The sequence below is a fragment of the Mycobacterium sp. Marseille-P9652 genome, assembly GCF_902652685.1.
Taxonomy (GTDB): Bacteria; Actinomycetota; Actinomycetes; order Mycobacteriales; family Mycobacteriaceae; genus Mycobacterium.
The window spans coordinates 1-55,265 of sequence record NZ_CACRUY010000031.1 but is presented as its reverse complement, the minus strand read 5'-3'; the positions used below and the strand labels follow the sequence as shown (position 1 = coordinate 55,265).

Sequence of the window (55,265 nt, the reverse complement as noted above, 5' to 3'; positions counted from 1 at the left end):
TATAGGCGACTCGGCGATCTATGCCGGCGAAAGCGTGACGGTGTCGCCGACGCGGATGACGCCGGCGCTGAGCACCTCGAGGTAGGCCCCCGCGCACGGTTGCGGCCCGTGACCGCCTGTGTCCAAACGGTTTTCGGCGGCCGGTGTGCGCAACGCGTGCGGGGCCCTGGGCAGCTGCCCGTGCTCCAGGGTGGGCACCACGCACCGCGACGTGGCCGTGAGCACCCGCAGCCTCACGTCCCCGACGATGACTTCGCTTCCGGCCCAATCATTTTCCGTGTAAGGCGGGTGGCCCGGCGGTGTCGCGATCACCAGGTTCGGCCGGTAGCGGAGCGCATCGACGCCGATGTGCTCGAGGGTGGCCGTGGTGATCGCGTGCAGCGGAGCCTCGTCCGTGAACGAGTCGCCCGGGGTCGCCTGGGCGATCTCGAGGATGCGTCCGCTGACCTCGGCGTCCAACCCCAGGTCGAGCAGTTGCTCGGGGTCGGGGCGTTCCAGCGTCGCCCCGTCGGGGCGCTGGCGAACCAGTCGGACCGTCCGCTTCGTCAGGCCCGACAAGACGTCGTCGACGCCGGGCTCGTCCGCGGCCACGCACGTCCCGTCGGGCAGTGCAATGCTCACCCGCTCGCCGTCGCGGCTGGCGGTGCACTTCAGCAGGTCGCGCCACAACCTGGCCTGCTTGGCGCTGGCCACATGGCCGGTCACGGCGTCGACCAGCGCAAGCCGCCGGTCCCCTTCGGCGCCGCCCTCGTCGACGAACAGGCTGCGCACGGATTCGCCGAGCATCGACTTCACCGGATAACGAAGCAAGCCTTCGACACGCATCTCCGCCGCAGCGGCACCGTCAATCACCCGTCCCCACCTCACTGTCACCGAACAGTATGCGGGAGACGGCGGTCAGCTCGGGTTTAGTCCGGGCAGTAGTTCGACTCCGCGGCGCTCACCATCGACGTGACGTCCGCGAACGTGATGCCCTTGGGCCCCAGCGTGTTGTGAATGTCCGTCGCAATCTGGTCCGGCGTCTTGCCCGCATTGCGGTCGGCGCAGATCTGATGGCCCACCGCGATGACGTCGGAGTCGTCCCCGGCCGGCCAGGTGAAGCCCAGCTTGTGCAGTTGGGCGATATACGCGTCGTCGGCGGCGTTGGCGAACGCGATTGCGGTGCTGGTGGAAAGGGCAGCGCCAACCACCACCGGGACGGCGAGCTTGGCGAACAAGCGACGTGCAGACATGTGAAACCCTTCTTTCCGTCGGGTCGAGGGGTGCCGCGTATATAAACGCGGCGGAATAACCCGCAGAGTAAAAATAGGAATACTTCAAACGCTTGTAAAGGCTCCGCTTATACCGGCTTTCGGGGCGGCGTGACGCGAACGACTACCCGCTCTTTACGGCCTTGCGACAGAAGCGATTCGATCACGGTGACAATTCGGTACTCGAAACCGTACTTGCGCTTGAGAAGTGACTCGATGCGCTTGACTTCGCCGGGATGGGTGATCACCTCGGCGGTACCCTCGGCGACGGGCAGGCCCGCGCGCACCTTCCCCGTTCGGCCGCACGGTGTGAGTGTGACGCGCGGATTGCGCCGGACACGCTTGACTTTCGCGGCGTCGGCAGGCGTCCAGAGACAGAGACCGTCGCCGTCCTCCACGACCCACATCGGCGTGGCGACCGGCTGTCCGTCGCGCTTGAATGTCGCCAGAGAGACGAACTTTTCGTCACCCAGCGGGCCGAATCGCGTTTCTGTCATGGCTTTTCACCCTCCATTACGACGCCGACCAACCACGCGCCGATGATGATGAGCTTCCTATCCGGGTGCGTCAAGATACGGCCGTGAATTCACGCACACAGAGTGGGCAACACTCTGCGATCGCACACCTCGGCCGCGCTCGCCGCGGCGTCGTTCATCGTCAGATGTTGACCGGTCAGAATTGCAAACGGCCGGCCCACGAGCAAATCGTCCGTCCGCGGCAAATCTTCGGCTGTGAGTGCTATGTGACGGACAACTGAACATTGCGGAAACACCCGGGTGCTAGTATTGCGACCGCAGGAAACAATTTTGAATTGTCACGATTTGTCGAAACATGCTTTTCGAACGAGGGAGGGGTAGGTCTTTGTGCTGGTGGGAACCGTATCGCACGCGTGGTGCGGCACCGGCGGGGCCCGCCGACGGGATATTATGCGGCGCGGCGCAGCGCTTCCGACGGTTATCGGGCTCGCCGTAGGGAGGGGTGTCTGCAATGGCCAATGATCGGCTGCACCGTTCTGTCAGCAAACGCATGGGGGCCTACAAGCGCTCCGCGACGGCAGATGCGGAGTCCGGAGCCCACGCGACTGCCGGCGTCCGGCGGGACGTCGCCAGCACCGAGGTCGATCCGACCGGGTCTGGTTAGGGGCCGGCATGGATTTCGCCTTGCTCCCACCGGAGATCAATTCCGGCCGGATGTATCTGGGCTCCGGGCCGGCCTCGATGATCACCGCGGCCGAAGCCTGGGACGGGTTGGCGTCCGAGCTGCACGCGGCGTCCGATGCGTATCAGTCGGTGGTGTCGGCACTGACGGCCGGTCCGTGGCTGGGTCCGTCGTCGGCCTCCATGGCGGCCGCGGCCGCGTCCTATGTCAGTTGGCTGAGGACGGCGGCCGCCCAGGCGGATGAATCCGCCGCGCTCGCCCGAGCCGCCGTCGCGGCGTATCAGGGAGCATTCGCCTCGACGGTCCCGCCGCAACTGATCGCCGCCAACCGCGCGCTGCTGGCGAGGCTGATCGCCACGAACCTGTTCGGGCAGAACACATCCGCGATCGCCACCACCGAGGCGCAGTACGCGGAGATGTGGGCCCAGGACGCCGCGGCGATGTACCAGTACGCGGGCGCGTCGGCGTCCGCGACGTCCCTGACCCCCTTCACCGCCCCCAGCCAGAACACCGACCCCGGCGGTCCGGCCGCGCAGGCGGCCGCCGTGGGGCAGACCGCGGGCGCGTCTTCCGGGCAGGTTCAGAGCGCGGTCACGTCGGTTCAGCAGACCTTCAGCGCGGTGCCCAACGCGTTGCAGGGCCTGGCGACCGCCGCGCCGGTGGCGGCCGCGCCGACGGACAACCTGGGGACGTTGTCCGACCTGATCACGGTCTTCGTCGACCTGCCGGCGGGCCTGGTGGGCATCTTCGGCGACATCCCGCTGAGCACGCTCGGCGCCGTGGCCCTGCCCGTCGACATCGTGAGCTACTACGTCGGTGTGCACACCGACGACATCGTCAGCGGGTGGAACGGCGAACAGAGTTGGCCGGGAACGGATCCGGCGCCGGTCAAACCCTTCCCGGCGACCCTGCTGAACCTGCCACCCGGCACCGTCCCGGCCGGTCCGCGGGTCTCGGCCGCCCTGGGCGAGGCCGGCACGGCCGGGAGCCTGTCGGTGCCGCCCACGTGGACCATCGCCACGCCGGCGGTGCGTCCCATGGCCTTCACCCTGCCGACCCTGCCCGCCGCCGCGGCCGGGGCGGTGGAGGCGGGGTCCGCGGCGGGATCGAGCACCTTCGCCCAGATGGGGTTGGCGGCTCTGGCCGGTCGGGCCCTCGCCGGAACGGTGGGGGGCGGCGGTAAAGGCGGAGCCGAACGCGTGCCCGCCGCCGCCAGCGAGGCGGGCGCCGCGCCGGGTGCGGCCCCCGACGGGGAACCCGAGACGACCGGACCCGCGCCCCGGCCGGTGGTGACGGGAGTGGCGGCCGAGCTCCGCGAATTCGCCAAGCTCCGCGACGAGGGAATTCTGACCGACGAAGAGTACGCCGAGCAGAAGAATCGACTGCTCGGTCGCTGAACCGCCGACACGACTTATCGCGATCATTCGAAAAGGAATGCGCTGCAATGGATTTTGGGATGCTTTCGCCGGAGGTAAACTCCGGCCGGATGTATGCCGGTCCCGGCTCGTCGTCATTGCTGGCCGCCGCGCAGGCCTGGGCGCAACTGGCCGACGAGTTGTACGCGGCCGCGGGCGGCTACCAGTTGGCGGTCACGGAACTGACCGCCGGCCCGTGGTCGGGACCCGCCGCGGCGGCCATGACGGCGGCCGCCCTGCCCTACGCGGAGTGGCTCGGCGGCACCGCGGCGCTCGCGGAGGAAACCGCCGCCCGTGCGACATCCGCGGTCGCCGCCTACGAGGCCGCGTTCGCCGCCACGGTGCCGCCAGTGGCCGTCGCGGCCAACCGCAGCCTGCTCGCGGCCCTGGTGGCGACGAATTTCTTCGGCCAGAACACGCCGGCGATCGCGGCCACCGAAGCGCAATACGCCGAGATGTGGGCGCAGGACGCGGCCGCGATGTACGCCTACGCGGCGTCGTCGGCGGCGTCGACGGCGCTGACCCCGCCGCGCCCCCCGGTACAGAACACCGACCCCGGCGGCCCGGCCGCTCAGGCGGCCGCGGTGAGCCGGGCCGCCGGCGCGCCGGCCGGCGCTGTGCAAAGCGGTGTTTCCGTTGTCCCCCAGGCATTCTCGGCGGTCCCGGCAGCGCTTCAGGGCCTGGCGACCGCGGCCCCGGCGGCTCAGGCGACCGACCCGCTGGGCCCGCTGACCGATCTGATCACGATCTTCGTCAGCGCCCCGAGCGGCCTGGCCACCCTGGGCGTGCTCTTCCCCGAATCGATCCTGGACGGGGCGGTCGACACACCCTTCGCCATCGCGGGCGCGCTCCTCAGCTTCCACACCGACGCCATCGTCAGCGGCTGGGACGGGACCCAGATTTGGCCGGGCACCGACCCCGCGCCCGTCCTGGATTTCCCGGCGACCTTGACGAATCTGAGCCCGGGCACGGTGCCGGCGGCGGGTCTGGGCGGGGTCAACACGGTCGGGGCGTTGTCGGTGCCGCCGGCCTGGACCGCCGCCGTCGCGGAGGTGCGCCCCGCCGCGATGGCGATCCCCCTCGCCGACGGCCTCGCGGCGGCGCCCGAGGGCTTCGCCTCGAGCGCCGCGCTCAGCGACATGGGTCTGGCCGCGATGACGGGACGGGCCATGGCCGGGCCGGTCAACGGCGGCGGCGACGGCGTACGGGTGACGGGCCGGCGCGTGACCACCGGCTTCGCCGAACCGGCGGCCGACGCCGAGCCGGACGCCACGCACCCCGAGCCGCGGGTCGTGGTCACCGGCGTCGCGGCCAGGATCCGCGAGATCGCCCTGCTGCGCGACGAGGGAAAGTTGGCCGACGACGAGTACCAACAGTTGAAGAACCAACTACTCGGCCGCTGAGGCCTCGGCTTCTCGATGGTGACACCGGTCGTGTAGAAAATGCTGGTGGAAGACCGTCCGCCCAGAGCCTACGACCCGTCGCGGCTGCGCGAGGCCATGGTGAGCCGGGTGTATCGCCGGGCGCAGGCCGAGGGCCAGATCCGGCTGCCGGCGGTTCCCGGCCTGATCGACGACTACGTCCAGTTGTGCGCCAACATCTGCGCCAGCCTGGGTGTCGCCTATACGCCCGAGCAGTCCATCCAGCTACGGACCGTGCTCGAGGCCGAACTGGCGAAGGCGTTCAAGGCCTCGCCCCGCTCCGACATCGTGGTTTCCTACACCGTGCCGTTCGGCACGGGACTGAACTACCGGGTGAAGGCGGACTGGCGCACCATCGAGGCCGACTACGAGCAGTGGGTCGGCTTCCGCGAACCGCCGCTATTCGGCACCGAGGCCGACGCCCGGGTGATGGCCCTGGCCGCGGAAGCGGCCGACCCGTCGTCCTACCGGGTGCTCGACATCGGTGCGGGGACCGGACGCAACGCGCTCGCCCTGGCCCGCCGCGGGCATCCCGTGGACGCCGTGGAGATGACGCCGAAGTTCGCGGAGGAAATCCGCTCGGCGGCGGACGCGGAATCGCTCGGCGTGCGCGTCATGCAGAGCGACGTCTTCACGGCCATGGAGGGCGTCCACGACGAGTATCAGCTGATGGTGCTCTCGGAGGTGGTGTCCGACTTCCGCACGACGCACGAGCTGCGCGGCGTCTTCGAGCTCGCGGTCGACTGCCTGGCGCCGGGCGGCCGCCTGGTGTTCAACAGTTTCGTGGCGCGCCCGGGCTACGTTCCCGACAACGCGGCGCGCGAACTCGGGCAGCAGTGCAACACCATGATCTTCACCTCAGACGAGTTGGCCAAGGCCGCGGACGGCCTCCCCCTGGAACTGATCGGGGACGACTCGGCCACCGAATACGAGAAGGCACACCTGCCCGAAGGCGCGTGGCCCCCCACCGGCTGGTTCGACGGCTGGGCCCACGGCCTCGACGTGTTCGACCTCGAGGCCGGGGAGTCCCCGATCGAGCTGCGCTGGCTCGTCTACCGCAAGACGGACTGACCGGCCCAAGCGGCCGCCGTCACTGCGATGCGGTGAGGTCGCGGGTGGCCGGGCCTTCCAGCAGCGTCCCGTCGGGGGCGAACCGCGACCCGTGCAACGGGCACTCCCACGCCTTGTCGGCGTCGTTCCAGTTCACGATCCCGCCGAGGTGGGGGCACACCGGCGACACGCGGTGCTCGGTGCCGTTGACACGGCACCTGGCCTCCAGATCCCACGGCGGCCCGCTGACCACGCCGCCCTCGTCCGCGCCGGGGCTGCGACGTCCGATGCGGGTGGCCGGCGTGACCCAGCCCTTCGCCAGGTCGAAGCCCACCTCGGCGTTGAACTGCAGTGCGGTGGTCAGTCCGGTCAACTCGTGCGGGCTCCAGCTGGCGAACGCGCGCGACCAGTCCATCCGCCCGCCCAGGACGCGGCTGGACAGCGCCAGCGCCGCGGCCGCGCCGTTGGTCATCCCCCACTTGTTGAATCCCGTTGCCACGAGGATGTTTTCGACGCCGGGAAGGATGGGGCCGACATAGGGCAGCGCGTCGATGGGGGTGTAGTCCTGCGCCGACCAGTAGTGGGTCTGCTCCGCTCCCGGGAAATGGGTGCGGGTCCAGGAGGACAACTCCTCCAGGTCCTTCGACGGGCTGCGGTTGCGGCCGACGGTGTGGCCGGCACCCCCGACGATGAGCCGCTCCCCGTCACCGGCGCGCGCGTAGCGCACCGAACGCGTCGGCGAGTCGGTGGAGATCATCATCGGGCGGGTGATGTCGCCCGGCACCCGGAAGGCCATGCAGTACGAGCGGCTCGGCTGCAGGCGGGCGAAGAAGCCGCCGCGGTCCAGGATCGGTATGCCGGTCGCCAGCACGAGCCGTCCGGCCTCGAGGTCGACGTCCCGCCCGTCCGGGTCGTTGACGGACACGCGCAGCGTCTCGCCGCGCCACGACACCCGCCGGACCCGGGTGTGCTCGACGATGCGTCCCCCGCGATCGGTGAACTCCTCGGCCAAAGTGTCTAGAAACGGCATGGGGTCGAATTGCGCCTGCTTCTCCAGCCGAACGCCGCCGTGGTACGGAAACGGCACCAACGCGTCGTCGTCCCACTCGACGGGCAGGCCGACCGCCTGGCAGGCCTTCAACTCCGCCTTGGCCGACGGCACACCCTTGGCGGACTGGGCGTAGGTGTAGGCGTCCTCGCGTTGGTAGGCGATGCCGCGCGACTGGCAGTGGCTGAGAATCCAGTCCTGACCCTCGCGGTTGCCGTCCACGTACGCGCGCGCCAGATCCTTGCCGTGCCGCGACAGGATCTTCGTCATGTGGGTGCCCTGCAGCAGGCTGATCTTCGCGGTGGTGTTGCCGGTGGCGCCGGCGCCGACCGTGCGCGCCTCGAGCACCAGCACCTCCCGGCCGGCGCGGGCCAGCAGCACCGCGGTCATCAGGCCGGTGATTCCCGCGCCGACGACGATGACGTCGGCGGATCGGGGCCCGTCGTCCAGGCGGCTTGGCGCCCAGGATGGTTCGGTCCGTTCGGACAGCCAGAGTGAAGTCACGACTGCACTGATACCCGGGCGGGGCGCCGGGAAACGGGCGCGGCCGCGGCGTGGGGCGTCACGCCCGCCTGAGTTGCGCCTTAGCCTCCTTGACCACCTCGCCCGCGGTGTGGTTATCGCGCTTCGCCTGGGCATACCGCTCCTCGGCCGCGGCCAGGTCCCGCTCGGCGTCCTGCAGCGCGGCGAGCGCGTCGTCACGGCGTTGCCGGGCGGCGTCGCGTTCGGTCCGGCTGCTCGCCAGGGCGTCGGCGGCGTCGGCCTTGGCACGCTCGGCGGCCGCCACGGCCTCGATCAACTTCTGCCGCCGGCGGGCGGCCCCGTCATCCTCCCGGGGGCGGGCCGACGCCTTCCCCCGGCTGGGCTTCGGCGCCGGGTCCTCCGCCGGCGCATCGGCGAACGCGCCGAAGCCCGTCCATTGCTCGGGCCGCGCCAGGCGACCGAGGCGCGCCCTGACGTCGGGGTCGGCGATCGCGGCCTGCAGCGTGCTGGTGAGGTCGTCGCGCGCGCTTGCCGACGGCGTCTCGACCCCGGCGGCGTCGAAGGCGGCGCGGGCGAGTTGATCGATGAGCCGGTGCTGCTCGGCCGACAGCTCGCGGATCTGGTCGCCGTCCATCGCCGCGTGCGCGGCACGGAGCCGGTCGCCGAGCTCGCCCAGCCGCTCCGCGGTGTCCTTGTGTCCGAGCGCCAGCCGGTTGACGATCCACGCCGACGTTGTGGGTTTGCGCGCGGCCGAGATCCGCTTGGCGGCGGCGGCGTCGCCGCGCTTCTTGGCCGCGGCCGCCAGCTTGGCGCGCTCCGCGGTGAACGCGTCGGGCGGCGCCCAGTAGAGCGTGTCGAGTTCGTCGTCGGCCATGACGCCATGATCTCTCGCCGGGCCGCCATGTGAGGCAGCCCCTGTTTCGATTTTGGCGCCCGGGGCTATGTGATGAGCAGCCCCGAGTCAGCAAGCACGACCGAAGGATCCGACCTTTCCCATGACGTCACAGAACAGCGACCGCGCCGTCCGGGCCCCTCTTGGCGGGCCGCGCCGGCTCTTGCTCGTCCTGTTCGCCTTAGTGGCCTTGGTGGCGGTGCTCGCCGGCTGCGGCCACCACGACGCCGCGTCCAAACAACCTGGGCCGGCTCAGGTTTCGATCACACCCGGATCGGGCGCGCGCGACGTCGACCCCGTCGCGCAGGTGACGGTCAAGGCCGACGCCGGCACGCTGACCGACGTCCGCATGGTCAACGAGAGCGGCAAGTCGGTGGACGGCGTGATGACGCCGGACAACACCGTCTGGAAGCCCACGGTCCCGCTCGGCTACGGCCGCACCTACACGCTGACGGTGACCAGTCGCGGGCCCAACGGCGCCCCGTCCACGCAGGTGTCGTCGTTCTCCACCCTGCAGCCGTCCAACCAGACCAAGGTCTCGTTCACCACCACCAACGAGGCGACGCTGAAGGACGGCGGCACCTACGGGGTGGGGACGGTGGTCGTCGCGCACTTCGACGAGAAGATCAGCGATCGCGCCGCCGCCGAGCGGCAGCTGACCGTGACCACCGATCCGAAGGTGGACGGCTCGTGGTACTGGGTGGACGGACAGAACGCGCACTGGCGGCCCGAGCACTACTACGCGCCGGGCACGACGGTCACGGCTGAGGCCAAGATCTACGGAGTTGCCTTGGGCGACGGGCTTTTCGGGCAGGACGACACGCGCGTGTCGTTCCGGATCGGCGACGCGCACGTGTCGATCGCCGACGACACGACCCACCAGGTCAGCGTCTTCGACAACGGCAAGCTGGTGCGGACGATGCCCACCTCGATGGGCATGGGCGGCACCGAAAAGGTGGGCAGCCAGACGATCTCGCTGTGGACGCCGCCCGGCATCTACACGGTGCTCGACAAAGGCAACCCCGTCGTCATGGATTCCTCGACGTTCGGGCTGCCCAAGAACTCCCGGCTGGGCTACCGCGAAACGATCAACTACGCCACCAAGATCAGCACCGACGGCATCTACCTGCACGAGCTCGACGCGACGGTCTGGGCGCAGGGCCATCAGGACACGTCGCACGGATGCCTGAATCTTAACGCGGACAACGCCAAATGGTTCTACGGCTTCTCGGTGCCGGGTGACGTCGTCGAGGTCCGCAACACCGGCGGACCTCCCCTGAAGCTGGAGCAGAACGGCGACTGGACGCTCAGCTGGGACCAGTGGCGCCAGGGCAGCGCCCTGAAGCCGGCCTCCTGAGGCCGAGCCCCAGAGGTACACCCCGCGGTGTGCGCCGCCTCACAAATTAGTCTTGACTCATTCCAGATAAGTGAGTCATTCTGAGGCGGTGTCATCGACGGCCGATCACGCAGAACGGTTGCGGATGGCCGAATTGCGGGTGACGCGCCCCCGGATCGCCGTGCTCGAGGCCGTGGAGGCCCACCCCCACGCCGACACGGAAACGATCTTCCTGGCCGTGCGCGTCGGTCTGCCCGACGTCTCGCGGCAGGCCGTGTACGACGTCCTCGGCGCGCTGACCTCGGCCGGGCTGGTGCGCCGTATCCAGCCGTCCGGATCGGTCGCCCGCTATGAGTCACGGGTCGGCGACAACCACCACCACGTCGTGTGCCGCTCGTGCGGGGTGATCGTCGACATCGACTGTGCCGTCGGCGAGGCGCCGTGCCTCACCCCGGCCGACGTCGACGAAGTTCTGGATGGATTCGTCCTCGACGAGGCCGAGGTCATCTATTGGGGCATGTGCCTCGATTGCTCGACAGCCAGTACCTAGCTCGCAGCCCGAATCACCAAGAAAGGAAAGCTGTGTCCGATATTTCCGAAAGCCGCCCTCCCCACGACGCCGGCAAGACGGCGAGCGCCAGCGAGAGCGAAAACCCCGCCATCCCCTCCCCTGAGCCGAAGGCGCGCGGGCCGCTGACCAACCGGGACTGGTGGCCCGACCAGGTCGACCCGTCCACGTTGCAGCCCCACAACCCCAAGTCGACCCCGTTCGGCCCGGAGTGGAACTACGCCGAGGAGTTCGCCAAGCTCGACGTCGAGGCGCTCAAGGCGGACGTCATCTCGGTGATGACCACCTCGCAGGACTGGTGGCCCGCCGACTACGGCCACTACGGCGGCTTGTTCATCCGGATGAGCTGGCACGCCGCGGGCACCTACCGCATCTTCGACGGCCGCGGCGGGGGCGGGCAGGGCATGCAGCGCTTCGCCCCGCTGAACAGCTGGCCGGACAACGTCAGCCTGGACAAGGCCCGCCGGCTGCTGTGGCCGGTGAAGAAGAAGTACGGCAACAAGATCTCCTGGGCCGACCTGATCATCTTCGCCGGCAACTGCGCGCTGGAGTCGATGGGCTTCAAGACCTTCGGGTTCGGGTTCGGCCGCGAGGACGTCTATGAGCCCGAGGAGATCCTGTGGGGCGAGGAGGACACCTGGCTGGGCACCGACAAGCGGTACTCCGGAGAGCGTGACCTCGCCCAGCCGTACGGCGCCACCACCATGGGGCTGATCTACGTCAACCCCGAGGGTCCCGAGGGCAAGCCGGACCCGATCGCCGCGGCGATCGACATCCGCGAGACGTTCGGCCGCATGGCGATGAACGACGAGGAGACGGCCGCCCTGATCGTCGGCGGGCACAGCTTCGGCAAGACCCACGGCGCCGGCTCCGGCGACCTGGTCGGCCCGGAGCCGGAGGCGGCCCCGATCGAGCAGCAGGGGCTGGGCTGGAAGAGCTCTTACGGCACCGGGGTCGGCAAGGATGCCATCACCAGCGGCCTCGAGGTCGTCTGGACCCCCACGCCGACCAAGTGGGACAACACCTTCCTGGAGACCCTGTACGGCTACGAGTGGGAGCTGACCAAGAGCCCCGGCGACGCCTGGCAGTTCGTCGCCAAGGGCGACGCCGCCGAGGGCGTCATCCCCGACCCGTTCGGCGGGCCGGGTCGCCGGCCGACGATGTTGGTCACCGACATCTCGATGCGGGAGTCACCGATCTATCGGGACATCACGCGCCGCTGGCTGGACCACCCGGAGGAGCTGGCCGACGCGTTCGCCAAGGCCTGGTACAAGCTGCTGCACCGCGACATGGGACCGATCAGCCGCTACCTCGGGCCCTGGGTCGCCGAGCCGCAGCTGTGGCAGGACCCCGTCCCGGCGGTCGACCACGAACTCGTCGACGAGCAGGACATCGCGGCGCTGAAGAGCAAGGTGCTCGAATCGGGGCTGTCGGTTCCGCAGCTGGTCAAGACGGCGTGGTCGGCGGCGGGCAGCTACCGCAACACCGACAAGCGCGGTGGCGCCAACGGCGCGCGCCTGCGGCTCGAGCCGCAGCGGCACTGGGAGGTCAACGAACCCTCCGAGCTGGACAAGGTCCTGCCCGTGCTGGAGCGGATCCAGCAGGACTTCAACGCCTCAGCATCGGGCGGGAAGAAGGTCTCGCTGGCCGACGTGATCGTGCTGGCCGGGTCCGCGGCGGTCGAGAAGGCGGCCAAGGACGCCGGCTACGAGATCTCCGTGCACTTCGCGCCCGGGCGCACCGACGCCACCCAGGAGAACACCGACGTGGAGTCGTTCGCGGTCCTCGAGCCGCGTGCCGACGGGTTCCGCAACTACGTCCGGCCCGGGGAGAAGGCGCCGCTGGAGCACCTGCTGATCGAGCGGGCCTACCTGCTCGGTGTGACGGCTCCGGAGATGACGGTGCTGATCGGCGGCCTGCGTGCGCTCAACGCCAACCACGGCGGCACCAAGCACGGCGTCTTCACCGACCGGCCGGGCGCGCTGACCAACGACTTCTTCGTCAACCTGCTCGACATGGCCACGGAGTGGAAGCCGTCGGAGACGTCGGAGAACATCTACGAGGGCCGCGACCGTGCCACGGGCGAGAAGAGGTGGACCGCGACCGCGAACGACCTTGTGTTCGGGTCGAATTCGGTGCTGCGCGGGCTGGCCGAGGTCTACGCCCAGGACGACAACCAGGGGAAGTTCGTCGAGGACTTCGTCGCGGCCTGGGTCAAGGTGATGAACAACGACCGGTTCGACCTGAAGTAAGCGCGCTCGGACGGACGGCGCCCCGCGGGTCACGGCTCGCGGGCGCCGTTCGCTTCGCGACACGTGCCGAGCCGCGCGCCGGTCCACGACACGGAAACCTCATACACGACACGCCGAATTTGGCCGCACTCGTTGACGTCTCGTGAAAGCAGATCCCCGCGGGTCACGGCTCGCGGGGCGCCGCTCGATTCGCGACACGGCACGCCGTGATCGACCGCCAGGGTGCAAGTCTCGCGGGAAGGGCGCCGCTGAGCTCAGCGGCCCAGGTCCCACTGGCCGAAGTCGGTCGCGAGGACGTCGTCGACGTCGACGTTGATGCCGCCCAGCAGCGGGCCGGGGTTCGACGGGGTGTTGACGACCGCCTGATAGAGCACCGCGGCCGGCTCACGCTCGCCGTTCGACCAGGCCTTCGTCTGCCACGCCCACTTGTGCCCGGGCGTCGTAGAGTTTCCGATCACGCCGTCCCTGATCGCCCACCCGCACACCTGCGAATCCCCGTATATGCCGGTGCGGTTCACGCCCAAGACGGAGTTGATCCCCCGAAACCATTGCACCCCGGGGCCATTCCAGGCGTTGGCGTCGATGGCTTCGTCGACGCTGAAAAAGATGGGCGCCGAGGGTGAGCCGCCCGCCGCGTTGTGCAAGCCCAGGGCGGTCTGGGCGTCCGCCACCCCGCCGTCGTAGCCGCGGGTGAAGTCGGAGGGATCCGGCCAGCCGGGCTTGCCGTACTGGAAGTTGCTCACGATCTGCAGGCCCGCGGCGCGCAGCGAGTCGGCGTACTCGCGCGTGATCGGCTTCGCCTCGAAGTTTGCCCCGGGGCGCGACGCCGACACGTAGTTCACCACACCGTCGTAGCCCGCCGCCTTGATCTCGGCCGGGGCGATCCGCTTCTCGGCGAAGTCGATGAGCCTCGTGGCGGCCGCCGAAGCCCGCGGCGCGCCGGCCGATGCCGCCAGGCCCAGCGCGACCGGTGCCAGGGCGTATTTGAGGACGTCGCGTCGGGTTGGCCGGGACCAGTCGTGCACCGCGCGATGGTAACAAAAGGGGACGCGCGCTCTCGTTTGCCCGTAGGCCTCACGCGCCCGGGCACGCACGCGTGGCCGGCGGGTCGGCGCCGGCGTTCTCGCGCCGATCCCCCAGCGCGGCGTAGCGGGCGCGCCGCGATGTCATCGGTGATATCGCTTCCGAGAGTCACCTATCCCCCCAGAGACATGGTCTCCCGGGACATGGGGTGTTCCCGATTCCGATAGCGCCGGTGATATCGGCGCGATTGCGTTGGCTTAGGCGGCCTAATATAGTCTGGACACATGTCCAGTTTGCCGTCACGGAGTTCGGGACCCCGTTGATCGCGACTGATTGGGGGGTGCCTGCCCGGGCCTTTTCACCGGCGGATAAGAGTTAAGCATGCGAATTGCCTTACTGTCCTACCGTAGTAAGACCCATTGCGGCGGGCAGGGCGTCTATGTACGACACCTCAGCCACGGCCTGGTTGAACTCGGGCACGATGTCGAGGTCTTCTCCGGCCAGCCCTATCCCGACCTGCTCGACCCGCGGGTGCGCCTGACGAAGGTGCCGAGCCTCGACCTGTACCGGGAGCCCGACCCGTTCCGGGTGCCGCGCCCGAGCGAGATCCGCGACTCGATCGACCTCTTGGAACTGCTCACCGTATGGACCGCGGGCTTCCCCGAACCACGGACCTTCACGTTGCGCGTCGCCCGATTGCTGGCCGAACGGGCGGGCGACTTCGACGTCGTCCACGACAACCAGAGCCTCGGCACCGGATTGCTGACCATCGCCCGCGCCGGGCTGCCGGTGGTCGCCACCGTGCACCACCCCATCACCCGCGACCGCGTGCTCGACGTCGCCGCCGCGCGGTTATGGCGAAAGCCGTTGGTGCGCAGGTGGTATGGCTTCTCCAAGATGCAACAGCGGGTGGCGCGCCAGATCCCGGACCTGCTGACGGTCTCGTCGTCGTCCGCCGCCGACATCGTCACCGACTTCGGCGTCTCCCCGGAGCAGTTGCACACCGTGCCGCTGGGCGTGAACACCGAGCTGTTCCGGCCGGGCGCCCAGCCCCGGCGGTCGGGACGGATCATCGCGATCGCCAGCGCCGACACCCCGCTCAAGGGCGTGCGCACCCTGCTGCACGCGGTCGCCCGGCTGCGCGCGAGCCGCAACCTCGAGCTGCGCCTGGTCGCCAAGGTCGAACCCAACGGCCCCACCCACAAGCTCATCGCCGAGCTGGGGATCTCCGACATCGTCCACATCACCAGCGGGCTGTCCGACGCCGACCTGGCCGCGTTGTTCGCCTCGGCCGAGGTCGCATGCATTCCCTCGCTATACGAAGGCTTTTCGCTGCCCGCCGTGGAGGCGATGGCCAGCGGGACCCCGATCGTCGCCAGCCGGGTCGGCGCGCTGCCCGAGGTCCTGGGGACCGACGGCACCTGCGCCGAGCTCGTGCCGCCCGCCGACGTCGACGCCCTCACTCACGCGCTCGGCGAACTGCTCGACTCGCCTGACAAGCGCCGAAGCCTCGGCAGAGCAGGCCGGGAGCGCGCGGTCAACGTGTTCAGCTGGGAGGCCGTGGCCGCGCAGACCGTCCGCGTCTACGAGCGGGCGATCGCGCGCACGGCCGTCGTCGAGGGCGAAACCCTATGCTGACGGTCGACTTCGACCGGCTCGGCATCGGGCCGTCCGTCAAGGTCATCGATGTGGGTTGCGGCGCCGGCCGGCACGCGTTCGAGGCCTACCGGCGCGGCGCCGACGTCATCGCCTTCGACCGCGACGCGTCCGAACTGCGCTCCGTCGAGGCCATCCTGCAGGCGATGGCCGAGGCCGGTGAGGCCCCTGCGTCGGCATCGGCGACGGCGGTCCTCGGGGACGCGCTGCGCCTGCCCTACGCCGACGAGACATTCGACTGCGTCATCGCCTCCGAAGTCCTCGAACACATCCCCGAGGACGACGCCGCGATCGCCGAACTGGTCAGAGTGCTCAAAGTCGGTGGCACGCTGGCGGTCAGCGTGCCGCGCTGGCTACCCGAACGGTTGTGCTGGCTACTGTCCGACGAGTACCACGCCAACGAGGGCGGGCACGTCCGCATCTATCGCGCCAGCGAACTGCGGGACAAGATCGCAGGCGGCGGCCTGGATCTGACGCACGCGCATCACGCGCACGCCTTACACTCCCCGTTCTGGTGGCTCAAATGCGCTGTGGGGGTTTCGAATTCGGAACACCCCGCCGTCACCGCGTATCACAAGCTCCTGGTGTGGGACCTGATGCGCCGGCCCAGGGTGACGCAGTGGGCCGAGTCGCTGCTCAACCCGCTGGTGGGCAAGAGCGTGGCGATGTACTTCACCAAGACGCGGGCGACGGAAAGTGACGCAACGCCGGGGTACGCCGTTGCGTCGGTTTGATCCGCCGGGCGTCCCGGGCGTCCTCACCCCGCAGGAATGTCGGCAGACCGCGCTCTCCATCGCCGCCGCGCAGGAATCGTCCGGCGCCATCCCGTGGTTCGACGGCGGCCACACCGATCCGTGGGATCACGTCGAATGCGCGATGGCGCTCACCGCGGCCGGGCTGCTGGAGCCGGCCAGGGCCGCCTTCGAGTGGAGCCGTCGCACGCAACGCCCCGACGGGTCCTGGCCCATCCAGACCCGCGCGGGGACGGTCGAGGATGCCAACAGCGACAGCAACTTCTGTGCGTACATCGCGACCGGGGTGTGGCACCACGTGCTGATCACCGGTGACAAGTCCTTTGCCGCCCGGATGTGGCCGACCGTGCACAAGGCGATCGACTTCGTGATCGACCTGCAGTTCGGCTACGGCGAGATCTACTGGGCGCGAAGCGAAGCCGGGCCCGTCGCCGAGGCACTGCTCACCGGGTGCGCGAGTGTGTTCCACAGCATCCGGTGCGCGCTCGCGCTGGCCGCGCTGATGGGCGAACCCCAGCCCGAGTGGGAACTGGCGCTGGGCCGGCTCGGGCATGCGATCGAGGCGCACCCCGAGGCGTTCACCGAGAAGGACCGCTACTCGATGGACTGGTACTACCCGATCCTCGGCGGGGCGCTGCGCGGGCCGGCGGCGGCCGCGCGCATCCGGCAGCGCTGGGACGACTTCGTGGTGGGCGACCTCGGCATTCGCTGCGTCAGCGATCGGCCGTGGGTGACCGGCGCCGAGACGTGTGAACTGGTGATGGCGCTCGACGCCCTCGGGCACCGATCGGCCGCGCACCGGCAGTTCGCGGCCATGCAGCACCTGCGCGAGGAAGACGGCTCCTACTGGACGGGCCTGGTTTTCGCCGACGGGAAACGCTGGCCCGAGGAGCGGACCACCTGGACCGGGGCGGCGATGATCCTGGCGGCCGACGCGCTGACCGATGCCACGCCGGGCAGCGCGATCTTCCGCGGCGACGGCCTGCCGCTCGGACTGCAGACCGACTTCGACTGCGAATGCGTGGTCAGCGGGCCGGGTCGCTGACCCGCTCCCCCGGCCGGCCGCCGGTGCGCTCCAGCACCCGCAGCGAACCGGCGACCCCCACCTCGCGGAACTGCCCGGAATCGATGGCGCGGCAATAGATCAGGTACGGCGGGCGACCGCCGTCGCGGGGGTCCGGGAAGACGTCGTGGATGGCCAGGGCGCCACCGATATCCACCCATTTCGCCCAACCGTCGAAGTCGGAGTTGGCGGCGTCCTCGGAATGGCCGCCGTCTATGAACAGGAAGCGCAGCGGCGACCGCCAGGCCCGGGCGACGACCGGCGACTTGCCCACCACGGCGACGACGTGGTCGTCCAGCCCCGCGGCGTCGAGGGTGCGGCGAAACGTCGGCAGCGTGTCGAACAGCCCGGTCACCTCGTCGACGAGCGCCGCGTCGTGGTACTCCCAGCCGGGCTGATGCTCCTCGGAGCCGTGGTGATGGTCGATCGTGAAGATCACCCCGCCGCCCTGCTGTGCCGCCGCTCCGAGCAGGAGCGTGGATTTGCCACAGTACGTGCCGATCTCGACGCCGATGCCGCCGTCCAGGTAGCGCAGCGCGGCGTCATACAGCGCGCGGCCCTCGTCGGCGGGCATGAAACCCTGCACCCCTTCGGCCATTGTGAACAGGCGCTCGGGGGCGTGGGCGTCGGTGTGGCTCATCGGTCGAACCTATCGGGCGGGGCATTCCGACCGGCAGCGGCATCGCCGAAACCGCCTTACCATCGTGCTGTGCGCGCTTTGCCCGCTCACCGATGGGTTCGCGGCGGTCCCGCGGCGCTGGCCGCTGCCGTCGCGATGTGGACGGCCGTCCTGCTGCCGTGGGGCGCGGGCCCGGCCGCGGCGGCCGATTGCCCCCAGGTGCAGGTGGTGTTCGCCCGCGGTCGATTGGAGCCACCCGGGACCGGGGCGCTCGGCGCCGCGTTCGTCAACGCCCTGCAGTCGAGGGCAGGCGGCAAGAACATCGGCGTGTATGCCGTCAAGTACCCGGCCGACACCGAGGTCGACGTCGGCGCCAACGACATGAGCCACCACATCCAATACATGCTCAACAGCTGTCCGAACACGCGGCTGGTGCTGGGCGGCTACTCGCTGGGCGCCGCGGTCACCGACGTGGTGCTCGCGGTCCCGTTCTCCGCCTTCGGGTTCGACAGTCCGTTGCCCGACGGCGCCGATCGGCACGTGGCCGCCGTCGCGCTGTTCGGCAACGGCAGCCAGTGGGTGGGCCCGATCACGAACTTCAACCCGGTCTACAACGACCGGACGATCGAGCTGTGCCACGGGGCCGACCCCATCTGCAACCCGGCCGACCCGAACACCTGGCAGGACAACTGGCCGCAACATCTGGCCGGCGCGTACATCCAGGCGGGCATGGCGAACCAGGCCGCCGACTTCGTCGCGAGCAGGCTTTAGGCGACGGAATCAGGCGAGGGGAATTCTCGACAAGGCCGTTGCTCGCCGATCGGAGGCGTTATGACCGCGGCTAAGGGTGCGGATCGTTATCGCCGAAAGAATGCGAATGCTGGAGCCGCTAATTGGTGCGAACCGAGCTCCATGCGGGATTGGCGGCGACGGAATTCGCTGCGATTCAGGCCGGGGTGTCGCCGCTCGAGTAGACCGCGAAATGACGCATGCGGGCGTTGGCGGCGGCGGAGGTCCTGATGCGCTGACGCGCCAGGGCCGACGGGTGGCGGCGCATCGCCTCGGTGAGCTCTCGTTTGCGGCGCTGCGCCGCAATCCATGTCGGGTGCGATTCGAGGAAAATAACCGTGCCCGCTTTGTCGTTCGCCACGATCGTCAACCCCCTCGGAGGAATTTCGCCTGTTACCACTGTGGTTATCGGCTTGTGATCCAGGATGCCCGGGCAATACTGAGACCAAACCATCGCCATGGATGAGAATTCGCCATGAATTCGCCGGCACCTTTCTCCTCGCCGCGGATCACCTCGCCCGTGCAGGTCACCCGTGGTGCACACACGCTAGCGGGGGCCACCGACAGATTTGCGAGTTCGGTTCCGGGGGCCGTCGGCTGCTATCGTCCCTTGCTTATGCCGGAGATGGATCGCCGCCGCATGATCGTGACGACGGGAATCGGGGTGCTGGCGGCCGCGCTGCCGGTCGCGAAGGCCCGGGCCGTTCCGGCCCCCCTGCCGGTGCCCAACGCCCCGAGCGGCCAGACACCGACGTACATCTTCCAGGACGAATTCGACGGCCCGGCGGGCTCGGCGCCCGACGGCTCGAAGTGGGCGATCGCGCGGGCCCGCGAGACGATCAAGGACCCGACCTACTGGGAGCAGCCGGACCACATCGGGCAGTACCGGGACGACCGCCAGAACGTCTTTTTGGACGGCAAGTCCAACCTCGTCCTGCGCGCCGCCAAGGACGGACCGACGTATTACAGCGGCAAGGTGCAGAGCCTGTGGCGGGGCGGCGTCGGCCACACCTGGGAGGCCCGCATCAAGCTGGACTGCCTCACCCCCGGCTGCTGGCCCGCCTTCTGGATGGGCAACGAGGGCGAGGGCGAGATCGACACGATGGAGTGGTACGGCAACGGCAACTGGCCGTCGGCCACCACCGTGCACGCCAAGGCCAACGGCGGTGAGTGGAAGACCCACAACATCGCGGTCGACAGCGCCTGGCACACCTGGCGGGTCCAGTGGGACGAGGCGGGCATCCGCTTCTGGAGGGACTACAGCGACGGGGCGCAGCCGTACTTCGACGTCCCGGCGAGCTCACTTCCGGACTGGCCGTTCAACGGGCCCGGCTACACCGTCTACCCGGTCTTCAACCTCGCCGTGGCCGGCTCGGGCGGCGGTGACCCGACCTCGGGCAGCTATCCCGCGCAGATGCTCGTCGACTACATCCGCGTCTGGTGATCACTGCGTGAGCAGTGCGACCGCGCTCCACGCCCGGCCCCCCGGGCGGCGCGGATCGGGCTGAGGCAGCCAGGACCACGGGCGCATCATCAGGGGCAGGCGGCGAAACCGGCGGGCGGCCACATACAGCGCCTCGAATTCGACCGTGCGCCAACCCAGTTGCTCGAAGAAGGCCAGCCCGTTCTCCGGCGCGAACTTGAAGGGCGCGTTCTCCAGCATGCCGGCCATCTTCTTGTTCATCATGGCCTTCAGGCCCGGGCCGGCGAAGTCGAGCATCCACCACGCGACCTCGGGCCGCTTGATCGCCCCCGAGAGCGCGACGACGTCGCTCTCCTCGAGGTACATCAGCAGCCCCTCGGTGAGCACCAGCGCCCGGGTAGCGCCGCGCAGAGCCTCGTCGAGGAACGCGTCGCGTGCTGTCGGGTCGGCCAGGTCGACGGGCATCCGGGTCAGGCGGCAGCGGGGCGCCTGGTCGGCGAGCAGGTCCGTCTTCTCCGCGAGGAGCTTCGGCAGGTCCGCCTCCACCCAGGTGAGGTCCGGCGGCAGGTCCAGGCGATACGGCCGGGTGTCCAATCCGGCGGCGAGGTTCAGCACCCGGTCGCAGCCGTCGGCGATCGCGTCGGCGATCGCGTCGTCGATGAGCTTGGTGCGCGCGACGAGCCACCAGCCGTTGCGGGTGCTGCGCGGCACGGCGGCGACGATCTTCCGCCCGTGCTCCCCGGCGAGGCGTTCGGCGAGCGGGTCGGTGAACAGCGCGTCGGGACGAGCCGATTCGGTGGCCCGATGCAGGGCCGTCCATCTCGCCGTGTCGGAGACGTGGGTGATCGTGTGCCCGGGGCCTGCCATACGTGCGTTATAGCAGCCCCGGGCTTACTGACCGGCCTTGCCCCCGGCCAGCCACGCTTCGGTCACCGTGCGGGTTTGGGGCGGCGGAAGGGGGGTGTCGGGGGTGCCGAGCTCACCGACTTTGACCGTCCACGCGGGCGACGAGCGGTCGATGCAACTGCCGGCGCCCTGGCTGGGGATCCATAGCACCGCGAGGTGCGGGCGGGCGCCGGTGCAGCTGTAGGCGCCCTCGTACCCGTCGGCGCGCACCCCCCACGCGCCGCCGTTGCGCAGCAGGCAGTGGGTGCCGTCGTCCAGCGTCAGCGCGAATGGCTCCGGGTTTGGGGTCGCCCGCACGGGCGGGAGCGGGCCGCCATAGGTCAAGCGATGCATCGTCTTTGCCCAGGGATCGTCGACACACAGAAGCGATCCGGGCGTCGACGGCCAGCACGTGCCGGCGCCGGCCGCGCTGGGCGAACAGGAGTAGACGTTGTCGGCCACCGCCGACGGCGACGGCGTCGTGCACTCGCTGACCGAGCCGACGTTTCCCGGAGGGGATGTGTCCCGATAGCCGTTGATCGGCTGCCCGTCGGGCCCGACGGCCATGATGGTGATCACCTCGGTGGGTGGCGGATTGGCGCTCGCCGTTCCGGCGACTGAAAAGAATGCCACCGACATCACGGCCAGTGGCACCAGCACAACCCTTGCCATCGCGTTCACCAGGCTCCTCACCTTCGAGTGCCCCCTTCGGTACAGGGTAGAGGTACGGTGCGCTCATGGCCGCACAAAATCGTCGCTTCCTCCTCCGCGAACGCCCGAAGGGGCGGATCGGTGCGAATACGTTCGAGCTCACCGAGGAGGCGATCCCCGAACTCGCCGACGGGGAGGCGCTCGTCCGGGTCGACTGGATCTCGCTCGACCCGACAAACCGCATGTGGATCAACGACACTCCCACCTACCTGCCCCCGGTGGGCCTCGGCGAGGTCATGCGCGCGGCCGGCCTCGGCGAGGTTGTCGCATCGAAGAACCCGAGATTCGAGGTCGGCCAGACGGTGCAGGGGCTGCTCGGCTGGCAGGAGTACGCGGTCGCGTCGGACGCGTCGTTCCTCATGCCGGTCGAGGTCGCCGAGGGCGTCTCGCCGAGCGCCTACCTGGGTGCCCTGGGAATGACCGGGCTCACCGCGTGGGTCGGGATCCGCGACATCGGCAAGCCCCGGCCGGGCGAAACGGTCGTCGTGTCGGCCGCCGCGGGCGCTGTCGGCTCGGTCGCCGGGCAACTCGCCAAGGCCGACGGCGCACGGGTCGTCGGGATCGCCGGCGGTCCCGACAAGTGCACGCTGCTCACCGAGCAACTTGGGTTCGACGCGGCCGTCGACCACCGCGCCGACGACTGGGCCGCCCAGCTCGCCGCCGCGACCCCCGATGGCATCGACGTCGACTTCGAGAACGTCGGCGGCGACCTGATGGACGCCATCTTCGCGCGGCTGAACACCCACGCCCGGGTCGCGCTGTGCGGCATGATCTCCGGCTACAACGCCGCCGATCCCCCGCCCGGCCCGCGCGCGTTCGGGAATCTGCTGATCCAACGCGTCCACCTGCAGGGGTTCATCGTGCTCGACCACTTCGGCCGGGCGGAGCAGGCGGCCAAGGAGATCACCGGCCTGATCGCCGACGGCAAGCTGACGCCGCTCGAGACCGTCATCGAGGGTTTCGAGCAACTGCCGACGGCGATCAACATGCTGTTCGACGGCAAGAACCTGGGCAAGCTCGTCGTCAAGATCGGCTGAGGCTCAGCCGAATTCGAGCAACGTGTAGGCGCCGCGCAACGGCTTGGTCGGGCCGAACCGCCAGATCGCCGGGTACACCGACCCGAAGAACGCGCCGCGGCCCTTCGGCATCGGCACGTCGTGCACGGCGCGCACGCCCGGAACGGTGTGCGGCAGCCGCGCCAATTGGCGTGTCGACAGGCTGAACGGCATGGGCGGCACCCGGTAGCGCCGCGACGAGCGCAGGCCCTTGCGCGCGACCGCCTTGACGATGGTCGGCGGCAGGTCGAAGAACATCTGCCCGCCGGGAAACCGCTTGGCGCACTGGGCGATCAGGTCCATGGCCTGCTCGGGCTGCAGGTACATCAACAGACCTTCCGCGGTGAGGAACACGCCGTCGCGGGTGTCGACGTGGTCCATCCACGAGTAGTCCAGCACCGACTGGGCGAGCTCGGTGATCCGCGGGGAATGCGGCAGCAGGCGCCGGCGAAGTTCGATAACCGGCGGCAGATCGATGGAGAGCCAACGGAATTGCGCGTCGGGCAGCGCCCGCTCCAGCCGCCAGAAGGAGGTCTGGAAGCCCTCGGCGAGGGCGACCACGGTGGCCCGCGAATGCGCCGTCAGGTAGTCGATGGCGCATCCGTCGACGGCCAGGGAGCGCAGCGCCATCTCCTGGCCCTTGCGCCCGAACTTCTCGAAGTCGAAGTCGATCGCGTCCACCAGGTGGATGGCCATCGGGTCGTCGATGATCGGGTCGGCGTGGCCGGCCTGGTGGGCCCGTCCGTAGAGCGTGAGGAGCGCGGTTTCCGAGACGCCGGTCAGCTGGCTGGCGTCGACCCCGCGGGTGGTTCGGCGCTCCATCGGCTCGTCACCGCCGGAAGAGGTAAGCGACGACCGAGAGCACGAGGGAGCCCACGACCGAGACCAGCAGCATGGATACCAACGGGATGTACACGCGCACGTTGTCACGCTCGATGCGGATGTCGCCGGGCAGGCGGCCGAACCACGACAGCCCGCCGGTCCAGATCAGGACGCCGGCGAGCACGATGATGATGCCCGCCAGTACGACGAACGGGCCGAGGCTCTTCTCCATGACGGCGGGCTAGTTGTCCGCCGCCGCGGGGTCGACCGCGACGGCGATCTCGTTGCGACGAAGCATCGGCACCGTCCAGGGCGGGTCGTAGAACCAGGCCTCGGGCTTGCCCGTGGGCTCGATGCCGTTGTCGCGCAACGTGGTCAGGAGCTCGGCGGTGCGCGCGGCCACCGCCCTGGCGCCGCGATCGCCGCTGAACTTCAGCACGGCCACCGTCTCGGGCGGCACGTCGACGAGGCGGACCTCGTCGTCCTTGGGCGTCGGCAGCGTGTCCATCGTCCACTTCGACGGCATGAAAAACCGGATCACCCAGCCGTTCTCGCCCGAACCGGACTGAACGACCGGCGCGGTCATCGCGATCTGCTCGCCGCCCTTCGCCGACTGCTGGCTGACGGGAGCGGTCATCGCGATCGTCTGGTCGCGGCGGTTTCCGCCGAAGATGTAGCCGGCCAGCCGCCGGAAGCCGACATTGCGGGCGCGCATCTCGTCGGCGCGGACCGTCGTCTCGGCGGCGATCCGCGGGCCGTAGCGGCGTATCTCCACGGAGTCGGTGAGGGGACGCCGGGTGAATTCCGGCTCCTCGGTGCCGGCGCGCACGCCGACCACCGCCAAAAGCGACTCGACCACCTGCTCGCCGAGCTTGACTGGGTTGATCATCGGGACCATCTAGATCGTTGCCTTCCGTCTTCGGGAGGGAATCTACGGCTGGCCAGCCCACACAGTGCCCTCTCCGACGCCCACAGTAGCGCCGTCCTCGGGCGCAACGTTGGGATCGGTAGCCGTCGCCGCGGTTTGTACTTACCCGCAACGACGCCACTGGGGCGGCGCCTGAAGAAAGGAAGTCAACCAATGAAGATCGTGCCCACCAGCATCGAAGAGCAGATCAACCGGGTCGACCGGCAGCGCAGCCTGTACTTCGGCATCAGCGCCGGCGTGGTGGCGCTCTGGAGCGCGTTCCGCCTGTTCTGGGTGCTCTACATCGGCATGACGTTCGGGTGGTTCCTCGGTTCGATGGTCTTCCAGCTCGTGCTCTGGGGCGTCATCGGCACCGCCGCGGCGATCGCGGCCGTCGGGTTCCTGACCCGCTACAGCAAGGGATCTTGACGTCCGCCCCGACGAACCTCCCGACGAACCGGCAAGTTCCGAACCTGTTCAGGTTCGGAACTTGTCCGTGTGAGGCCGGCCCCTCAGCGCACCTGTTGGATACGGATGAGATTGCCCGCCGGATCGCGGACAGCGCAGTCCCGAAGCCCGTACGGCTGCTCGGTCGGCTCCTGCACGATGTCCGCCTCACCGGCCTGCAGGCGCTCGAACGCGCCGTCGAGGTCCGGCGTGGCGAGCAGGAGCATGGCGTAGGTGCCCTTGGCCATCATCTCGGCGATGGTGCGCCTCTCGTCCTCGGTGATGCCGGGATTGGCGGCCGGCGGGTTGAGGACGATTGACGTGTCGGGCTGGTCGGGTGGGCCCACGGTGATCCACCTCATCTGCCCTTTGCCGACGTCGAGGCGCACCTCGAAACCGAGGACGTCGCGGTAAAAGGCCAGCGAGGCTTCGGGATTGTCGTGTGGCAGGAAGCTGGAGTGGATGGTGAGGTTCATGCGCTCACGTTAGGTCCGCCGCGATGGCGGGCGCTTCTCGATTCCTGATCGGTCTGCTCACCTGTTTCGACACGCAGGGTGGTAGCCCCGCCGTCGGGTCGGCGCCCTCCGCGGCCCGCCGCCGGTACGCGCTGGGCTGCACGCCGACCAGCTCGGTGAATCGGGTGCTGAACGTACCCAACGACGAGCAGCCGACTTCGAAACACACCTGCGTGACGCTGAGGTCACCGTGCCGCAGTAGCGCCATCGCGCGCTCGATGCGCCGGGTCATCAAGTAGGAGTACGGCGATTCGCCGTAGGCGCGGCGAAACTCGCGGCTGAGGTGCCCGGCGGACAGGTGCACGCCGCGCGCAAGCGCCTCCACGTCCAGCGGCTGCGCATAGTCTCGGTCGATCCGGTCACGGACGCGACGCAGCAGCGCGAGGTCGCGCAGACGCTGCGCCGCGGTCGGTCGGCTGGCCATGTTGTCGATCGTGCCATCGGCGGCCGGGCGATGTACCCCTCGCCCAGACAAAAGCCGTGGCGAGCCCCGTCGGCGTGTCTTCGCAACTGGTTCAGTGTCGCGAGCCGTGGCGCGCGAGGTTGTGCGCGCGAACCGTCTAGGGCCTGACGGCGCTTCGCCAGGCGAGCGGGTTGAGCTCACGGTAGGGATCGGTTTCACGCACCCGCATGAGGTCGGCGAGGAGCCCCTCGACCGCCCGTTGAGTTCGGTCCTTCAGACCCGTCACCCAATCCTGCGCACCGGCACTCGCCGGTGCGGTGCTGTCGATCGGCGCGCCGAAACGCAGGTACATGCGCCGCGGCCGGGGAATGAGTGTGGGGCCGATCCCCCGCAGCAGCGGCATCGCCATGTCCGGACGGCCGTTCAGCCTGCGGCCCAACGCTTCGCTCAACCTGCCGTAGGCGCTGTCGCGGGTGGTCCAGCTGCGGTAGACGTCGTCGCCGCCGACCAGGCCGACGGGCACGATCGGGTAGTCGTTCTCCGCCGCGAGCCGCGCGAATCCCTCGCGGCCCTGCCAGCGCAGGGTGTACTCCTCCCCCTTGAACTTGGGGATCTCCCGGCCGCCGCCGGGAAACACGAGGATGGTCTGGTCGTTGCGCATCAGCTCGCGCGCCGTCTCGGGTGCGCCGACGACGCCGCCGTACGCCGCCATCAGGTCGGCGGGCAGCCCGCGCATGCGCCCGAACCCGCGATCGGCCAACGGCCGCACACGTTTTCCGATCGCCCGTCGCACCGCGTCCGAGATCAAATAGATCTCGGAACCGAACTGAGTGTGGTTGCCCACCAACAGGAACCGCCCATCGCGCGGCAGGTGTTCCAAGCCGTCGACGTACGGCTGGGTGAGACCGAGCACGGGACGCAGACGATCGGTCGCCGTGTCGAGGACTCGGCGCAGCGCCCGGACCCGCGCGCCCGGCTCCATGATCGCCGAGACGTCGGTGTGCTCAACCACGATGGTCGGCCTCGGGGCGGGAGAAGACGACGCTCATCGACGGGGGGCCGAGCCGGGTCTTGGTCGGCAGGATCTCGACGCCCATCGCCGGGTCGGCCGCGCGGCCCAGGGCCCGCATCGCCGACGGGCTGTAGGCGCGCAGGGCGCTGATGAAGCCGTCGTGCACGGTCGGCCAGATCCACGACCAGGGCACCAACGCCAGGTTCATCGGGAGCGCGAGCACCGGAAACAGCATGGTGGCCAACGGGTTACGCCGTTGCAGGTCGATGACCAGGAACCGCTTGCCCACCCGGGTGGCCTCCGCGATGGCGCGGCAGGCGACGGCGGGCGGCAGGTGGTGAAACGCCAGGGCGAACACCACCAGGTCGTAGCTGTCGTCGGCGGCGTCGATGGCCGTCGCGTCGATCACGCGGGTGTGCGCCCGCGGGTGACTCCCCAGCGCACCGGCAGCGATGTTGGCCACCGAGTCCGGGTTCACGTCGCTGATCGTGACGGTGGCCGTCGGGTGTTGCCGCAGGATTTCCGCGGACAGCCGGCCGTGGCCCGCGCCCAGCTCGAGGATGCGCGGATTGGGCAGGTGCGCCACCAGCTCGAGCGCGACCCTCGCGTTGTTCTCGTGCTGCTTGGTGCGGGCGCCCAGCCGGTCGAGCGTGCCGATGACCTTCTGCTTGATCTCGTCCGGCACGTCGTCGCGGTCCAGATACTCCAGCGCATCGGTCTGGAATCGGCGGTCCAGCCACGACGCGTCCGGGCCGCCCCGCGGCATTCGCGCTAGTTCCTGGTCCAACACGTCGTTCGTCGTCATCGCCGGCACTCCTGTTCGCTGATGTTTCCCGACCACTATAACAAACGAACCAGTTCGTCTGTCTATGCTGTATGCGTGAGAACCAAGACCGAACTTCGCGGTGAGATCCTCGCCGCCGCCCGCGCGGAGTTCGCGCAGTACGGCCTCGCGGGGGCGCGGATCGACCGCATCGCCCGCGCCGCCAGTGCCAGCAAGGAACGCCTGTACGCGCACTTCGGCGACAAGGAGACGCTCTTCCGTGACGTCGTCGCCGCCGACGGGGCGGAATTCTTCCGCGCCGTGGAGATGCGTCCCGACGCGGTGCCCGAGTTCGTCGGCGACCTCTTCGACCTTGCTCAGCGCCGGCCCGAACACCTGCGGATGATCACCTGGGCACAGCTGGAAGGCTTTCCGCTCGACAAGCCGGAGTTCGACGGCGAGCATCCGCCCGAGCTGGCCATCGCCGCGCTGGAACAGGCACAGGCCGCCGGCCAGGTCGACCCGCGTTGGGAGCCCAAGCACCTGCTGGTGCTGCTGTTCGCGGTCGCCCTGGGGTGGGCCCACTGGCCCGACCCCGCGTTGGCGACAAGCGATCCCGAGGCCCTCGCCAGCCGCCGCGCGGCCGCCGTCGAAGCGGCGGCCCGCATCGTCAAGCCCGCCGAGCGGGACTGAAAGCTCTGCGGCGCAACGACTTAAGCCTCGACCAGCTCCGGGTGGAACCTGGCCGCCATCCGCCGTAGCCCGTCGCGCCAGTCGACGGTCGTCCCCCCGATGAGCTCACCCATCAGGGTGGTATCGGTGGGATTGCCCCGAAGCGCATGCTCGCTCTCCTCGAACATCGGCTCCTTGCCGATGAGCGACCCGAGGTAATGCGACCATTCCTGGATGCTGACGGTCTGCTCGCCGCACCAGTTGACGGTGGTGGCGGGGACCGACGCGACCGCGAGGAGCTTCGGGATGGACGCGATGATGTCGTCCTCGTGGATGGGGTTGTAGCGGGCCGGTTCGCCGGGCGGGACGGGGATCGCGATGCCGGCCAGCATCATCTCCATGTGGTAATACGGCCAGCCCCCGTTGTTGCCGTAGGGGACGTTCAGTCGGGCGATCGTGGTCGGCAGGTTGAGGATTCGGGCGGTCGAGCGGGCGACGACCTCGCCGGCGATCTTGGAGATCGAGTAGGTGGGGAACAGAAACTTGTGGTTGTCGCCCAGCGCGGCGCCCTCGGTTCGGGGTTCGTCGTCGGGCGGGTCGTAGACGGCGGCGGACGAGCAGTGCAGGAACGCCTTTGCGCCGCGGCAGTGGGCCATGAGCAGGCCGACCGACTCCGCGTTGGCGGCCAGGTCCTTGTCCCAGTGGCCGCTCTTGGCGACGGCCAGGTTCAGCACGTACTCGAAATCGTCTGGGAGCCCGGAGAAGTCACCCGCTGCGAGGTTGACGGTCTGGCACCGCACCCCGGCTTTCTCGAGGGTTTCGCGTGCGGCGGGGTTGCTGAAGCGTGCGATGCCCCAGACCTCGTTGTCGGCCGCGAGGGCCATCGCGATGGGAGTGGCGATCTGCCCGGTGGGGCCGGTGATCAGGATCTTGGATCCGCGCATGCGCTGATGGTAGGCGACCTCGCGGCCGCACGTAATCCGCGCCCCCGAACCGATTAGGGCCGATGGTCCCTACTGTCGGGGACGTCGGTGCGCCATCATTCGGAACATGACGCAGCCTGAGGATGTCCCGGTTCGCCCCGTGGCCGAGACGGCGCCCCCGCGCTACGACGAGACGCCCAGTCGGCTGCTGCAGGTGGCCGCCGTGGTCGGCATCGTCGCCGGGGTCGTATTCGTGGTGGCGGTGGTGTTCTTCGCCGGTTTCTTCCTCGGTGCGTCGGCGCACGGCTACGGCGGCTGGCGATTCGGCGGTCACATGGGCGCCGGCGGGCGCGCGGGCACCTGCCCCATGATGAACGGCGGCGATGGGATGCCGGCCGGCCCGATGATGCCGGGCGGGATGATGGGCCCGGGCATGATGGGCCCGGGCATGATGGGGCCGGGCGCCGTCCCGAGTCCGCAGCCGAGCACGCCGGCGACCCCCACGCCCCGCCCGTAGCGCGGCCAGCGGTCGGAGCGACTTCTCCGCTTTTTGCTCGGCGGCGCGGTAGGGTCTCGGCATGGCCGTCAGGGGTCGCATCGACCTGCGGCTCGCCACGCAGGTGTTGCTGCTGCAGCTCGTCGTCGTGACCCTGACCCTGATCATCGCGTTCGGGTTGTTCGCCGTGTTCAACCGCCAGCGTCTGGACAGCCAGTTTCACGTCCATGCGCTGGACATCGCCCGCGTGGTGGCCTCTTCCCCGACGGTGATCAACAACATCGACCGCTACAACGACCCCACGTTGACCGCGAGCTCGGGGCTGGTCGACGAACTCGCGACCGGGCCGATCGAAAGTGTGGCGTCGCGCGTCGAGCAGCGCACGCACGTGCGGTTCGTCGTCGTCGCCAACAGCCACGGCATCCGGCTGGCCGATCCCGACCGTGAACGGTTGGGTCGCCCCATCCTCGCCGATATCAGCCAGGCGACCGCCGGGCACGAGGAAGTCACCCACGACTCCACGGTCTTCGGGCGGGCGATAGTCGCCAAAGTGCCTGTCCTCGAGCCAAATACCGATCGGGTGTTAGGCGTGGTCGTCGTCGGCCTGTCCACCAAGTCTTTCGACGACCAGTTCTCCAAGAACCTGCGGGTGCTCGCCGGGATGGCCGGTGCGCTTCTGCTGGGCGGGCTGACGGGATCGGTGCTGCTCTTCCGACGTTGGCGGGGGCTGACGCTGGGCCTGCGGCCGACCGAAATCGTTGAGCTGCTGCGCAGTCAGGCCGCCGTCCTTCAGGGCATCGGTGAAGGCGTGCTCGCGGCCGACGCGTCGTGGAAGACCACCTTCATCAATGACGAGGCATGCCGGCTGCTGGACATCAGCAGCGAACCGGGCCGCCCCGTGGACGAGATCGGGTTGACTCCACGCCTGATCGACGTATTCAAGGCGGCCGACGCGACTCCCACGTTGGCCACCGTGGGTGAGCGCATCGTCGTGGTTTCGGCGCGGCCGGTGACGCGCGAGGGACGCGAGCTGGGAACCGTCTTGGTGGTGCGGGACCGGACCGACGTGGAATCGCTGACCCGGCAACTCGACGCCGTGCAGGTGATGAGCACCGTCCTGCGCGCGCAGCGCCACGAGTTCGCCAACCGGCTGCACCTGCTCACCGGGTTGCTGCACGGCGGTCACGTCGACGAGGGGCTGCGCTATCTGGAGGAGCTCCTCGGGTCCGGTCCCCTCGGGTCGGCGGTAGCTGGCATCGAGTCCATCCGTGATGCCTACCTGCAGGCGTTCCTGGCGGCCAAAGCGGCTGCCGCGCGCGAGGCCGGGGTGACGCTGACGATAGGTGAAAACACCTGGGTGGCAGGCAGTCTCGTACTTCCGGTCGACGTCACCACCGTGATCGGGAACCTGCTGGATAACGCGATTGACGCGGCGCGGACCAGCGCCAACGCGACCAAGGAAGTGGAGATCGAACTGCTGCAGGACGGTACGACCCTGCACGTCACGGTGGCCGACAGCGGCGACGGCGTCGCACCCGAGTTCGTGGAGCACCTCTTCACCGAGGGCGAGAGCACAAAGCCCGACTCCGGCATCCCCGGCGGCCGCGGCATCGGACTTGCGTTGTCGCGCCAGATCAGTCGCGCCGTCGGTGGCGACCTGTGGCTGTCCAGTTCGGGTAACCCGGCCCTGCGACTGCGGGGCGCGGAGTTCATCGCGCGGCTGCCGGGAGTGATGGTTGAGGAGGCACAATGGGCGACGCAGATCTGACGGTGCTTGTGGTCGACGACGATTTCCGCGTCGCAAATCTACACGCCGAGGTGGTCAATACCCTGCCCGGCTTCACCGTGACCGCCACGGCGAACACCCTCGAGGCCGCGCGCAAGGCCGTTCACGAGGAACCCGCTCTCGATCTGGCGCTGGTCGACGTCTATCTTCCCGACGGCTCCGGGATCGACTTCATCCGCGAATTGCATTGCGACAGCATGGCGTTGACGGCGGCGACCGAGGCGGCCACCATCCGCGCCGCCATGTCCGCCGGCGCGCTCAGCTACCTCGTCAAGCCGTTTGCCACCACGGATCTTGCCGCCCGGCTGGCCGGTTACGCGCGCTACCGCAAGATCATCGGCGGCCCGAACCTGGGGGCCGCCGACGTGGACGCGGCCCTGGACGCGCTGCGTCCCAGGGTCGCTCCCCCGCAGCCGGCCACCATCGCGGCCTCGTCCACCAAACAGCTTGTGCTGCAGGCGTTGCGCACGTCGAGCACGCCGATGTCGGCGGCGGAGGTTTCGGCCGCCATCGGCATCTCGCGGGCGACCGCCCAGCGGTACCTGGCGGCGCTTGCCACGACCGCGGAGGTGACCGTCGGCTTGCGCTACGGGACGACGGGCCGGCCCGAGCAGGAGTTCGCCGCGGCCCCGGCGCGGCGACCCCGCCCGCCGCGCTGAGGCCGCGCTCAGCGCGCGACTTGGCCGGCCAGCCGCCGCCGGTGCGCGGGCCCGACGCGGCCGGCGCGGGACCTGCGACGGCTACCCGACGCGTCGCCCCGAGCGAGTGTCCGCCGGCGGTGAGCCGCCGAACGGCGAATGCTGGCTGCCACCAGCGTGTGTGACATGTCGCCGTGGACGCACGCGGCCACGGTGGGGTCAGTGGGGACACGACTCTCGGCGGCGGGCGTGCGGGCGTGGACGACTTTCTTCGGCCTGGAAGGCCACCAGTTCGCCTGGCCGATCATCGCCGCCAGGGCCGGCACGGTGATGGTGCGAACAACGAATGTGTCGATCAAGATGCCCATGCCGATGATGAATCCGGTCTGGACCATGGTCGAGAGGCTGCCGAACAGCAGGCCCGACATCGAGGCGGCGAAGATGATGCCGGCCGAGGTGATGACACCGCCGGTGGAGCGGACCGCGCGGATGATGCCCGAGCGCACGCCGGCGCGTGACTCCTCCCGGATTCGCGTGATCAGCAACAGGTTGTAATCCGCCCCTACGGCGACCAGCACGATGAACGCCGTCGCCTGCACGTTCCAGTAGATCGGCTGGTGCAGCAGGAACTGGAAGAAGAGCACCCCCACCCCCACCGCCGACAGAAACGAGATGACCACGGAGGCAATGAGATACATCGGGGCGACGATCGCCCGCAGCAGCAGCACGAGAATGAAGAAGACGACCACCAGCGTCATCACGACGATCAGGCGCACGTCGTCGTCGTAGTAGCTGCGGATCGCGCTGTACATCGGAGTCGTGCCGACCATCGAGATCGACGCGTCGGACAGCGAGGTGTTCGGCTGCGCACCGCGGGCCGTGCCGAGGATGGCCGGAACCTGATCCATCGCCGCGGTGCTGAACGGGTCGAACTTCGTTTCCACCAGGTAGCGCGCCGAGTGGCCGTCGGGCGAGATGAACATCTTCGCGGCCTTCTTGAACTCGCCCGAGGAGAGCACCTGCGGCGGGATGTACATGCCCGCCATGGATTGCTGTGAAGCGTCGCGCTTCATCGACAGCAGGACGTCGGCCGCCTGGTTCATGCCCAGGCCCATCTTCTTGGTCTGGTCGACCAGCGTCCGCACGCCCTCGGCCAGCCGCCGGCTGCCGTCGGCAAGCGCGTCGGCGGTCTCCTGCAGCCGCGCGATCCCCTGGGAGACGCCGGCCGCGCTGCCACCGGCACTCCGCAGAGCGCCGGCCGCCGCGGCCAACTGGCCGCCGAGACTCTGGACGGCTGACTGCAGGCCCGGCATCGCCGGCTGCGCGTCGGGGACGACGGCGGTCAGCAGTGGGGCGGCAGCGTTCGCGAGGGCGCGCAGGTTGTCCAGTTGCGTGGCCGCGCCGGCGAGCTGCTGGCGGGCCTGCGCGACGGTCGCGGCCGCCCGTGTCATGGGCCCGCTGGCGGCGCGGACCTGGTCGCGCACCTCGGCCAGGCTCGATGCCAATTGGTCGGCGCCCTTGGTCAGCGCATCGAGATCGGTGGCCCGGTCGCCGATCTGCGTCGAGGCGTCCTGCAGCTTGTCGCCGACCGCCCCCGCCTGGGTGCTGAGCTTGGTCTGATCGAGCGGCTGACCGTCCGGCCGCGTGATGCCGCGCACCGCCGCGATATTGGGCAACTGCGAGACCCGTTGCGCCATCTGGTCGAGGTCGGCCAGGGCCCGCGAGGTCCGCAGGTCGTGCGGCGAGCGGACATAGATGTACTGCGGGAGCAGCGCGCTGGTCGAGAAGTGGCTCTGCATCGTCGAGAATCCGACGTTGCTCGGCGCCGACTGCGGCAATTGCAGGCGGTCGTTGAACGTGGGCCGCAGGAAGGCCGCGCAGCCGGCCAGCGCCACCAACACCGAAAGACTCGCCAGCAGATGGGCTTTCGGCCGGCGGACCAGGTGAACGGCGGAGCGCTGCCACAGGCGACCGGTCAACGGGGGCCGCGGCATTACCCATCCGCGCCTGCCGGCGAGCACCAGGACGGCCGGCAGCAGCGTGACGGCGGCCAGGAACGCGACCCCGATCGAAACGGCAAGGGCGGGGCCGATGCTCGTGAACGCGGGCAGCCGGGTGAAGACCATGCCGCAGAACGTGACGGCGACGGTGGCCGCCGACCCGGCGATCACCTCACCGATGGAGCTCAGTGCCCGCTGCACGGCCAAGTCCGAGTCGGTGCCGGATCGGATGTACTCGTGGTAGCGGCTGATGAGGAAGACGGCGTAGTCGGTGCCGGCGCCGAAGATCATGGCGGTCATCAGCGCGATCGTCAGCGCGGACACGCCCAGCCCGACCTGGGTCAGCCCCGACACCACGCCCTGTGCCGATACCACCGAAACCCCGATGGTGATCAACGGCAGCACCACCGTCGCCGGTCGCCGGTAGATCACCAGCAGGATGCCGAGGACGAACAGGGCGGTGACGATCTCGGTGACGTGCATGTCGCGGGCGGTCAGAATCGACATGTCGCCCACCATGGCGGCCTGTCCCGTCACGTCCGCGGTGAGCCCCGTGCCCGCGGTGGAGCGCTTGACGATGTCGTTGATCCGCTGGTAGGCCCGTGACGACTCCGGGGAGCCGGCGGGCGCGCGCAGCACCACCGCAAGGTAAACCGCCTTGTTGTCGGGGCTGACCATCAGCGCACGCAGCGCGGGGGTGGTCGCGACGTCCTGGACGCCGGCCACCTCATTGGACTGGGCGCGCAACGTGTCGGCCAGCTTCCGGTAGGTGGCGTCGTCCGCCGGCTGCAGACGCCGGTTGTCGCCGAGCACGACGATCAGGACGTTCTGGGCGGATTCGCCGAAGTCCTTCGCCATCTGCTCGGCCGCGGCCATTGCCTTGGGCGGCAGCGGCTGCACGGTCTGCCCTTCGACCACCTTCGTCAGCGGCGCGAAGGTCAGGGCCAGCGCGGCCAATACGGCCGCCCAGGCGGCGATCACGAGCCAGGGCGCGCGCACGACGACGCGACCGAGCATCCAGAACGCACCGGCCCCGGTATTGACGGCGGACTTCTCAGACATGGGAGGACCTTTCAAAAGCGTCGGGCCGCGAAGGGTTTCGCTTCGGTTACTCGGAACTTATGGCGCCGCGCGCAGCCCTGTCTCGCTTGTCGGCGATAGTCGGGATTAGCGACGATTCACCGGTTTTGCGCATTGTGCTCTTGGTGTTTCGGCGGGCGGTCAGCCCTACGCGCCACAGAGCTCGCGGCAACGCCAGTCGCCCGTCGCGGTCAGCGAGAAGTCACTCAGGGCGCCCGAAAAGGCTTGACGCAGTTCGATATCGGTGGTGCACCGACCCGGCTGATAGGCGACGACCGAGACGAACACCTGGCCGTTTGCCCGGCCCGACGCCAGGGACAGCATTCCGCCGAACCGGTTCATGGCGGCGGTGGTCGCGTCCGGGTGGGGAGCCTTGACGGCGAAGTGGTCGGCTTTGGTGCCGTCCGGCCGCGAGACGGCCGGGTCGATCACGCCGACGTTGGATGCGACGACGGTGCTGGGGCCGCCGGCGGCCACGCCGGCGATTCGCCGGATCAGCCACTGCGGCATCAGAGGGACAAGGGGCAGCAAGTCCCGCCGCGTGTCGGGGTTCTGGCGGCGGTCGGTCAGTGCGCGCTTGGTCGCGGCACGGATGTCGCGCAGGTCCGCCGTCGCGGTGGCGGGGTCGGCTGCGATGTCGACATTGGCGACCGCGTTGGCGCGGGTGTCGCCGGTCGTGCGCTCGTTGACCGGTATCGCCACGGTGACCGAGCCTTCGGCGGCGACGCGGCCGATGCGCTGCGCCAACGTCGCCGCGACCCCGGCCAGCAGGCTGTTGCTGGTGCCCCCGAGGGCGTTCGCGCGGGCGTCCCAGTCGTCGGCGTCGACGAAGACGGTTGCCGTGGGCAGGCTGATGGGCCGGTCGGTTCCGCTTGGCGGCGCGGTTGGTGGGGCGACCGGTTGCGCGCCCGCCCTCACGCGTCGCACCGCAGCGACGAAAGCGCGCGCGATGCGCGGGATGTCTCGGGCGGTTTGGCGGGCGTCCTCGCGCAGCGCCTGCCACGGCCGGCGCGATCCGGCGCCGGGCCAGGCGATGGGGTCGTGACGGCCGGTGGCGGCGTCGGCCAGGGCCTCGCACAGCCCGATGCCGTCGGTGAGGCAATGCGGCACCACCAGGCTGATCCCCGCGCCGCCCTCGGTGAACGGCAGCACCGCGAGGCGCCATTCGGGGCCGCGTTCGAAATCGATGGGCGTCGCGGCCTGTTCGGCGAGCCACTCGTCGAGGCCTGCGCGCGACCGGGGTGTCGCGACGACCTCGAGGGTCGACCGGCCGCTGGCCGCGATCCAGCGGTGGCGGCCGAAGGGCAGGGCCGAGCGCTCGATCCGGCGGGAGAGCCGCCCGCGCCGAAGGTTCCGGTGGAATCGCCGCACGCCGTCGAGGTCGACATCGCGGTCGTAGATCCAGATGCACTGCAGGAGTCCGACGACGCCGGTCGCCCGCTCGAGGCTCGCGAAGGTGTGGTCGAACAGGTCCAGTGTGGTGTCCATTGTTCTTTCGATTCCTTTCCGTGTCATCCGGCCGCGAGCGCCGCCGCGGGGGCCGGCCAGCCGTGAGTCGCGTGCAGAGAGAAGTCGTCGAGCGCGCCCCAAAGCGCCTCGGTGAGAATCTCTTCCGTGTTGGGACGGCCCGGCTGATAGGACTGCACCGAGACGAAGACCTGTCGGTTCACCCTCGCCGACAGCAGGGCCAGCACACCCCCGGTGCGTTCCATCGTCGCCCGGGTCATGCCCGGGTACAGCGACGTCACGGAGACGTAGTCGGCGTCCGTGCCGTCCGGCCGGTTGACGGCCGCCGGGGCGGCGCCCAGGTTGGACGAGACGACGCCGGTTGCGCGCCCGGTGGCGACCGCGAGGCAGGCCCGGGCGAGCCGCTTGGGCAGGAGCGGTACCAGGGGCAGCAGGGGCAACCGCTCGTCGGGAATCTCGTGGCGACGGGTCAGCGCGTCCTTGATGGCAGCGCGGACCTGCCGCAGGCCCGTCGCCGCCGCCGCGGGGTCGACGGTGACGTCGACGTTGGCGACGGCGTTGGCGCGGGTGTCGTCGGCGGTCCGCACGCTGACGGGGATCGAGAGGGTGACCGAGCCGTCCGCGGTGACGCGTCCCACCCGTTGGGCGAGCCGGGCGCCCAGCCCCGCGAGCAGCGCGTTGCTGGTGCCGCCCAGGGCCTCCGCGCGGGCGTCCCACTCGTCGGCGTCGAGGAAGATCGTCACCGTGGGGATCGCGACCACTTCGTCCGGAGCGGCCGCCACGGCCGGTGCCGCGGTGGGCCGTCCGTCGCCCTTCCGCGTGCGCCGCGCGAGCCGTGCCGCGGTGAACGCGGCGGCGACAGCCCGGCCCGTCGCGGGCAGGTCGCGTGCGGTCTGGCGGGTGTCTTCGCGCAGTGCCCGCCACCGCCGGCGTGACCCCGCGTCGGGCCAGTCCATCGTGGCGTCGTAGCCGCAGGCCGCTTCCACCACCGCCAGGCAGCCCGCCATCCCGTCGGCCAGTGAGTGCAGGGCGACCAGGCTCACCCCGGCACCCCCGTCGGTGAAGGGGAGCACCGCAAGGTGGAACCCGGGGCCGCGCTCGGCGTCCAACGGCGTCGCGGCCTGCTCGGCGAGCCAGGCGGGAAACTCCGCGCGCGGCCGGGGTGTCGCGACGATCTCCAGTGGGGAGTTGTCGCGCGGGGCCACCCAGCGGTGGCGGCCGAACGGCAGGGGCGAGCGTTCGATGCGGCGCGCCAGCCGTCCGCGCTGAAGATGTCCGTGGAACCGGCGCAGGCCGGCGATGTCGACCGGGCGGTTGTACACCCAGACGCACTGGCCGATGCTCGTGACTCCGGCCGCCCGCTCGAAGCGGAAGACGGTCTCGTCGAACAGGTCGAGTAGGTTGCTCATGGTGGCGATCCTTTCGGTTACGGGGATTCTCAGGTCAATTGGTGGCGACCCGCTTCGCCCGGCTTCGCCGCGCTCGCGATCGCCACGAGGCTGATGACGGGCAAGCCGTGGGCCGAATTGGCGTGGTCCGCAACGGCATTTACCCAGTCGGGGGTGGTCTTGACGGCATAGGAGAACGCCTGGGTGAGGGCCGCCAGGTAGCGGTGCACCGACTTGCGCGCCTCCGCGTTGTCCGGGAACGAGATCGTCGCGGTGGTCTTGTCCGTCTGCCGGTTGATCCACAGGTTGATCCCGCCGTGTGACAGGTTGTCGGCGTAGGTGCCCCAGTTGGTCTCCTCGAACAGGCTGAAGGCGGGGATCTTGCGAAAGTCCATGAAGGACACCATCATTGCGCGCGCGGTGGGCGGCTCGACGCCCAAGTTGAGCGGGGCCGCCAGCTCGAGCGCGCGCTCAACGGGCACGTCGGCAAGGGGTTTGGCGGCATTGAACGACTGCTGAGCCGCCCGGGCCGCCTCGGCGAAGGTGGCGGTGCAGATCGGCACGCTGACCGGGACCAGGTTGGCGAACCAGCCCACGGTCATCGAGTCGACACCCGGCGTCCGCGTGTCATACGGCGTGAACCCGTGATACGTTGCTGCGCCGGTGAACTCGTGCTCGGCGAAGGCGGCGCAGGCCAGCACTCCCCCGCTGAACCGGGCGCCGGCCGCGTGGCAGGCGATCTCGAACGACTCGGTGTCGGCGGCGTCCAGCAGGTCGACCGTCACGAAGGCGCCCTTGCTGCCGGCCCCGGTTTCGCCGACGGGCAGCGGGAACGCCGGCCACTCGCCCCCGGCGTCGAGTGCGAAGTCGACCCAGGCCTTGACCTCCGGCGAGGACAGGGTCAGGTCCGCGAGCCCGGCGTGCTGGCGCGCGGCGTAGCTGCGGTAGCTCGCCACCTGGGGGATCGCGACCGCGTCGGCGCCCGTCCGCGACAGGTGCTGGTACATCATGTGGACGTCGAAGAAGATCAGGCCGGCCGACATCCCGTCGATGTGCAGGTGGTCGACGCTCGCGTAGAACGTGAAGTAGTCGGGGTGCTGGACGATGCCGAACGTGAAGCAGTCCCACTCGAGGGTCCCCCGGGTGTTGGTCAGCGCGTGCGTGCGGACCTGGTCGGCGTCCATGTGGCCGGATTCGGTGGGCACGAGGTCGATGTCCATGGGGTCCTCGATCGTGCGCCGGACGATGACGCCGTCCTCCAGCTGAAACCAGTCGTGGTAGGCGTCGTGCCGGCGCACGTGGGCGTTGAGCGTCGCCGTCATCGCGGGAATGTCGCACTCCCCCGGGATGTCCCAGGCCACGACCATCAGCCGGGGCAGCTCCACCGACCGCCGCGCTGCGTCGTAGGCGGCCCGCAGGTGCCGAGCCCGCTGGTAACTCGGCGCCAACTCGCTGTGCGGCGCGTTGAGGGCAGCCGCGCGAGCGGGGGCCGAGGCGCGCCACGTGACGACCCGCCCCTCGCCAGGCTGCCACCCGTTGATGCTTCCCAGTGCGACCATTGTCCTGTAACCCCGTCCTGTCCGTGCGAGTCACATTGTCGTGAGCGGTATTTCGCCTCCGGCACCGCGATGTGCGGTCGATCCGGTGATCTGCTGCAACCGAAATTACGGCGCGGCGGCTCGGGAGTCGCGCTTGTGGGCGATAGTCGAAATAAGCGACGATTGCCCGGTTTTGCGCATTGTGCTCGGAGGGCGGTCCCCGTCACTCCGGCGTGGCCGCGGAAGGTGCACGCCCCGCGCGCCCTTAAGTCGGCCGGGTGTTTGAGGGACGGCCCGGAGGACCAGCCGGGCGAGCTACTCCTACAGCCCCGGTTGGTCGTCGATGATGCCCAGCCAGATCTGCGCGACGTCGATGGCCACCTTCTCGCTGATGAACGCGTGTTGGGTGCCGGTGTAGATGTCGCGGAAGGCCCGCTCGAGGCGCGTGCCCTCGCGGATGGAGCTGGTGCCGGCGACGAGATGGGCCCATTCGGCGCAGGCCCGCGCGGTGTCGGTGGCGTAGACGGCGGCGACGCGCATGTCGGCCCGCAGCGCCGGCGTCAGGTCCTCACCCGCGGCGACGGCGGCCTCGGCGGTGGTGAACGCGTCGAGGACGAGCAGGCGGGCGGCGCGCCAGGCCGCCCGATGGTGGGCCAGCCCCTTCTGGAAGGTGGGGCGGCTGGCCAGCGACGCCATGTCGCTCATCCGGAACTTGGTGGCCGCCAGCTCCTGCACGTCGTCGAGCATGCTCAGCGCCACCCCCAGCGCCCACGAGGCGTGACCGGCGGCGGTGACGGGCATGAGGCCCATCCGGGTGGCCGGCGACGTCCCGCGGTGCGGCCGGCGGACGAACAGCTCGAAGGTGCGGCATTCCGGCACGAAGACGTCCGCCGCGCTGTAGTCGTACGAGCCGGTGCCCTTGAGGCCCTGCACGTACCAGCCGTCGTTGAAGCTGATCTGGTCCCGGGGGATCACCGCGACGCGCATCTCGGGGAAGCCCTCGCTGATCCAGCGCATCTCGCCGTCGTCCATCGGCAGGAACCCGGCCGCGACGTATTCCGAGTGCCCGGTCCCCGAGCCGAAGTTCCACGCCCCGGTGACGCGGTAGCCGCCCTCGACGGCGGCCCCCTGCCCGTTGGGAAAGAACTGGCCGCCGAGGGTGACGCGGTTGTCGTGGGCGGTGAACACCTCGGCGAACCCCTCGTCGGGCAGGTAGGCCGCGGCCGCGAAGGACGAGGGCAGGTTCGCGATGCCGATCCAGCCGAATGATCCGTCCTGCCAAGCCATTTCGATCCACGTCTCGATCATTTCGGCGAACGACGGCTCGACGCCGCCGGCGGCGACGGGATTGAACGACGACATGAGCCCGCTCGCCCACATCTCGTCGACGATCGCCGGGGTCAGGGTGCGGTTGCGCTCCGATTCGGCGGCCTGGTCGCGCACCAGCTCCCGCATCCCGCGCGCCAGCGAAAGAACGCGGCTGTCCGTGTCGGCGATCGACGTCATTGGCCTTTTCCCATCATCCGGTGGACGAGGAAACTGTAATCGGTGACCGTGCCAACCGGTCGGAGAACGAATTGACGAGGTCTCATGCTCAACACAGTCGCCACCGTCGTCGTGGTCGTGCTCGGCTTGCACATCGTCACCAAGTTCGCGTTCTTCGCGCTGCCGTACCGCAGCCGGCGCGCCCTGCTCGACAAGCAGTACGGCGACAAACCGTCGGCCACCGCCACCTCCGACCTGGTGTTGATGGCCTTCACCGTGGCCGTCGCCGGGCTGCTGTTGTGGCGCGGCGTCGAGGCGGTCAGCTTCCTGGGCGGATTGTGGATCGGTGCGACGCTGATCCAGTTGTACTTCCACCGCTTCGACCGGCCCGTGGCCCCCGAGCGCGCCGCGCCGCCGCCGACGTCGCCGCTGAAGGAGATGTCCTATGCGATCCAGGACGCGCCGTGGCGGCCGTGGCCGCAACTGCTCGCGCTGACCGTGCTGGTCGTGGTCAGCCTGGTCCTGGTGCTGGGGAAGTGACTGTGGCGCAGGGGTCCTGCAGGTGGATCGTCGACGCCATGAACGTGATCGGCAGCCGCCCCGACGGCTGGTGGAGGGATCGCGACGCCGCGGTGCTCGCCCTGGTCGAGAAGCTGGACCGCTGGGCGTCCGCCGAGGGCGCCGACGTCACGGTGGTCCTCGAGCGGCCCCCGAGGGTGCCCATCGGAGTTTCGGCGGTCGCGATCGCGCACGCACCCAGGGCCGCCGCGAATTCGGCGGACGACGAGATCGTCCGCCTGGTGCAGGCCGACGCGCGGCCCGAGCGGCTGCGCGTGGTGACCTCCGACCGGGCGCTGGCCGAGCGCGTCAGGACGCTCGGCGCCGCGGTCTACCCGGCGGAGGGCTTCCGCAACATGGTCGACCCGCGCCGGTGACCGGCACCGGGATCAGCCGACGGCCGCGAGCGCCGCGTCGTAGTCCGGCTCCTGGCCGATCTCGGGGACCAACTCCGTGTAGGTGACGTTGCCGTCGGGTCCGACGACCACGATGGCCCGCGCCAGCAGCCCCGCCATCGGGCCGTCGGCGATGGTGACGCCGTAGTCCTCGCCGAAGCTGTCCCGGAACGCCGATGCGGTCTTCACGTTCTCGATGCCCTCGGCGCCGCAGAACCGCGAGAAGGCGAACGGGAGGTCTTTCGAGACGCACACGACGGGCGCCCCGCCGCCGGCGACGCGCTCGTTGAACTTGCGCACACTCGTCGCACACACGGGTGTGTCGACGGAGGGAAAGATGTTGAGCACCACGGATTTACCGCTGAACTGCTCGCTGCTGACCGGACCCAGGTCGCCGCCGGTGAGGTTGAACGCCGGGGCCTTGGATCCGACGGCCGGGAGTTCGCCGACGGTGTTGATCGGATTTCCACGCAAGGTTATCTGTGCCATGCGCACAGTGTGCCAAGGCCGGCTGGCGCCCGCTGGGCCAGGTGGCCATGTCCTGATCAGTGGGATCCATGTCGTAGACGACACGCGCGTTGTGGCCAACACTTGAGTTCATGGCTCGCAAGGTGGTGATCGTCGGCTTCCCGGGTGTTCAGGCGCTCGACGTCGTGGGGCCGTTCGAGGTGTTCTCCGGTGCGTCGCTGCTGACCGACGGCGGATACGACGTCGTCCTGTCCACGGTCGACGGCCGGCCGGTGACCACCGCCGCGGGCCTGGGGCTGGCGGGCGCGCCGTTGCCGGACCCGGCCGAACCCGTGGACACCGTGGTGCTGCCGGGCGGCGGCGGGGTCGAGACGGCCCGCGCCGACGCGGAGCTGCTGAGCTGGATCAAGGCGGTCGCCGGCCACGCCCGCCGCACCGTCACCGTCTGCACCGGCGCGTTCCTGGCCGCCCAGGCGGGGCTCCTGGACGGTTGCCGGGTCACGACGCACTGGGCGTTCGCCGGGCGGCTGGCCCGCGAGTTCCCCTCGGTCAAGGTCGACCCCGACCCCATCTTTGTGCGCAGCTCGGACACGGTGTGGACGGCCGCCGGGGTGACCGCCGGGATCGACCTCGCGCTCTCGCTCGTCGAGGACGACCACGGCACCGACGTCGCGCAGACGGTCGCGCGCTGGCTGGTGCTGTACCTGCGCCGCCCCGGTGGGCAGACGCAGTTCGCCGCGCCGGTGTGGATGCCGCGGGCCAGGCGGTCGTCGATCCGCGAGGTGCAGGAGGCCATCGAGGCCCAACCCGGCGGACCGCACAGCGTCACCGAATTGGCGCGCCGGGCGGCCATGAGCCCGCGCCACTTCACCCGCGTCTTCACCGACGAGGTCGGCGAGGCGCCCGGACACTACGTCGAACGGGTGCGCACCGAGGCCGCGCGCCGGCAACTCGAGGAGACCGACGACACCGTCGTCGCCATCGCGGCCCGGTGCGGCTTCGGCACCGCAGAGACCATGCGGCGCAACTTCATTCGCCGCGTCGGCATACCGCCGGACCAATACCGCAAGGCATTCGCCTAGCTCAGGAAGGAACACCGATGACACAGATCGCTTTCGTGGCCTACCCCGGGTTCACCGCCCTGGACATGATCGGGCCCTACGAGGTGCTGCGCAACCTGCCGGGCGCCGAGGTGCGCTTCGTCTGGCACGAATCGGGTCCGATCACCGCCGATTCCGGCGTGCTGGTCATCGGCGCGACCCATACGCTCGACGAAACGCCCTCCCCCGACGTGATACTCGTGCCGGGCGGGCCCGGGACGCCCGTGCATGCCCGCGACGAGGCGCTGCTGGAATGGCTGCGCCGGGCCAGCCGGGGCGCCGCCTGGACCACCTCGGTGTGCACCGGCTCGCTGATTCTGGCCGCCGCGGGGTTGCTGGAAGACCGGCGGGCGACGTCGCACTGGTCGACCGTCCCGGCGCTCAAGGCGTTCGGTGCGATCCCCGTCGGTGACGAACGCATCGTGCGCGAGGGCAACGTCGTCACGGCCGCGGGCGTGTCCGCCGGGCTCGACCTCGCGCTGTGGCTGGCCGGCGAGATCGCCGGGGAAGGACGCGCCAAGGCGATCCAGCTGGCGATCGAGGACGACCCGCAGCCGCCGTTCGACTCCGGCCACGTCTCGAAGGCCTCGGCGACCACGAAAGCCGCTGCCACCGCGGCTCTTTCGCGCCACAGTGTCACCCCGGAGAACCTCAAGGCGACCACGCTGTTGGCGTGGGACCGGGCGTTGGCGGCGGTGCGGTCGCGGCGACGCGGGCGCGTGCCGGCCGCGCGCTGACGTCAACGCCGGGCGCGCCTACGCGTTGGGCTGCAGGATCTCCGTGGTCGCCAGCTGTCCCCCGGCCTGCAGCCACGCCGCCACGACGCGCGGCGCGTCGCGGTCGGGGTTGTAGATGTCCTCCTCGCTGGAGAACAACCCGTTCCCGGCGTACACCAGTCGCGTCCAGTTGGGGAACCAGAAGGGTTCGCCCTGCGGGTCGGTCGGATGGTCGAGGAGGTTCTTGATCATGATGACGACGGCGTCGTTGTCGTCGTCGTATGCGACCCAGTCGGACGGGAACCGCATGTGCGGGAACGGCGCCATGACGGCGACGATCCAGTCGCGCACCGCCTCTCGCCCGTGGAACACCCCGTAGTGGTGTTCGGTGTATACGACGTCTTCGGTGAACAAATCGGCGAAGGGCCGCCAGTCCCCCGATGCGCTGCACCCCTCGACGACGGTGGTGTAGTGCCTGACGGCTTCATCGATTTCGGCCCTGCTGAATTTGCCCATGGCGGACACAGTAAACGTGCCTGCACAAGATCGCTCCGCAATGCCGCACACTGGTAGGTGTGAGCGTCTTGGACCTGTTCGACCTGAGCGGCAAGAAGGCCGTGGTGACGGGGGCGTCGAGCGGCATCGGGAAGGAAGTCGCGCGGGCCTACCTTCAGGCCGGTGCCGAAGTGGCAATCGCCGCAAGGCATTCCGACGCACTCGGGCGGGTTGCCGGCGAACTGTCCGGCGACGGCAGGGTGTTGCCCGTCGGGTGCGACGTGACGCGGCCCGACGACGTGGCGCGCATGGTGGACCGGGTGACCGCGGAGCTCGGCGGTGTCGACATCGCGGTGTGCAACGCCGGCATCATCTCGGACCGGGGCCTTCTGGAGATGCCGCCGGAGGAGTTCCGGCGCATCCAGGACACCAACGTCGACGGCGTGTTCCTCACCGCCCAGGCGGCGGCGAGGGCGATGATGAATCAGGGCCGCGGCGGGGTCATCATCACCACCGCCTCGATGTCCGGCCACATCATCAACGTCCCGCAGCGGGTGGGCCACTACTGCACGTCGAAGGCTGCGGTCATCCACCTGACCAAGGCCATGGCCGTCGAGCTCGCGCCGCATCGCATCCGGGTCAACAGCGTCAGCCCGGGCTACATCCGCACCGAGCTCGTGGAGCCGTTGACCGAGTATCACGCGCAGTGGGAGCCGAAGGTCCCGATGGGGCGGATGGGGCGGCCCGAGGAACTCGGCGCCCTCTACCTGTACCTCGCCAGCGACGCGTCCAGCTACATGACCGGGTCGGACCTGGTGATCGACGGCGGATACACCTGCTGCTGAATCACCGCACGACGCTGGGGCGCCCGAAGCGGGTACGCATCGCCGGCGAATAGAGCGCCCGCAGACGCTCGCCGCAGCGCCGCACGCCGGCGGCGTCGACCAGCTCGTCGTCGAGACCGACCACATCGGCGGCCCGCAGTGGCCACGGGTCGTGCTCGTTGGGCACCCACCACGTCCGGCCCGCCTTGCGGGTATGGGCGCCCCACCGCGCCGTGAGCCACACCTCCAGCGGCGTCGGCTCGACCACCGCGCCGACGGTCACCGTCACCCGGCTGCGCAGCCCGCGCCGCGGCCACCGGCGCACGCTGTCGTAGGTGATGCGGTCGCCTTCCCGCCGCACCCGCATCCGCGCCCACGTGTACGGGACCCCCATGCCGATCCTGATCGCGGGCACGACCGCCAGCCGGGCGGTCTCCAGCGAGCGGAACAGCACGCCGTGGCGGCCGTCGCCGTCGACGGAGTAGAGCCGGACGTTCGTCTCCGCGAAGCTGCCGAAGTACGGAAGGAGAAGGCGGGAGCCAACTTTCGTGCTCCCCATCGCGAAGGGGATCAGGCCGACGTACGTCAGCCCGTCGGCGTAGACATCGGGCCGGGTCCCGGGCGGGTACAGGGTTTCGACGTCTTCCGGCCGCACGGGCCAGTGCAGGAAGGTCACGTCGCGCCACCACTGGTCGAACGTCACGGGGCGCCGCAGCGGCGGCGGTGTGACGGGGTATCCGGCGAGCGCCGGATCCGGGTCGGCGGTCATTCCCCCATCGTGGCACTCATTCCGCGACCCATTGCCGGGCCTGGTCGACTTCCCCGGCCGGGAAGTGGCGGATCTTCGCCGACACGAAGTGGGCGGCGAGGTGCTCTGCCACATCCCCGAGGTGGGAGTCGGTGACCACCGCGATCTTCTTGACGTGCTTGTGGTGATCGCGGACGAAGCGGAAATGGGTGACCATCGCGCCGAAGCTGTCCCAGCCCGGAAACGACGGAGCGCTGATGATGATGCCGGCCAGGTCGCCCGCGGCCTCGATCTGCGGATCGACGGCCTTGGCCAGTTCGACGAAATCCTCCTTGTCGAGCGCGGACTGGGGCCGCGCCTCCAGGATGGAGTGCTCTTTGTCGAGTTCGTATTCGATCATGCGGCCATGATGCCCACGGCCCGACCGGCGGGATAAGAGCCCAAAGTCACTGGGGCCATCCCCTATCCCTCGAGCTCGCCGGAGATTCCGCGCTCGATGGCGGCCTGAGCGGTGGTCGGCAGCACGAGCAGGCCGGCGAGCTCCTTGCGGGCCCGGTCATAGGCGTGCTGCCGCTCCTGCGGTGCCGCCCCGGGGTCCGACGCCATGCGTAAAAGATTCTGGGCACGGACGATCCGCTGCTGGTCCGCCGGCGCGAAGTCGTTGCGGCGCCGGCGCGTCGCCTCCGCCTCGGCGCTGTTGAACGCGGTGACGTAGTCCTCGACGGCGGCCCGGTACTGCGCGGCCGCCTCCCGGTCGTCGAGCAGGTCCTCCGCCTTCGCGGGCCGCAGGAAGTCGGCCCGGAGCTTCGCCTTGTGGAAGGCGATCGTGAGCGGGTCGCGCATGTCGGTCATGAGCGGGAAGTCCAGCAGCTTGGCGACGTCGAGCTCATAGTCGAGCCAGCGCGCGTCGGTGCGCGTGTGCTCGTCGATGACGCGGCGAATGGACCGCCATTGCGCGGCGTGGCTGTTGCCCGTGGTTGCGGACGCGGGGTCGGCGACGGGCGCTTGCTGCGGGTCCTGCGGTTCGGCGGGTCCCCGCCTGTTACCCGTGAATGCCCTCACCGCGGCGACGGTCGCGGCGATCAGCGGCAGGATCACGATCAAGAGCTCCGCGAGGCGAATGAGCAGACCCATACCCTCGAATATATTGCGGCCGAACGTCGACTTGTTGTCGCCGATGTGCGGCATGCGGCGCAACAACTCGACGTTCGGCTGGCTGAACTCGGTCAGGTCTGTGGCCGCGCCCCGAGGACGTCGCGAAACAGGGCCTGCCGCAGGGCCAGCTCGCGTGGGTCGCTCCACAGGTGAAAGCCCAGCCGGTTCATGACGTAGGCGAAGCCGGTGCCGGTGTCGGGGTCGGCGCAGCCGAACGAGCCACCGAAGCCGGGCGTCCCGAAGGCCCGGCCGGACGACCCGAACTCGAAATGCGGCACCGGCTTGCAGAAGCCGAGCGAGTAGGCCACGTCCGCGTGCATCACCTTGTCGCGGATGCCCTGGCTCGGCTCGGTCGCGGGCGCCGTCAGCTTATCGAAAGTGGCGGCGTTCAAGCCGAGTTCGGCGCCACCGGTCGCGGCGCTGCCGTACATGCGCGCCACCGACCGGGCCGTCCCGATGCCGTTGGCGGACGGAATCTCGGCCGCCCGGACGTCGTCGCGGTTGTAGTCGCCGTTGAACGGGTCGACGCCGCGCGGGACCGAGACGGTCCGCGCCGTCAGGCCGATCGGGTTGAGCGAGGCGCCCAGGAAGCCGGCCGGCATCACGTTGAGGTGGAACAGCGTCTCGGCCCGGTTCCAGTTGTGCACGTGGGCGACGCGCGCGCGGTCGACGGAGTCCGGCAGGCCGATGTGCAGGTCCAGCCCCATCGGCCGGACGATCTCGTCGTCCATGAACCGGCCCAGGGTGCGCCCGGCCGGGTCGGTGCGCCGGATCAGCTCGGACTTGTACCAGCCGAGCGTGATCGCGTGGTACCCGTGCCGCGAACCCGGCCGCCACGCCGGCGCCTGCGCGGCCAGGATGGATGCGAGCCTGGCCGGGTCGGCCACGTCGGCCAGCGTCGGCTTCGGCTTCAGCGCGCACAGCCCCGCCTGATGCCCCAGGAGTTGGCGGACGGTCACGTCGCCCTTGCCGGCTTGCGCGAACTCGGGCCAGTAGTCGGCGACCCTGGCGTCGTAGGAGACCAGGCCCCGGGAGACGGCCACCGCCACGACCAGGGCGGCCACGCCCTTGGTCGTGGAGAACATGTTGACCATCGTGTCGGCCTGCCACGGGTGCTTGGTCAACCCGTTGCGGTAGCCGCCCCACAGGTCGACGACCTTGACGCCGTCGCGGTAGACCGCGACGGCCGCCCCGACCTCGGCGCCGTCGCGAAAGCTCGCCCGGAACGCGTCGGCGACCTTGCCGTAGCCGGCTTCGACCTCACCCTGGATCGACTCCGGTGAAACGGCGACCTTGAGAACCATCGTGCCTCCGAGGGGAGAGTAGCGGGGCTTGCCCTTCTAGAAAATGCCGAAGCCGTGCAGCGCCTTGGCGCCGAACCAGATCCCGAACACCAGGCCCACGACGACCATGATCGGCCGGTCGTTGTCCTGGATCCAGCGCATTGTCCGGTCCAGCAGGGAGCGCGACCGGCCGGGCAGGAACGCGGCCGCGCCGACGACGAGCAGGTTCCCGCTCGAAGCCAGGACGACGAACGCGACGTAGGTGGCGACGTTGGTGGCGTGTCCCGAGTCCGCGCCGCCGATCACGCCGATTGCGGCGAGCGTGAAGACCCAGGCCTTCACCGAAACGGCCATCACACCCGCGCCGATGAAGAACGCCCTAGTGGGCGTCGCGGTGGTGAGCATGGTCATCCACTTGGACGGGGGCGCGTTGGGCTCGTCATGGCCGAACGCGGCGCGCGCCGCGGTGACCAGGAACACGAGGGCGACGACCAACAGGACGGTCGACACCACCCAGTGGCGCGAACGCGAAGGGTCGGCGCTGCGCGCACCCCAGTGCAGGATCGTCCCGAAAACAAGGCCCTGGAGCAGGCGCGTGGTGCCATGTCCCGCGATCCAGGCGCCGGCCGCCCGCAGCCGCGACGGCGTGCTCAAAAGCGTGATCGTGATGGCGATCTCGATCGGCTCGAGGGCGCTGCCGAGGATCAGCGGGACCAGACCGCTCCAGACGCCCGTCATTGCGCGGCGATGGCCGCGCGCGTCTCGGCCTCGGCGATCGCCGCGGCCAGGTCGGCGGGACGCGGGGCGACGGTGACGTCGACCCGGTCGATACCCCCCGTGAACGCGAAGGCGTGTCCGTACGGCGCCACGGGCGAGCCGGTGTCGACGCCGACGTCCAACGTCTCGCCACTCATCGAGAACCGGAACGGCACCGTGTTCTCGATGCGCCCGCTGCTCACCGGGGCGTCGTCGACCAGCAGTGACGCTGTGGCGCCTTTGCCCAGCCCCCCGCCGTCGTAGGCGAAGGAAAGACCAAGCAGCACTTGGCCTTCCGGGAGCGCGTGCGGCGCGGCGATGGTGGTGAGTTCGTGCCCCAGGTAGTTGTAGGTGAAAACCGGAACCCCGTCCTGCAGGTACAGGCTCCACCCGGCCATCGCCCCGCCGATGCAGATGACCACGCCCCGTGCGCCGCCCGGCGGTATCCGCAGGTGTGCCCGGATGTCGAACGAGGTGCTGGTGTAGCCGAGCGTGGTGGCTTCGGGGATGCGCACCTGGCCGGGAAAGTAGGTGACCTTGCTGCGATCACCGAGCTGGCTGGGCCGGCTGGCCGGCAGGGCGCGGGCCAGTGTCCCGTCACTCAGGGGGTAGACGCCGTACTTGCGCGCCTCGGCGTCGAAGACGGCCTTGAGTTCGGCGAGCTTGTCCGGGTGTCGGTCGGCGAGGTCCACGCCCTGGCTGAAGTCGCCGCCCAGGTCGTACAGCTCCCAGCGTTCGCTGTCGCCGAACGGGTGTGCCCCGGTGCGGATCCAGGGCAGCCGGCCGTGGAAACACGATGCGATCCAACCGCTTTGATAGATCGCCCGGTTGCCGAAGATCTCGAAGTACTGGGTGGTCCGCCGGCTGTCTGCCGCGGCGTCGTCGAAGGAGTACCGCATGCTGACACCCTCGATGGGCCGCTGGTCGACGCCGTTGACCCGTGCGGGCAGCTCGATGCCGGCGGCGTCGAGGATGGTGGGAACGATGTCGATGACGTGGTGGAACTGGCTGCGCTGCTCCCCCGCCGCGCCGATCCCGCGCGGCCACGAGATGGCGAGGCCGTTGCGGGTGCCGCCGAAGTGGGAGGCCACCTGCTTCATCCACTGAAACGGTGCGTCCAGCGCCCACGCCCAGCCGACGTTGTAGTGGTTGTCGCAGCGGGCCGTGCCGAAGTCGTCGATGTGCGCCAGCAGCCATTCCGGGTCCTCGGGCAGCCCGTTCTGGAAGGCGGGCGAGCTCCAGGCGCCGTGGATGGTCCCTTCGGCCGACGCGCCGTTGTCGCCGCACATGTAGACGAACAGCGTGTCCTCCCAGATGCCCAGCGCGTCGACGGCGTCGGCGAGGCGCCCGACCTGAGCGTCGGTATGAGCCAGGAAGCCGGCATAGACCTCCATCAGGCGGCGGGCCACCGGCTTGTAGCGGTCGTCGTAGTCCGCCCACGCGGGTATCTGTTCGGGCCGCGGCGTCAACCGGGTGCCCGCGGGCACGATGCCCATCTCCAGCTGGCGGGCATACGTCCTCTCCCGCAAGGCATCCCAGCCGTCGTCGAATTGCCCCGCGAACCGCTGCCACCACTCTGGCCAGACGTGGTGGGGGCTGTGCGTCGCGCCCGGCGCGAAGTACAGGAAGAACGGCTTGTCGGGCGCCGACGTCTTCTGCAACCGGATCCAGTCGATCGCCTTGTCGGCGAGGTCCTCGGTGAGGTGGTAGTCGTCGCGGCCGACATAGGGCTCGACCGGCGTGGTCTGGTCGTAGAGCGCCGGCTCGTATTGCGAGGTGTCGCCCCCCAGAAAGCCGTAGAACCTGTCGAACCCGAGTCCGGTGGGCCAGCGGTCGAACGGGCCGGCCGGGCCCGTCTCCCACGTCGGCGTCACGTGCGCCTTGCCGATCATCGCCGTGCCGTATCCGCTCATGCGCAGGACTTGCGCGACCGTGGCCGTGCTCTGCGGTATGACGCTGTCGTACCCGGGGAAGCCGTAGGCGATGTCGCAGATGGTGCCCATGTGCGCGCTGTGGTGGTTGCGCCCGGTCAGCAGGGCGGCGCGAGTCGGCGAGCACAGGGCGGTGGTGTGAAACTGGTTGTAGCGCAATCCCTCTCGCGCGACGCGGTCCAGCGTGGGCGTCGGGATGGGACCGCCGAACGTGGACGAGGCGCCGAATCCGACGTCGTCGAGCAGCACCACGACGACGTTCGGCGCGCCGGCCGGTGGACGGGTGATCGACGGCCTGACCGAGGTGGAGTCTTTCGCGAACTCGTTGATGACGCCGCGAAAGGGTGGGTCCGCGGGCGGCAGGTCGGCCATGGTTTCTCCCGGTCGATGTGGTCCAGCAGATCTTGCTGGAAAACGCGCATTCTCGCCAGGAATCGGGCCAGACTTCATCCGTGCGGTGGGCGGGATCCTCGTCCCGCGGTCAGTGCACGCCGAGCGTTCCGGCCACGTACTGGGCCCGGCAGGCGCGGCGCGCCAGCTTGCCGCTGGTGGTGCGCGGGATGCCACCGGCCGGCAGGAAACGCACGTCGGCCACCGTCACGCCGTGCCGGTGTGACACCGCCGCGCCGATAGCCTCGATCGCCGGCGCCGGGTCGTCGTGGCTGGTGCCGGCGGCGCGCTCGGCCACAACCACCAGGCGTTCGCCGCGGTCGGCCGGTGCGGTGAACGCGGTGACGTATCCGCGCCGCACCATCGGCGAGGCTTCGGCCACGGTGGCCTCGATGTCCTGCGGGTAGTGGTTGCGGCCATCGACGGTCACCAGGTCGGCGATTCGGCCGGTCACGTACAGCGCCCCGTCGAGGTAGAGCCCCAGGTCGCCGGTCCGCAGCCAGGTGCGCGCGACGGCCGAGCCGTCGGCGTGACTGCCCTGCTCGAGCGTCGCCTGCAGCTTCGCGCCGAACGCCAGCTGCGTCTGCTCCGGCAGGCCCCAATAGCCCCGACCGACGTTGTCGCCCTGCAGCCAGATCTCGCCGACGCGGCCGTCGGGCAGCTCGGTCTCGGTGTCGGGATCGACGATCACCGCCCACTCGCTGCGCGCCACCCGCCCGCAGGACACCTGCGCCACCGCGGTGGGCGCGTCGGGCGCGACCCGCACCGCCCGGCCGGCGGCCAACTCGTCGCGGTCGAGGTAAACCACCGACGGCTCTTCGTCGGGGGCGATGTTGGCGACGAACAGCGTCGCCTCGGCAATTCCGTAGGACGGCTTGAACGCCGTGCGCGGCAGGCCGTACGGCTCGAACGCCGCGGTGAACGTCCGGATCGCGTCCATGCTGACGGGTTCGGAGCCGATGATCATGACCACATTGCTCAGGTCGATGTCGTCGCCCGGCCCGGGCAGGCCGCGCTGCGCGGTCCACTCGTAGGCGAAGTTCGGGGCGGCGGTGACCGCGCGGCCCTGCTTCGATGCCGCGGACAGGGCCTGAATCCACCGCAGCGGCCGGCGGACGAACGCCGTCGGCGACATCAGCGTCGAATGCCCCCCGTACACCGCCGGGAAGCCGATCATCGACAGGCCCATGTCGTGATAGAGCGGTAACCAGCTGACGCCGTGGGTGTTTCGGTCCAGCAGGTCGATCGACAGGATCATCTGCACCAGGTTGGTGCCGACCGCCCGGTGCGTGATCTCCACGCCGACCGGCGGGCGCGTGGCGCCCGAGGTGTACTGCAGGTGGGACACGTCGTCCATGCCCAGCTCCGTCGCGGCGAAGCGCTCCCCCTCCGAGTCCGGGATGTCGTCGATGACGACGACGCGCGGCCTCGCCCCGGCCGGCAGGGTCGCCAGGAACTTCTCCACCGCGTCGCGCGCCCCGGCCGTCGTCAGCACCACCGTGGGTTCGGCGTCGCGCAAGGCCGTGTCGAGGCGCTCCGCGTGTCCCGGAAGTTCGGGCGCGAACAGCGGCACCGCGATGGTCCCGGCCTTGACCGCGCCGTAGAAACCCGCGACGTAGTCGATGCCCTGCGGTGCCAGGACCGCGACGCGGTCACCGCGATCGGCGACCTGCTGCACGCGCGCGCCGATGGCCTGCAGCCGGGCGCCGAACTCGGTCCAGGTGACCTCGACCGCCTGCCCGTCGGCCGCGCGGCTGTGGTCGAGGTACCGGTAGGCCACCGCGTCGCCGACATTCGCCACGTTGCGTTCGATGAGCGAGATCAGCGTGGCCCCGGGCGGCAGCGCGACCTCGCCGTTGGCGTCGAGGCAGTCGTCGATCTCGAGCAGGCCGGGAACGGCCGCAGAGGTCTGCCGGGAGCCGAAATCCATAAGCGCAGTGTAGGCAACGGCGCTGCGGCACTCGCGCATTCGGCGCGGTGATCGTCCGCACCGCCCGGCCGGTGCCGGGTTACGGCCCCACCCACACGGCGGCGAGCGCGCCCGCGAGGGCTTCGGCGTCCTGCTTGTCGGTGTTGCAGCTCACCGCGACGGAGGTAGCCCGGTCCTTGCTGACCCGGAACGCCGTGACGAATCCGGACCAGATCCCGTCGTGATCGAGGCTGCCGTCGGCCATCAGGTAGATCCCGGCGCCATAACGGTCGGGACCGGTCGGCACCGCGCCGGCCAGCTGCGCCTCGAGCAGCTCGGAGCCGCCGACGCGGCCGGTGCGGTAGTTGTCGCCCCATACGACGAGCTGGCTGGGCGTGGTCTGAATGCCGCCGTCACCGACCTGCTCCCAGCCCGAGATCGAAGCGCGGTAGCCGCCGCCGTCCTTCTCGTAGGCCTCGTAGGCAATGGCCTTCGCCGGCAGCGAGCCCGTGGGGTCGAGCACCATGTCCAGACCCAGCGGCCGGAAGATCTCCGCGGACAGGAACTGCGCGAGCGGTACGCGGGCCACGCGGTGCACGATCTCGCCGAGCAGCAGGTAGTTGGAGTTGGAGTACTCGAACTGCGATCCGGGCGCGAAATCGAGCCGCGGGATGTCGGCCACGGCCTGCAGGGCCTGCTCCTCGGTGGTGCGGTCGCCACTGGAGAACCCCTGGCCCTCGAGCACCCCGACGTAGTCGGGGATGCCGCTCGTCTGGTGCATCAGCTGCTCGACGGTGACCCCCGCCGCCCAGGCCGGCAGCTCGGGCAGGTGCCGGGAAAGCGGGTCGCCGAGCGCCAGTTTGCCGTCACCGATCAGAAGCAGCGCCGCCGTCGCGGTGAATTGCTTTGAAACCGAGGCGATGTCGAACACCGTTCGGGTGGTGATCGGGGCTCCCGTCGCGGTGTCCGCGACCCCGGCCACCCCGGTCCACTCGACCTGGCCCCTCACCCCCACCGCGGCCGAGCATCCGGGCGTGCGGGCCATTAAGTCCCCGACGGCGTCGTCCAGCACGCGCTGGCTGCGGGCACGGGCCTGGTCATGTTGCGTGCTGCGCTGCGGGCCGGGCGTGGCGGGCGCCGGCGCGCGGGCCGCCCCCCCACCCACCAACCACAGCGCCACCCCCCGCACCTCCCACCACCCGGCGGGCGGCGCCGCCCTACCTGGCTGAACGCGGGCCCCCCCCCCCGCCCGGCGGTATTTCACCACGCCCGGCGGGGGCCCCCCCCCCGGGGGGCGGGAGGGGACGCGCCCGGTCGAGGCGATCGTTGGGCGCGCTCTCCCCGGG

Annotated in this window: 56 protein-coding genes (1 of these 56 running past the window's edge); 23 read left to right on the top strand and 33 right to left on the bottom strand. The window is 69.9% G+C overall.

The features are described from left to right. On the top strand, positions 1–5 hold the final stretch of the coding sequence (locus GPY60_RS16805) for a cytochrome P450 (protein ID WP_156688816.1). 1,273 nt of this gene lie to the left of the window's left edge; only the last 5 of its 1,278 coding nucleotides appear in the window; the start codon falls outside the window, past its left edge; its stop codon occupies positions 3–5. Between the two features lie 13 nt (positions 6–18). Here GPY60_RS16805 and GPY60_RS16800 read toward each other — a convergent pair whose 3' ends face one another. From GPY60_RS16800 to GPY60_RS16790, 3 genes are all read right to left on the bottom strand, one after another. Further along, the gene (locus tag GPY60_RS16800; protein ID WP_156688831.1) at positions 19–825 is read right to left on the bottom strand and encodes an MOSC domain-containing protein; all 807 of its coding nucleotides are present in this window, start codon (positions 823–825) and stop codon (positions 19–21) included. 83 nt (positions 826–908) lie between these two features. Further along, positions 909–1,232, bottom strand: a complete 324-nt coding sequence (locus tag GPY60_RS16795; RefSeq protein ID WP_156688815.1) for a DUF732 domain-containing protein — start codon at positions 1,230–1,232, stop codon at positions 909–911. A gap of 107 nt (positions 1,233–1,339) precedes the next feature. Then, positions 1,340–1,747, bottom strand: coding sequence for a PPOX class F420-dependent oxidoreductase (locus GPY60_RS16790; RefSeq protein WP_156688814.1), 408 nt, complete (start codon positions 1,745–1,747; stop codon positions 1,340–1,342). A gap of 651 nt (positions 1,748–2,398) precedes the next feature. Here GPY60_RS16790 and GPY60_RS16785 point away from each other — a divergent pair. Genes GPY60_RS16785 through GPY60_RS16775 form a run of 3 tightly spaced genes read left to right on the top strand, consistent with a single transcriptional unit; the run spans position 2,399 to position 6,315 of the window. Further along, positions 2,399–3,805 carry a PPE family protein, SVP subgroup gene (locus GPY60_RS16785; protein WP_156688813.1) on the top strand — a complete coding sequence of 469 codons (1,407 nt, stop codon included), beginning with the start codon at positions 2,399–2,401 and terminating at the stop codon, positions 3,803–3,805. Between the two features lie 47 nt (positions 3,806–3,852). Beyond that, on the top strand, positions 3,853–5,226 hold the full coding sequence (locus GPY60_RS16780; protein WP_156688812.1) for a PPE family protein: 1,374 nt from the start codon (positions 3,853–3,855) through the stop codon (positions 5,224–5,226). A 45-nt stretch (positions 5,227–5,271) separates the two neighbouring features. Further along, on the top strand, positions 5,272–6,315 hold the full coding sequence (locus tag GPY60_RS16775) for a class I SAM-dependent methyltransferase (RefSeq protein WP_197283702.1): 1,044 nt from the start codon (positions 5,272–5,274) through the stop codon (positions 6,313–6,315). A 19-nt stretch (positions 6,316–6,334) separates the two neighbouring features. On the opposite strand, the gene GPY60_RS16770 is transcribed toward GPY60_RS16775, so the two are convergent. Next, positions 6,335–7,846, bottom strand: a complete 1,512-nt coding sequence (locus GPY60_RS16770; RefSeq protein ID WP_197283701.1) for an FAD-dependent oxidoreductase — start codon at positions 7,844–7,846, stop codon at positions 6,335–6,337. Between the two features lie 58 nt (positions 7,847–7,904). Then, positions 7,905–8,699, bottom strand: coding sequence for a hypothetical protein (locus GPY60_RS16765; RefSeq protein WP_156688810.1), 795 nt, complete (start codon positions 8,697–8,699; stop codon positions 7,905–7,907). Positions 8,700–8,820: 121 nt separating this feature from the next. On the opposite strand from GPY60_RS16765, the gene GPY60_RS16760 reads away from it, so the two are divergent. The 3 genes from GPY60_RS16760 to katG all read left to right on the top strand — a co-directional run bounded on the left by GPY60_RS16760 (position 8,821) and on the right by katG (position 12,873). Then, a complete protein-coding gene (locus tag GPY60_RS16760) occupies positions 8,821–10,074 on the top strand; it encodes a L,D-transpeptidase (protein WP_156688809.1) in 1,254 nt (417 codons plus the stop codon). Between the two features lie 88 nt (positions 10,075–10,162). Further along, on the top strand, positions 10,163–10,603 hold the full coding sequence (locus tag GPY60_RS16755; RefSeq protein WP_156688808.1) for a Fur family transcriptional regulator: 441 nt from the start codon (positions 10,163–10,165) through the stop codon (positions 10,601–10,603). A gap of 32 nt (positions 10,604–10,635) precedes the next feature. Further along, positions 10,636–12,873 (top strand): catalase/peroxidase HPI, encoded by a 2,238-nt coding sequence (gene katG, locus GPY60_RS16750; RefSeq protein WP_156688807.1) that lies wholly within the window; start codon positions 10,636–10,638, stop codon positions 12,871–12,873. Between the two features lie 254 nt (positions 12,874–13,127). On the opposite strand, the gene GPY60_RS16745 is transcribed toward katG, so the two are convergent. After that, complete coding sequence (locus tag GPY60_RS16745) at positions 13,128–13,898, bottom strand: DUF1906 domain-containing protein (protein ID WP_156688806.1); 771 nt, start codon at positions 13,896–13,898, stop codon at positions 13,128–13,130. Between the two features lie 379 nt (positions 13,899–14,277). On the opposite strand from GPY60_RS16745, the gene GPY60_RS16740 reads away from it, so the two are divergent. The 3 genes from GPY60_RS16740 to GPY60_RS16730 are packed head-to-tail and all read left to right on the top strand — an operon-like array spanning position 14,278 to position 17,349. Beyond that, entirely contained in the window at positions 14,278–15,534 is a 1,257-nt protein-coding gene (locus GPY60_RS16740; protein ID WP_156688805.1) for a glycosyltransferase family 4 protein, read from the top strand. Beyond that, positions 15,528–16,286 carry a class I SAM-dependent methyltransferase gene (locus GPY60_RS16735; protein WP_156688804.1) on the top strand — a complete coding sequence of 253 codons (759 nt, stop codon included), beginning with the start codon at positions 15,528–15,530 and terminating at the stop codon, positions 16,284–16,286. The genes GPY60_RS16740 and GPY60_RS16735 overlap by 7 nt, the downstream gene beginning before the upstream one ends. Continuing rightward, the gene (locus GPY60_RS16730) at positions 16,273–17,349 is read left to right on the top strand and encodes a prenyltransferase (protein ID WP_156688803.1); all 1,077 of its coding nucleotides are present in this window, start codon (positions 16,273–16,275) and stop codon (positions 17,347–17,349) included. The genes GPY60_RS16735 and GPY60_RS16730 overlap by 14 nt, the downstream gene beginning before the upstream one ends. Here GPY60_RS16730 and GPY60_RS16725 read toward each other — a convergent pair. After that, complete coding sequence (locus GPY60_RS16725) at positions 17,330–18,007, bottom strand: class I SAM-dependent methyltransferase (protein WP_156688802.1); 678 nt, start codon at positions 18,005–18,007, stop codon at positions 17,330–17,332. The two genes, GPY60_RS16730 and GPY60_RS16725, sit on opposite strands and share 20 nt — an antisense overlap. A gap of 135 nt (positions 18,008–18,142) precedes the next feature. On the opposite strand from GPY60_RS16725, the gene GPY60_RS16720 reads away from it, so the two are divergent. Continuing rightward, positions 18,143–18,757, top strand: coding sequence for a cutinase family protein (locus tag GPY60_RS16720; RefSeq protein WP_156688829.1), 615 nt, complete (start codon positions 18,143–18,145; stop codon positions 18,755–18,757). 175 nt (positions 18,758–18,932) lie between these two features. Here GPY60_RS16720 and GPY60_RS16715 read toward each other — a convergent pair whose 3' ends face one another. Next, positions 18,933–19,136, bottom strand: a complete 204-nt coding sequence (locus tag GPY60_RS16715; protein WP_231639694.1) for a hypothetical protein — start codon at positions 19,134–19,136, stop codon at positions 18,933–18,935. Between the two features lie 255 nt (positions 19,137–19,391). On the opposite strand from GPY60_RS16715, the gene GPY60_RS16710 reads away from it, so the two are divergent. Beyond that, positions 19,392–20,219 carry a glycoside hydrolase family 16 protein gene (locus tag GPY60_RS16710; RefSeq protein ID WP_156688801.1) on the top strand — a complete coding sequence of 276 codons (828 nt, stop codon included), beginning with the start codon at positions 19,392–19,394 and terminating at the stop codon, positions 20,217–20,219. On the opposite strand, the gene GPY60_RS16705 is transcribed toward GPY60_RS16710, so the two are convergent. Continuing rightward, a complete protein-coding gene (locus GPY60_RS16705; protein ID WP_156688800.1) occupies positions 20,220–21,065 on the bottom strand; it encodes a class I SAM-dependent methyltransferase in 846 nt (281 codons plus the stop codon). Positions 21,066–21,089: 24 nt separating this feature from the next. Further along, positions 21,090–21,776 carry a hypothetical protein gene (locus tag GPY60_RS16700; protein WP_231639693.1) on the bottom strand — a complete coding sequence of 229 codons (687 nt, stop codon included), beginning with the start codon at positions 21,774–21,776 and terminating at the stop codon, positions 21,090–21,092. Positions 21,777–21,820: 44 nt separating this feature from the next. Between GPY60_RS16700 and GPY60_RS16695 the strand changes: the two genes are divergently transcribed. Next, entirely contained in the window at positions 21,821–22,831 is a 1,011-nt protein-coding gene (locus GPY60_RS16695) for an NADP-dependent oxidoreductase (RefSeq protein ID WP_156688799.1), read from the top strand. Between the two features lie 3 nt (positions 22,832–22,834). Here the strand turns inward: GPY60_RS16695 and GPY60_RS16690 are convergent, their stop codons facing one another. From GPY60_RS16690 to GPY60_RS16680, 3 genes are read right to left on the bottom strand one after another with little or no spacing between them, the layout of a single operon-like run. Next, positions 22,835–23,671 (bottom strand): class I SAM-dependent methyltransferase, encoded by an 837-nt coding sequence (locus GPY60_RS16690; RefSeq protein ID WP_156688798.1) that lies wholly within the window; start codon positions 23,669–23,671, stop codon positions 22,835–22,837. Between the two features lie 7 nt (positions 23,672–23,678). After that, entirely contained in the window at positions 23,679–23,903 is a 225-nt protein-coding gene (locus GPY60_RS16685) for a DUF2905 domain-containing protein (RefSeq protein ID WP_156688797.1), read from the bottom strand. Between the two features lie 9 nt (positions 23,904–23,912). Then, complete coding sequence (locus tag GPY60_RS16680; RefSeq protein ID WP_156688796.1) at positions 23,913–24,560, bottom strand: SOUL family heme-binding protein; 648 nt, start codon at positions 24,558–24,560, stop codon at positions 23,913–23,915. A 192-nt stretch (positions 24,561–24,752) separates the two neighbouring features. Between GPY60_RS16680 and GPY60_RS16675 the strand changes: the two genes are divergently transcribed. Beyond that, positions 24,753–25,007 (top strand): hypothetical protein, encoded by a 255-nt coding sequence (locus GPY60_RS16675; RefSeq protein WP_156688795.1) that lies wholly within the window; start codon positions 24,753–24,755, stop codon positions 25,005–25,007. 83 nt (positions 25,008–25,090) lie between these two features. Here GPY60_RS16675 and GPY60_RS16670 read toward each other — a convergent pair whose 3' ends face one another. The 4 genes from GPY60_RS16670 to GPY60_RS16655 all read right to left on the bottom strand — a co-directional run bounded on the left by GPY60_RS16670 (position 25,091) and on the right by GPY60_RS16655 (position 27,760). Continuing rightward, entirely contained in the window at positions 25,091–25,501 is a 411-nt protein-coding gene (locus tag GPY60_RS16670; RefSeq protein ID WP_156688794.1) for a VOC family protein, read from the bottom strand. A 4-nt stretch (positions 25,502–25,505) separates the two neighbouring features. Then, positions 25,506–25,964 carry a helix-turn-helix transcriptional regulator gene (locus GPY60_RS16665; RefSeq protein ID WP_156688793.1) on the bottom strand — a complete coding sequence of 153 codons (459 nt, stop codon included), beginning with the start codon at positions 25,962–25,964 and terminating at the stop codon, positions 25,506–25,508. Positions 25,965–26,100: 136 nt separating this feature from the next. Further along, positions 26,101–26,925, bottom strand: coding sequence for a lysophospholipid acyltransferase family protein (locus GPY60_RS16660; RefSeq protein WP_197283703.1), 825 nt, complete (start codon positions 26,923–26,925; stop codon positions 26,101–26,103). 22 nt (positions 26,926–26,947) lie between these two features. Continuing rightward, a complete protein-coding gene (locus GPY60_RS16655; RefSeq protein WP_156688791.1) occupies positions 26,948–27,760 on the bottom strand; it encodes a class I SAM-dependent methyltransferase in 813 nt (270 codons plus the stop codon). 75 nt (positions 27,761–27,835) lie between these two features. Here GPY60_RS16655 and GPY60_RS16650 point away from each other — a divergent pair, with 75 nt between their 5' ends. Then, positions 27,836–28,411, top strand: a complete 576-nt coding sequence (locus GPY60_RS16650; protein ID WP_156688790.1) for a TetR/AcrR family transcriptional regulator — start codon at positions 27,836–27,838, stop codon at positions 28,409–28,411. Between the two features lie 20 nt (positions 28,412–28,431). Here GPY60_RS16650 and GPY60_RS16645 read toward each other — a convergent pair whose 3' ends face one another. Then, complete coding sequence (locus GPY60_RS16645) at positions 28,432–29,334, bottom strand: NAD-dependent epimerase/dehydratase family protein (protein WP_156688789.1); 903 nt, start codon at positions 29,332–29,334, stop codon at positions 28,432–28,434. Positions 29,335–29,440: 106 nt separating this feature from the next. On the opposite strand from GPY60_RS16645, the gene GPY60_RS16640 reads away from it, so the two are divergent. From GPY60_RS16640 to GPY60_RS16630, 3 genes are all read left to right on the top strand, one after another. Then, positions 29,441–29,830: a hypothetical protein gene (locus GPY60_RS16640; RefSeq protein ID WP_231639692.1), complete on the top strand. Its 390-nt coding sequence runs from the start codon at positions 29,441–29,443 to the stop codon at positions 29,828–29,830. A 61-nt stretch (positions 29,831–29,891) separates the two neighbouring features. After that, a complete protein-coding gene (locus tag GPY60_RS16635; protein ID WP_156688788.1) occupies positions 29,892–31,577 on the top strand; it encodes a sensor histidine kinase in 1,686 nt (561 codons plus the stop codon). Then, positions 31,559–32,254 carry a response regulator gene (locus GPY60_RS16630; RefSeq protein ID WP_156688787.1) on the top strand — a complete coding sequence of 232 codons (696 nt, stop codon included), beginning with the start codon at positions 31,559–31,561 and terminating at the stop codon, positions 32,252–32,254. Before GPY60_RS16635 ends, GPY60_RS16630 begins: the two co-directional genes overlap by 19 nt. Before the next feature lie 8 nt (positions 32,255–32,262). Here the strand turns inward: GPY60_RS16630 and GPY60_RS16625 are convergent, their stop codons facing one another. The 5 genes from GPY60_RS16625 to GPY60_RS16605 form a co-directional block, all read right to left on the bottom strand. Beyond that, complete coding sequence (locus tag GPY60_RS16625) at positions 32,263–35,295, bottom strand: MMPL/RND family transporter (protein WP_156688786.1); 3,033 nt, start codon at positions 35,293–35,295, stop codon at positions 32,263–32,265. A 165-nt stretch (positions 35,296–35,460) separates the two neighbouring features. Beyond that, positions 35,461–36,801: a hypothetical protein gene (locus GPY60_RS16620; RefSeq protein WP_156688785.1), complete on the bottom strand. Its 1,341-nt coding sequence runs from the start codon at positions 36,799–36,801 to the stop codon at positions 35,461–35,463. Positions 36,802–36,824: 23 nt separating this feature from the next. Continuing rightward, a complete protein-coding gene (locus GPY60_RS16615; RefSeq protein ID WP_156688784.1) occupies positions 36,825–38,189 on the bottom strand; it encodes a hypothetical protein in 1,365 nt (454 codons plus the stop codon). 29 nt (positions 38,190–38,218) lie between these two features. Further along, positions 38,219–39,727, bottom strand: coding sequence for a condensation domain-containing protein (locus GPY60_RS16610; protein ID WP_156688783.1), 1,509 nt, complete (start codon positions 39,725–39,727; stop codon positions 38,219–38,221). 300 nt (positions 39,728–40,027) lie between these two features. Next, entirely contained in the window at positions 40,028–41,212 is a 1,185-nt protein-coding gene (locus GPY60_RS16605) for an acyl-CoA dehydrogenase family protein (RefSeq protein WP_156688782.1), read from the bottom strand. A gap of 84 nt (positions 41,213–41,296) precedes the next feature. Between GPY60_RS16605 and GPY60_RS16600 the strand changes: the two genes are divergently transcribed. Further along, entirely contained in the window at positions 41,297–41,731 is a 435-nt protein-coding gene (locus GPY60_RS16600; protein WP_156688781.1) for a hypothetical protein, read from the top strand. 38 nt (positions 41,732–41,769) lie between these two features. Further along, entirely contained in the window at positions 41,770–42,126 is a 357-nt protein-coding gene (locus GPY60_RS16595; RefSeq protein WP_156688780.1) for an NYN domain-containing protein, read from the top strand. A gap of 12 nt (positions 42,127–42,138) precedes the next feature. Here GPY60_RS16595 and tpx read toward each other — a convergent pair whose 3' ends face one another. Further along, the gene (gene tpx, locus GPY60_RS16590; RefSeq protein WP_156688779.1) at positions 42,139–42,633 is read right to left on the bottom strand and encodes a thiol peroxidase; all 495 of its coding nucleotides are present in this window, start codon (positions 42,631–42,633) and stop codon (positions 42,139–42,141) included. 110 nt (positions 42,634–42,743) lie between these two features. On the opposite strand from tpx, the gene GPY60_RS16585 reads away from it, so the two are divergent. Then, entirely contained in the window at positions 42,744–43,694 is a 951-nt protein-coding gene (locus GPY60_RS16585; protein WP_156688778.1) for a GlxA family transcriptional regulator, read from the top strand. Positions 43,695–43,711: 17 nt separating this feature from the next. Continuing rightward, positions 43,712–44,449 carry a DJ-1/PfpI family protein gene (locus GPY60_RS16580; protein ID WP_156688777.1) on the top strand — a complete coding sequence of 246 codons (738 nt, stop codon included), beginning with the start codon at positions 43,712–43,714 and terminating at the stop codon, positions 44,447–44,449. Between the two features lie 18 nt (positions 44,450–44,467). Here the strand turns inward: GPY60_RS16580 and GPY60_RS16575 are convergent, their stop codons facing one another. Next, positions 44,468–44,944, bottom strand: coding sequence for a nuclear transport factor 2 family protein (locus GPY60_RS16575; RefSeq protein WP_156688776.1), 477 nt, complete (start codon positions 44,942–44,944; stop codon positions 44,468–44,470). A gap of 59 nt (positions 44,945–45,003) precedes the next feature. On the opposite strand from GPY60_RS16575, the gene GPY60_RS16570 reads away from it, so the two are divergent. Next, positions 45,004–45,768 (top strand): SDR family oxidoreductase, encoded by a 765-nt coding sequence (locus GPY60_RS16570; protein WP_156688775.1) that lies wholly within the window; start codon positions 45,004–45,006, stop codon positions 45,766–45,768. A 1-nt stretch (position 45,769) separates the two neighbouring features. Here the strand turns inward: GPY60_RS16570 and GPY60_RS16565 are convergent, their stop codons facing one another. The 8 genes from GPY60_RS16565 to GPY60_RS16530 all read right to left on the bottom strand — a co-directional run bounded on the left by GPY60_RS16565 (position 45,770) and on the right by GPY60_RS16530 (position 55,099). Continuing rightward, the gene (locus tag GPY60_RS16565) at positions 45,770–46,516 is read right to left on the bottom strand and encodes a YqjF family protein (protein WP_156688774.1); all 747 of its coding nucleotides are present in this window, start codon (positions 46,514–46,516) and stop codon (positions 45,770–45,772) included. Between the two features lie 16 nt (positions 46,517–46,532). Continuing rightward, positions 46,533–46,895: an STAS/SEC14 domain-containing protein gene (locus GPY60_RS16560; RefSeq protein ID WP_156688773.1), complete on the bottom strand. Its 363-nt coding sequence runs from the start codon at positions 46,893–46,895 to the stop codon at positions 46,533–46,535. Between the two features lie 62 nt (positions 46,896–46,957). Beyond that, complete coding sequence (locus GPY60_RS16555; RefSeq protein ID WP_156688772.1) at positions 46,958–47,629, bottom strand: hypothetical protein; 672 nt, start codon at positions 47,627–47,629, stop codon at positions 46,958–46,960. Between the two features lie 92 nt (positions 47,630–47,721). After that, positions 47,722–48,954, bottom strand: a complete 1,233-nt coding sequence (locus GPY60_RS16550; RefSeq protein WP_156688771.1) for a serine hydrolase domain-containing protein — start codon at positions 48,952–48,954, stop codon at positions 47,722–47,724. Positions 48,955–48,990: 36 nt separating this feature from the next. Beyond that, on the bottom strand, positions 48,991–49,671 hold the full coding sequence (locus GPY60_RS16545) for a GAP family protein (protein WP_156688770.1): 681 nt from the start codon (positions 49,669–49,671) through the stop codon (positions 48,991–48,993). Next, the gene (locus GPY60_RS16540; RefSeq protein ID WP_156688769.1) at positions 49,668–51,992 is read right to left on the bottom strand and encodes an arylsulfatase; all 2,325 of its coding nucleotides are present in this window, start codon (positions 51,990–51,992) and stop codon (positions 49,668–49,670) included. The genes GPY60_RS16545 and GPY60_RS16540 overlap by 4 nt, the downstream gene beginning before the upstream one ends. Before the next feature lie 109 nt (positions 51,993–52,101). After that, positions 52,102–53,940: a fatty acyl-AMP ligase gene (locus GPY60_RS16535; protein WP_156688768.1), complete on the bottom strand. Its 1,839-nt coding sequence runs from the start codon at positions 53,938–53,940 to the stop codon at positions 52,102–52,104. Between the two features lie 79 nt (positions 53,941–54,019). Beyond that, on the bottom strand, positions 54,020–55,099 hold the full coding sequence (locus GPY60_RS16530; RefSeq protein ID WP_231639691.1) for a serine hydrolase domain-containing protein: 1,080 nt from the start codon (positions 55,097–55,099) through the stop codon (positions 54,020–54,022). Positions 55,100–55,265: the final 166 nt, after the last annotated feature.

Coding starts and splice junctions, on each gene's coding strand:
- GPY60_RS16800 (WP_156688831.1), bottom strand. CDS start 825: ATGCGTGTCGAAGGCTTGCTTCGTTATCCGGTGAAGTCGATGCTCGGC.
- GPY60_RS16795 (WP_156688815.1), bottom strand. CDS start 1,232: ATGTCTGCACGTCGCTTGTTCGCCAAGCTCGCCGTCCCGGTGGTGGTT.
- GPY60_RS16790 (WP_156688814.1), bottom strand. CDS start 1,747: ATGACAGAAACGCGATTCGGCCCGCTGGGTGACGAAAAGTTCGTCTCT.
- GPY60_RS16785 (WP_156688813.1), top strand. CDS start 2,399: ATGGATTTCGCCTTGCTCCCACCGGAGATCAATTCCGGCCGGATGTAT.
- GPY60_RS16780 (WP_156688812.1), top strand. CDS start 3,853: ATGGATTTTGGGATGCTTTCGCCGGAGGTAAACTCCGGCCGGATGTAT.
- GPY60_RS16765 (WP_156688810.1), bottom strand. CDS start 8,699: ATGGCCGACGACGAACTCGACACGCTCTACTGGGCGCCGCCCGACGCG.
- GPY60_RS16760 (WP_156688809.1), top strand. CDS start 8,821: ATGACGTCACAGAACAGCGACCGCGCCGTCCGGGCCCCTCTTGGCGGG.
- GPY60_RS16740 (WP_156688805.1), top strand. CDS start 14,278: ATGCGAATTGCCTTACTGTCCTACCGTAGTAAGACCCATTGCGGCGGG.
- GPY60_RS16735 (WP_156688804.1), top strand. CDS start 15,528: ATGCTGACGGTCGACTTCGACCGGCTCGGCATCGGGCCGTCCGTCAAG.
- GPY60_RS16725 (WP_156688802.1), bottom strand. CDS start 18,007: ATGAGCCACACCGACGCCCACGCCCCCGAGCGCCTGTTCACAATGGCC.
- GPY60_RS16720 (WP_156688829.1), top strand. CDS start 18,143: ATGTGGACGGCCGTCCTGCTGCCGTGGGGCGCGGGCCCGGCCGCGGCG.
- GPY60_RS16710 (WP_156688801.1), top strand. CDS start 19,392: ATGCCGGAGATGGATCGCCGCCGCATGATCGTGACGACGGGAATCGGG.
- GPY60_RS16705 (WP_156688800.1), bottom strand. CDS start 21,065: ATGGCAGGCCCCGGGCACACGATCACCCACGTCTCCGACACGGCGAGA.
- GPY60_RS16695 (WP_156688799.1), top strand. CDS start 21,821: ATGGCCGCACAAAATCGTCGCTTCCTCCTCCGCGAACGCCCGAAGGGG.
- GPY60_RS16690 (WP_156688798.1), bottom strand. CDS start 23,671: ATGGAGCGCCGAACCACCCGCGGGGTCGACGCCAGCCAGCTGACCGGC.
- GPY60_RS16685 (WP_156688797.1), bottom strand. CDS start 23,903: ATGGAGAAGAGCCTCGGCCCGTTCGTCGTACTGGCGGGCATCATCATC.
- GPY60_RS16680 (WP_156688796.1), bottom strand. CDS start 24,560: ATGATCAACCCAGTCAAGCTCGGCGAGCAGGTGGTCGAGTCGCTTTTG.
- GPY60_RS16675 (WP_156688795.1), top strand. CDS start 24,753: ATGAAGATCGTGCCCACCAGCATCGAAGAGCAGATCAACCGGGTCGAC.
- GPY60_RS16670 (WP_156688794.1), bottom strand. CDS start 25,501: ATGAACCTCACCATCCACTCCAGCTTCCTGCCACACGACAATCCCGAA.
- GPY60_RS16665 (WP_156688793.1), bottom strand. CDS start 25,964: ATGGCCAGCCGACCGACCGCGGCGCAGCGTCTGCGCGACCTCGCGCTG.
- GPY60_RS16660 (WP_197283703.1), bottom strand. CDS start 26,925: ATGGAGCCGGGCGCGCGGGTCCGGGCGCTGCGCCGAGTCCTCGACACG.
- GPY60_RS16655 (WP_156688791.1), bottom strand. CDS start 27,760: ATGACGACGAACGACGTGTTGGACCAGGAACTAGCGCGAATGCCGCGG.
- GPY60_RS16645 (WP_156688789.1), bottom strand. CDS start 29,334: ATGCGCGGATCCAAGATCCTGATCACCGGCCCCACCGGGCAGATCGCC.
- GPY60_RS16640 (WP_231639692.1), top strand. CDS start 29,441: ATGACGCAGCCTGAGGATGTCCCGGTTCGCCCCGTGGCCGAGACGGCG.
- GPY60_RS16635 (WP_156688788.1), top strand. CDS start 29,892: ATGGCCGTCAGGGGTCGCATCGACCTGCGGCTCGCCACGCAGGTGTTG.
- GPY60_RS16630 (WP_156688787.1), top strand. CDS start 31,559: ATGGGCGACGCAGATCTGACGGTGCTTGTGGTCGACGACGATTTCCGC.
- GPY60_RS16625 (WP_156688786.1), bottom strand. CDS start 35,295: ATGTCTGAGAAGTCCGCCGTCAATACCGGGGCCGGTGCGTTCTGGATG.
- GPY60_RS16620 (WP_156688785.1), bottom strand. CDS start 36,801: ATGGACACCACACTGGACCTGTTCGACCACACCTTCGCGAGCCTCGAG.
- GPY60_RS16615 (WP_156688784.1), bottom strand. CDS start 38,189: ATGAGCAACCTACTCGACCTGTTCGACGAGACCGTCTTCCGCTTCGAG.
- GPY60_RS16610 (WP_156688783.1), bottom strand. CDS start 39,727: ATGGTCGCACTGGGAAGCATCAACGGGTGGCAGCCTGGCGAGGGGCGG.
- GPY60_RS16605 (WP_156688782.1), bottom strand. CDS start 41,212: ATGACGTCGATCGCCGACACGGACAGCCGCGTTCTTTCGCTGGCGCGC.
- GPY60_RS16600 (WP_156688781.1), top strand. CDS start 41,297: ATGCTCAACACAGTCGCCACCGTCGTCGTGGTCGTGCTCGGCTTGCAC.
- GPY60_RS16595 (WP_156688780.1), top strand. CDS start 41,770: ATGAACGTGATCGGCAGCCGCCCCGACGGCTGGTGGAGGGATCGCGAC.
- tpx (WP_156688779.1), bottom strand. CDS start 42,633: ATGGCACAGATAACCTTGCGTGGAAATCCGATCAACACCGTCGGCGAA.
- GPY60_RS16585 (WP_156688778.1), top strand. CDS start 42,744: ATGGCTCGCAAGGTGGTGATCGTCGGCTTCCCGGGTGTTCAGGCGCTC.
- GPY60_RS16580 (WP_156688777.1), top strand. CDS start 43,712: ATGACACAGATCGCTTTCGTGGCCTACCCCGGGTTCACCGCCCTGGAC.
- GPY60_RS16575 (WP_156688776.1), bottom strand. CDS start 44,944: ATGGGCAAATTCAGCAGGGCCGAAATCGATGAAGCCGTCAGGCACTAC.
- GPY60_RS16565 (WP_156688774.1), bottom strand. CDS start 46,516: ATGACCGCCGACCCGGATCCGGCGCTCGCCGGATACCCCGTCACACCG.
- GPY60_RS16560 (WP_156688773.1), bottom strand. CDS start 46,895: ATGATCGAATACGAACTCGACAAAGAGCACTCCATCCTGGAGGCGCGG.
- GPY60_RS16555 (WP_156688772.1), bottom strand. CDS start 47,629: ATGGGTCTGCTCATTCGCCTCGCGGAGCTCTTGATCGTGATCCTGCCG.
- GPY60_RS16550 (WP_156688771.1), bottom strand. CDS start 48,954: ATGGTTCTCAAGGTCGCCGTTTCACCGGAGTCGATCCAGGGTGAGGTC.
- GPY60_RS16545 (WP_156688770.1), bottom strand. CDS start 49,671: ATGACGGGCGTCTGGAGCGGTCTGGTCCCGCTGATCCTCGGCAGCGCC.
- GPY60_RS16540 (WP_156688769.1), bottom strand. CDS start 51,992: ATGGCCGACCTGCCGCCCGCGGACCCACCCTTTCGCGGCGTCATCAAC.
- GPY60_RS16535 (WP_156688768.1), bottom strand. CDS start 53,940: ATGGATTTCGGCTCCCGGCAGACCTCTGCGGCCGTTCCCGGCCTGCTC.